Source organism: Eubacterium coprostanoligenes (assembly GCF_900167205.1).
Classification (GTDB): Bacteria; Bacillota; Clostridia; order Oscillospirales; family Acutalibacteraceae; genus Eubacterium_R; species Eubacterium_R coprostanoligenes.
Genome location: NZ_FUWW01000008.1, coordinates 1 through 57,671 on the forward strand (window position 1 = coordinate 1; position 57,671 = coordinate 57,671).

Consider the following 57,671-nt stretch of genomic DNA (forward strand, 5'->3'; position numbering starts at 1 on the left):
TACCAAACAGCGTAACAAGTATAGGTAATAATGCATTTTATAGTTGCGACAGTTTAACAAGCATAACAATACCAAACAGTGTAACAAGTATAGGTCCTTATGCATTTTGTGCTTGCGACAGTTTAACAAGTATAACTGTTGATGGTAATAATCAAAACTATTCTTCACAAGACGGAGTATTATTCAATAAGGATAAAACTGTTTTGATACAATATCCAACAGGTAATACAATAACATCATATACAATACCAAACAGTGTAACAAGTATAGGTAGTCATGCATTTGAAGATTGTGACAGTTTAACAAGCGTAACAATAGGAAACAGTGTAACAAGTATAGGTGATTATGCATTTAGATTTTGCAGCATTTTAACAAGCGTAACAATAGGAGACAGTGTAACAAGTATAGGTGATTCTGCATTTCGGTATTGCGACAGTTTAACAAGCATAACAATACCAAACAGTGTAATAAGTATAGGTGAATATGCATTTTGGAATTGTGACAGTTTAACAAAAATAGATGTTGATGATAGTAATCAAAACTATTCTTCACAAGACGGAGTATTATTCAATAACGATAAAACTGTTTTGATACAATATCCAGAAGGAAACACAAGAACATCATATACAATACCAAACAGTGTAATAAGTATAGGTGATTGGGCATTTGCTGGTTGCAACAGTTTAACAAACATAACAATATCAAACAGTGTAACAAGTATAGGTTATGATGCATTTGGTTGGTGCAGTAGTTTAACAAGCGTAACAATAGGAAACAGCGTAACAAGCATAGGGACAGAGGCATTTTTAGATTGCAACAGTTTAACAAGCATAACAATACCAAATAGTGTAACAAGTATAGGTTGTGCTGCATTTGGGGGTTACAACAGTTTAAGTGATGTATATTATTCAGGTAGTGCTAATGAATGGAATAATATTTCTATTGCAGATGGTAACTATGATTTACTTAATGCAACTATACATTATAATTCAACCGGTCCGGAAAATCCCGGCGGATCAACCGGTGGTGGCGGTTCGACCGGTGGCGGTGGATCTATCGGCGGTGGCGGTGGAGGAGGATTCGTTCCTGCTCCTACACCGGAGGAGCCTACAACACAACCGAGTACAAAGCCGACTGTTCCTACTACTACCACTACCACTGTAAAGAAGCCATCAACTGTTAAGGTTGAAAAGGTTACAAAGGGAACAAAATCGTTTAAGGTAACCTGGAAAAAGAAGACGGGTGTATCGGGCTATCAGGTGCAATATGCAACCGATAAAAAATTCAAGAAGAATAAGAAAACCGTAACCATAGCAAAGAAAAATGCTACAAGCAAAACCATTAAGAAATTAAAGTCAAATAAAACATACTATGTTCGTGTCAGAACATACAATATTGTCAACGGTAAAAAAGTGTATTCTTCTTGGTCAAAGGTTAAAGCGGTTAAAACAAAATAATTCAATGTTTAATGCCCCTCTCGCACGAGAGGGGCATTGTTATATGTTTATATGAATATATTGAATTAGTAAAAAAATAGCATATTTTTTAAATAATTTATGAACCCTATTGACATTTTTGAAAAAGTTGCTAAAATATATATTAGCACTCGGAGATAAAGAGTGCTAACACATAAATGATAAATTTTTAATGAGGTGATATATTATGACTATTAAGCCACTTGCAGACAGAGTTCTGCTCAAACAAGTAAAGCCTGAGGAAACAACTGCATCAGGTCTTATTCTTGCTGCTTCTGCACAGGAGAAGCCGGAGATTAGTGAGGTTGTTGCGGTTGGTCCGGGCACAGAAAAAAATCCTATGACCGTTAAAGTCGGTGATAAGGTTATTATCAGCAAGTATTCAGGCACTCAAGTTAAGGTTGACGGTGAGGAATACACCATCACAGAGGTTAAAGAAGTACTTGCAGTAGTTGAGTAATATAAGGAGGAATTTAACTATGGCAAAAGATATAATTTATGGCGAAGAAGCCCGCAAGGCTCTTCAGGCAGGTATTGATAAGCTTGCAAACACAGTAAAGATTACACTTGGCCCAAAGGGCAGAAATGTAGTTCTTGATAAAAAATACGGTTCACCGCTCATCACAAATGACGGTGTAACAATCGCAAAGGAAATCGAGCTTGAAAATCCTTTTGAAAATATGGGTGCACAGCTCGTAAAGGAAGTTTCATCAAAGACAAATGATGATGCAGGTGACGGCACAACAACAGCAACACTTCTTGCACAGGCTCTTGTCAGAGAGGGTATGAAGAATGTTGCCGCAGGTGCAAACCCAATGACTGTTAAAAACGGTATTAAGGGTGCTGTTGACGCAGTTGTTGATTCTGTAAAGGCTCAAAGCCGTGCAGTAAAGGACAATGCCGACATCGCAAGAGTTGCAACTGTTTCAGCTGCCGATGAATATGTAGGCTCTCTTATCGCAGAGGCTATGGAAAAGGTAACTGCCGACGGCGTTATCACAATTGAGGAGTCAAAAACAGCAGAAACAACTTGTGAAGTTGTAGACGGTATGCAGTTTGACCGTGGTTACATTTCACCTTATATGGTAACAGATACCGATAAGATGGAAGCTGTAATTGATGATGCAATGCTCCTCATTACAGACAAAAAGATTTCAACAGTTCAGGATATTCTTCCTCTTCTTGAGAGTGTTCTCAAGGCTGGCAAGAAACTTGTTATCATTGCAGAGGATGTTGAGGGCGAGGCTCTTCAAACAATTCTTCTCAACAAGCTCCGTGGCACATTCACTTGCGTATGCGTAAAAGCTCCGGGCTTTGGTGACAGAAGAAAGGATATGCTTCAGGATATCGCAATCCTTACAGGCGGTCAGGTAATCACTTCCGACCTCGGTCTTGAACTTAAGGATACAACAATGGCTATGCTTGGTCAGGCTCGTCAAGTTAAGGTTACAAAGGAAAATACAATTATAGTTGACGGTGCAGGCAACAGCGAAGACATCAAGGCAAGAACTTCTCAAATCAAAACAGCTATTGAAAATTCAACTTCTGATTTTGACAGAGAAAAACTTCAGGAAAGACTTGCAAAGATGGCAGGCGGTGTAGCAGTCATCAAGGTTGGTGCAGCTACCGAAACAGAAATGAAAGAAAAGAAGCTCCGTATCGAGGACGCTCTTGCAGCCACAAAGGCAGCCGTTGAAGAGGGCATTGTACCGGGCGGCGGTGTTGCTCTTATCAATGCTATTCCTGCCGCACAGGCACTTCTTGACACAGATGATGCAGACTACAAGACAGGTGTAAATATCGTTCTCAAGGCTCTTGAAGAACCTGTTCGTCAAATCGCCGCAAACGCAGGCGAGGAAGGTTCTGTAATCGTTGATAAGATTAAGAACAGCCCTGCCGGCACAGGTTGCAACTTTGCAACAGGCGAATATGTTGATATGATTGAAAACGGTATCGTTGACCCTGCAAAGGTAACTCGTTCCGCACTTCAAAATGCCGCTTCTGTTGCAGCAATGGTTCTCACAACCGAATCACTTGTAACAGACATCAAAGACCCACAGGCAGATGCAGCACAGGCAGCAGCTATGGCAGCAGCATCACAGGGCGGTATGTATTAATCCGTTTTTTCAGATTTATTCCAATATATTTCAAAAACTCTCTTGGGTTCGCCCAAGGGAGTTTTTTTGTTGACGAATTGTTAAAATAATGGTATAGTTAAAATGTTAAAATCAATTATGGTGGTACATTGCTATGAATATGAAACTTGACAGAAACTGGACAACCGATAATAACGGTGCACCTCTCAATGATGCAGAGGTACAGAGATATATTTCAGTTGTTCCGACTCCAAGCCAACAAAGACTTCAGGACAAGCCGTTTTATGCGTTTTTCCACTTTGGTATGAACACTGCAAACGACAGAGAATGGGGTTGCGGAAGCGAGGTTGTTTCTGATTTCGATATTACAAAAATCAAGCCGGAACAGTGGGTAAAAACCGTTAAAGCGGCAGGTATGACAGGTGTCATCCTCACTTGTAAGCACCACGATGGTTTCTGCCTTTGGAATACAGGCACAACAGATTTCAATGTTATGAACAGCCCTATGGGCAAGGATATTGTAAAGGCTGTGTCGGATGAATGTCACAAGCAGGGTATTGAATTCGGTGTTTATCTCTCTCCGTGGGATATGCACGAGCCAACTTACGGAACAGAGCAGTATAATGATTATTTCATTCGTCAGCTTACAGAACTTTGTGGTAACTATGGCGAACTTTTTGAGGTTTGGTTTGACGGTGCAAAGGGAGCAAATGCAAAGGCGTTTACATATGATTGGCAGAGATATTACAAACTCATTCGCACAATGCAACCAAATGCAAATATTGCAATCTGCGGTGAGGATATTCGTTGGGTAGGCAACGAGGCAGGCAAGGCAAGAAAGAATGAGTATTCTGTTGTTCCTGCTTCTCTCAAGCATTGCGAGGCTATCGAAAAGAACAGCCAAAACGCTGAAGGCGATGCCGCAAGACTTCAAAAGGTAGACACTATGGATGAGGATTTAGGCTCAAGAAATATCCTCAAGAATAACGCAAACCTCTCTTGGTATCCTGCCGAGGTTGATGTTTCAATCCGTAAAGGTTGGTTCTATCACAAAAAAGATGACAGAACCGTAAAGAGTGCAAGACGACTTTTCAAGATTTATCTCACATCTGTCGGCAACAACTGCACACTTCTCCTCAATATTCCGCCAACCGATAAGGGCGTAATTTGTGCAAAGGATGTTCGCAACCTTAAAGCTCTTGGCAAAAAAATCAATGACATCACTGCTTATCCCGTTTTGGAGCAGAATATCGGTGAACTCAAAGCGGATCAAGGTTATCTTGAATTCAATTTTGATTCTGAAAAGAAACTTAAGTATTTTGTTATCAGCGAAGATTTGGCTTATTCACAGAGAATTGAGAAGTTTGACCTTTATATCAAAAAACCAAACGGAAGCTACAAGCGTGCTTATCAGGGCACAATCGTTGGCGCAAAGAAGATTGTCAAACTCAACAAAAAGGCAACCGGCGCTGTCCTTGTTATTCGTCAAAGTCGTTCAACTCCTCATATCAAGTCAGTCGGTTTCTACGAATAAAATTCAATATTTTCTATGTCGCTCCTCTTGCTGTTTCGGCAAGGGGAGTTCGTTTATTCTTTAAAAATTTAAATATACTTTAAGTTTGTATTTTGTCGTTGAATTCCAAAACTTTTTAACAATATTGCACTAAATTTAGATATAAAATATTCATATTGTATAAATTTTTTTCTTTTTAATTAATTTTCTTGTATTTAATCACAAGATGTGTTATCATATTGGCAGTATTTGTAAAGGAGTAATTTTTATGGCTGAAAAAACAAAGCAGTCCAGCAAAGTAAAGACCTTGATTGATCAAGTGAAGTACTACTGGAAAAAGCCTGCAAAGGGCAGATATATGTCCTTTAAGGAAATTGCCTCATACGCTTTTGGCGGTATAGGCGCATACTTAATCGTTTGTATGAGCTACCCTTGTATCTTGGGTGCAACAAACGTATTCTTGTCCGGTACAATCGGTATCGGTCTTACAGATATGTACATCATGTACGTTATCGCAATTTTATCAGGTATTCCGCTTACGGGTCTTCGTGCCAATATTGTAGATAATACCCGTAACAAAGCAGGTAAATATCGACCGTATCTTTTAAGAATGGGTATCCCTTGTGCAATCATCTTTGTTGCAATGGTTTGGTTCCCATACGATAAACTTCACCTCATTGTCGGTGACGGTCAAATGTTTGGCAAGAGCAGTGAATATATCGCAAAGTGTGCGGTTATTCTTGCATTTAACATTGCACTTCAATTTTTCTACAACTTCTTCTATGATGCTTATGAAAACCTTATTCACGTACTTTCTCCAAACTCACAGGAGCGTGCCGATGTAGCATCAATTAAGAGTGTAATTTATTCGTTCGGTCCAACCGTATATAACCTTATCATTCCTCTTATTGCAGCAATGCTTAAGACAAACCAAACAGATATTAAGGTTTACAGAATTGCTTTCCCTGTTATCGGTGTTATCGGTATTCTCCTTGTATTTGTTGTTTACGCAAACACACAGGAAAAGATTATTCAGGCTAAAACTCACGTTATTCAGATTAAATTTACAGATGCACTTCGTGAGGTTGCAAAGAATAAGTATTTCTGGATTATTTCGCTTGCTACATGGATCGGCTTCCTTGAAACAGCGTATTCCAACATCCTTTATTGGCTCTGTAACTACGGTGGTGCCTGCTCGCAGGGTACATATGCAATCATAACCACCGTCTACGGCAACGCCTCCCTTTGGGGTATGCTCCTTGCTCCGCTTTGTATCAGAAAATGGGGTAAGAAAAAGGTTCAGATTGTTACAAATCTTTTCAACATTATTTTCATTCTTTGTATGTATCCGTTCTTCCACAGTTCTGCCGGTCCGGACGGTAACATTCAAAACTATGTAATTTGGGCAGTTCTTGCATGCCTTTACCTCAACGGTATTGTCGGTGCGTTTGCTCATATTCTTAACCCATCAATTCAAGCCGATATTCGTGACTATCAGCAGTACAAGACAGGTGAGCGTATTGACGGTATGTTCGCAGCCGTTGCCGCTATCGGCAGTGTTATCACTCTTATTACTGCCGGTGTTCTTCCTGCACTTCAGGAAAAATACGGTATGACTGCTGCTATGGCTCAAAAGGTAACAAGTGATGCATCTCTTATGTCAAGAGTTCTTCCGGGTACACAACAGCCAATCAGCCAAATGCTTTCAGATCAGCTTGCAAACGGTCAAAACAACTTTATCAACCCTTCATCAGCACTTTATAATGTAGACGGTATCTTGTTGCCACTTCTTCGTGTTTTGGTTCTTATCGCTGCTCTCGGTGCTACACTTAATGTTATTCCGTTCTTCTTCTACGATTTAACAGAAAAGAAGCAAAAGTCATATGTTCGCGTTCTTAAGGTTCGTGCCGTATTCGAGGACTATGGCAACAACGCTATGAAGGATAAGGACATTGTTGAAATGATTGACCTTGTCAACAATGCCAAGGAAATGGCAGTTGCAACACCAAAGGTTGTTGATAAGTCATCATATAAAGGCATATCCGACAAGGCAGAGCGTAAAGCAGCTAAAAAAGCATACAGAGAAGCTCTTCAATATAACGAAGAAATCGAAGTTTCAAAGTTCGTTGTAGATGAGCTCAACAAGTTTAATTCAGAACTTGGTAAGCATAAGCTTGAAGCATACAACAAGATTTTCGAAGCAGGTCTTGAGGGTATCAAAAATACTTCTCTTGAAGAAGCAAAGTCAAATCTTGCACAGGCAAAGGCTATGCCAAAGAACACCGAAGAAGAAAAGGAAATCAGAAAGTTCTATGTTGAGCTTGCAAAGAGCCAAATTTCTGCTGTTAAGGCTTATAACAAGTACTTTGGTTCTGTTAACGAATTCAAGGAACTCGGCTTTGAAACTATTGAACAGTATTTCAATAAAGAAGACGAGCTTGATGAAAAGATTGCAGAACTTGCCAAACTCAGCCATATTGCAAAGAAAGATAAGGATTCCTCTGAAGTTAAGAGACTTAAGGCTGAAATTAATAAACTTTCTGAAGAACGCAAGGAAGTTCGTAAACTTTCAAAGGCAGAAATGGATAAGCATGCACAGTTCAATCGTGCTGCAAAGCCATATGTTGATGCAAAGAAACTCTTGGCTCAACAAGAAAACTTCTCACACTTCGATGAAATTGCCGCACAGTATGAAACTGCAAAGGCAAATGTAGCACTCGCTGAAAAACAAGAGGCTGAAGAAGAAGCAAAGCGTCTCGCTGAAGAGAAGGAAGAGCTTGAACGCCGTAAGGCTGAAAAAGCTGCTAAAAAGGCTTCAAAGAAATAATAAAAATTTCATTAATTACAACGAAAGAGGTAGACCTGTCTACCTCTTTTGTTGTATAATAAAGCCGATAAAAACCTTTTTTGTGGGTCGAATCGTATAAATGCAATGTGTTTGCAGTAGGAGGACAATTATGGACATCAATCAAAAATATAATTTGTGGCTGACATTTGATGATGAAACCAAAAAAGAACTTGAATCTGTCACCGATAAAAAGGAAATTGAGGATAGATTTTATAAGGATTTGGAATTTGGCACGGGCGGACTTCGTGGCATTATGGGCGCAGGAACAAACCGTATGAATTCGTACACCGTAGGCAAGGCTTCTCTCGGCTTTGCAAAGTATCTCAAAGATAAGTACGACGGCGAAATCAGCGTTGTAATTGCATGTGATTCTCGCCTTAATTCTCGTGCGTTTGAGTGGGATAGTGCAAGGGTTTTCGCATCCCAGGGCATAAAGGTATATGCTTATACTCAAATCGTGCCTGTTCCTATGCTTTCTTTTGCAACAAGGTATTTGCATTGCAACGCAGGTGTTATGATTACCGCTTCCCACAATCCAAAGGAATATAACGGATATAAGGCTTATGACAATACCGGTTGTCAACTTTGCACCAATGATGCAAAAGAAGTGCTCTCATATATCAATGCTATTGACGATTATTCATCCGTTTATAATGATGTAAAAACTGTTGACGAATATATTTCCGATGGTATGATTGTCGGCATTTATGACGAACTTTTTGACGAATTTATCAAGGCTGTAAAAACACAGTCGCTTTATAATGAACACAGCGAGTTGAAGATTGTGTACACTCCGCTTCACGGCACGGGAAATGTTCCTGTTCGCAAAGTTCTTGAGGACAAAATCGTTTATGTTGTCAAGGAACAGGAAGAACCTAACGGCAATTTCCCAACGGTTGTTTCTCCAAATCCCGAGGACAGAAAAGCTCTCACTTTAGGCATTGAACTTGCTAAAGAGAAAGATGCCGATATAGTTCTCGGCACAGATCCGGATTGTGACAGAGTAGGCGTTGCCGTAAAGCATAACGGCGAGTATGTTCTTTTGACAGGCAACCAAACAGGAGCACTTCTTGTTAACTTTGTGTTGACTATAAAAAAAGATAGCCTCAATTCAAAATCAACCCTCGTAAAAACTATTGTAACCTCCGAACTTGGTGCAAATATCGGCAGAAGTTTCGGCTTGCAGGTCGAGGAAACTCTCACAGGTTTCAAGTATATTGGCGACAAAATTAATAAGTTTGAGACATCGGGTGAGCGAGAATTTGTTATCGGCTACGAGGAATCGTACGGATATTTGGTCGGCACTCACGCAAGAGATAAGGACGGCGTTGTGTCATCAATGCTTGTTTGCGAAATGGCTGCTTGGTACAAAAATCAAGGCAAAACCCTTGTAGACGGACTTAATGAGATTTACGATAAATACGGCTATTATCTCGATTTCCTCGATAGTTTTGTCTTAAAGGGCAAAGATGGTGCCGAAAAAATTCAAAACCTTATGGTCGAATTCAGAAATATAGGCAATGAACTTTTGCCTGATATTAAGGAAATTGTTGATTTCAAGGACGGTATCCGTGATTTGCCAAAGGAAAATGTTCTCAAGTATATTTTTAATGTCGGCTCGTGGATGGCAGTTCGCCCAAGCGGTACAGAGCCAAAAATCAAGGTCTACTATTCAATCGTTGACCCCGATAAGAGCAAAGCAAAGGCTCGCCTTGAAGAAATAAGACAAACAATTTCATCAATTATAAATGCGTAGAGGTAATTATGGATAGAGTACAGAAATATATAGAAAATGTCCTTCAACCTAAAATTCAGGGTGACGGCGGTTGGATAGAATTCGATTCGCTAAACGGTGATGAATTGACAGTTGTCTTTCGTGGCGAATGTTCAAAGTGCCTCATCCTTGACAGATGCATTGCTTGGATAAAAGACGAAATAAAAAGAGATTGCAAGAAAAATGTGAACATCACGGCAATAAGAAAAAAGCCGTATTTTCAGGATGTTTAAGGAGGGTGAACTATGGCACATATAAAGGTTGTCAGACGCTCTATGCGTCCTGAAGAATGGACAGATTTACGCTTCGGTTGGCTCAAAAGACATATTTATTCCTCAAAGTGGGAAATAACTAATTTGATGATTAAGGATGCCCGTCAGGTGTCCGAAATGGAGTTTGAATATTACAGCGATGATTACAGACCGCTCCAAAAAGGTGATATGTATTTTACCCCTGACGGCACGGCGTTTATCAAGGCTGATGTTGACATTCCAAAAGAACTTCAAGGCAAAGAATTGTGGTTTTCTCTGAAAACTGCTGCCGAAATTTGCGTCAAGGTCAACGGCAAATATGTTGGCGGTGTTGACCCAAACAGAGAGAGAATGCTCCTTTCTCCTTATGTTGACGATACAAAAACGCTTCATTTTGATATGATGGGCTATAACCGTTCAAAGCCGGATGATGAACGAAATCCTGAAAGTCTTTCTGTTCGTGGTTGCCGTCAAATCTTTGAGGGCGCATATATTTGCACGGTTAATCACGAGGTGCAGGATTTGGTGTGGGATTTTGAACTCCTGCTTGATATTGCAAAATCCGATTTATTCAACGAGGATTACCGTGATTTTCTTAATCGTGAACTTAACAACGCAATGAACTTCATTGATTTTGACAGCGATGAGCTTACAGGAGTTGCGGAAGCTAAGAAATATATAGACGAGGTTATCTATGCAAATGACACATATAAGGGCACGGGTGATGTCGCACTTATTGCACATTCTCACCTTGATATTGCGTATTATTGGCGCAGAATTCACGCTGTTCAAAAGAATTTGCGTACTGTGCTTATTCAGCTTCGCCTTATGGATAAGTATCCTGATTTCAAGTACACTCACACTCAACCATATGTGTACGAAACCTTGGAAAAGCATTATCCCGATGTGTTTAAGGAGCTTCAGCAAAAGGTTAAAAACGGTCAGTTTGAGCCTGTCGGCGCAATGTATGTTGAGCCTGATTGCAATATTCCGTGTGCCGAAAGTCTTATTCGTCAGTGCCTTTACGGTCAAAAAACATATAAGCGTATGTTCGGCAAGTATGTCAATAATGCTTGGTTGCCCGATGTGTTTGGCAACAGTTGGATTATGCCGCAAATCCTCAAAAAAAGCGGTGTTGATTATTTTGTTTCAAACAAAATGTCAACTTGGAATGATACAAACCGTTTTCCGCACAATAATTTCATTTGGAAGGGAATTGACGGAAGCAGTGTTTATGCTTGTGTTCCGCCTACTCATTTCATCACTTGGAATGCTCCGTCTCAAATTCAGGAGAATTGGGAAGCATATATAGACAAAGACCAAGGCGGTCAAACTATGAATATGTTTGGCTATGGTGACGGCGGTTCGGGCTGTACAGAGGAAATGATTGAACTTATGCACCGTTTTGATAAATTGTCCGTTATGCCAAAATGTGAGCATATGGGCGGTGCAGAATTCCTTGAAAAGAACCTTAAAGATAACAAAAATCTTGAGGTTTGGGACGGCGAACTGTACCTTGAAATGCACCGTGGCACATTCACCACAAAAAGTAATTTGAAGCAGAAAAACAGACAGCTTGAATTCAAATTCAGAACTGCCGAGATGCTTTCTGTTTTGCGTGGGGATGATAATCGTGACACCCTCACCGCCTTGTATAAAAAATTTCTCGTAAATCAGTTCCACGACATTCTCCCGGGCTCTCATATTCACCCTGTTTATGAGGATGCAATGGCTGATTATGCCGAAATTGAAACTGCACTTGATGAAATCATCGGCACAGGCTCAAAGTATTTCAACACCCTCAATTTTGAGAGAAATGCACTTGCTTTTGTGCCAAATAAAACCGGCTCTGCAACCCGTCACGGAGCAAAGGGAAATTGGCTTGTTCCGTCAATTCCTGCACTTTCGTCAAAGACTTTGCGTGCCACAAAGTACAACAATGATTGGTTTACTTATAAAAACGGCACAATTACTACACCGTTTTACACCGCAAGCCTCAATTCTGACGGTTCGTTCTCATCGCTTTTTGACAATGAACTTTGCAGAGAGTGGACAGACGGCGACTTCAACAAGTTGAAGATTTATACCGACAATCCGGGCAACTATGACGCTTGGGATATTCTCCCTAACTATAAGGACAAGCAGATTGAAATTGAGGTCACAGAGCCTCTTGCAATCACCGAGCAGGACGGCGAGTGCGTAACTTTCAAAACTGTTTTGTCAACAGAAAAATCTTCGTGGACAATGCTTGTCCGCTTTTTCCGTCAAAGCAGGGGAATAGAGGTTGAAAATCAGGTTTCGTGGAACGAAAAGCACAGACTTGCAAAGGTTGAATTCGCTTCAAATATCCTCACTCGAAAAGCTCTTTGCGACACTTCAGCAGGCTTTATCGAACGAGAAACAAACAAAAACACCACTTGGCAGCAGGCGAGATTTGAGGTTTGCCACCATAAGTGGTGCGATATGTCGGAAACAGGCGGAGGTATTTCTCTCATAAATGAGGGCAAGTACGGTGTCGGATTTGATGAAAACAAAATGAGTCTTTCTCTTCTTCGTGCAACAATCCGCCCTGATGTCACTTCCGATATGGGCAATCACGATTTTTGCTATATGATTATGCCACATAGCGGTGACGCTGTTTCTGCCGATATAAACAAAATTGCACTTCAATATAATGCACCGCTTGTAAAGGCTGATGTTGAGTGGTCGCTTTCGACATTTGAACCGCTTTATCTTCAGGCAGTTAAGAAGGCGGAGGACAGCGAAATGACAGTTGTCAGATTGTCCGAGCAAAACGGCTCAAGAGGCGAAATTAAACTCGACAGAACCGTTAAGTTCCTCAATATGCTTGAAGAAGAAATCGGCGAAACCGATACAATCCGGTATTCACCGTTTGAAATTATAACATTGGGAGTTTGATTATGCCGACTTCGTTAATTGTGGGCATTGTTGTTGCCGTGATTATTGTTCTCGGAGTTGTAGTATTTCCGATTGTCAATAAGCACCAACTTAAAAATATGCCTTATGACCAGCAGATCAGAATAATTATGAAAAGCGCCAATAAACTGCACTATTTTAAAAATATTTCTGACGGCACAAAAGGTACGCTGATTTATGTAAAAAATAAGCGCAAAATCCTTGCGTATCCGTGGATGCTTATAGACGGCAAAATGCTTTGCACAAAGGCAAATCCGTTTGATAAATGGGATTATCCCGAGGAGCAACCGCCTTTTACCGATGAAGAAGTGCAAATAGCACTCCGAGAACTTGAAAAATACAATAAGCACTCCGCAGTAAAACTATATTTACAGGAAATAAAATGATATGAATTTGCCAAATGATGCAAAAATGCTAATATCTCTGTTTGAGCATAACGGTCACTCTGCCTACGCTGTGGGCGGTTGTGTCCGTGATGCTCTTATGGGCGTTGTCGAAAAAGATATTGACATAACCACATCTGCCACTCCTGAGCAGACGGAGCAGATTTTGGCAAACAACGGCATAAAGTTTATAGAAACAGGCATAAAGCATGGCACGGTTACGGCACTTGTCAATCATATTCCGTATGAGATAACCACATTTCGTACCGAGGGCAAGTATGCCGATAACCGCCATCCCGACAGCGTTGATTTTGTAACGGATGTAAGGCTTGACCTTGCACGCCGTGACTTCACTATGAACGCAATTGCGTATAACGACACGGTCGGTTTTGTTGATTGCTTCGGCGGTGTCGATGATATAAAAAACAAGATTATTCGTGCCGTGGGTGACTCGGATAAAAGGTTTGAAGAAGATGCACTTCGCATTATGCGTTGTATTCGCTTTGCTTCTGTTCTCGGTTTTGATATTGAAGAAAACACTTCAAGAGCCGTACACGACAATAAAGAACTGTTGAAAAATATTGCTGTTGAACGAATTTATGTTGAACTTATCAAACTTCTTATGGGTAAAAATTGTGAGCGGGTTTTGCTTGAGTATAAGGATGTAATCGGCGTGATTATTCCCGAACTTGTGCCGACTTTTTATTGCCGACAGGTCAGCAAATGGCATATTTATGATGTTTACACTCATATTGCAAAATCCGTTGCAGTTGCACCGAATAAGGACTATATTCGCCTTGCACTTCTTTTTCACGACATTGCAAAGCCGCAAACCAAAACAACGGACGAAAACGGCAACGACCATTTCAAATTCCACGGCTTTGAGGGTGAAAAAATAACCGCAATTGTTCTCAAAAGGTTAAAGGTCAGCAACGATGTTTTCAACAAGGTCACTATGCTTGTAAAATATCACGATGACCACATCACAACCAAACATAAGAATATCAAAAAATGGCTTCGTGTTTTCGGTGAGGATATGATTTTTGATTATATTGATTTGAAAATTGCCGACCTTTCAACGCACAATCTAACCTATGCACAGGAGGAAATTGACACCCTTTACAAAATCAGAGAGATTACCGCACAGGTTATTGCATCGGGTGAGCCGTATAGGGTGAGCGACCTTGCAATTACGGGCAAAGATTTGATTGCACTCGGCTACCAAGGTCACGAAATCGCAGAAGAACTTGACGCTCTTGTCAAAATCGTTTCGGGCGACCCAAATTGCAATACAAAAGAAAAACTCATTCATCAGGCTGTTTCGGATATAAAAAACAATGCTTGATGTCCATAGGCGAACACAGTTCGCCCCTACGCACAAACACAAAGAAAAACTCTACGATACCGAAATATCGTAGAGTCATTTTTATTTTGTATAGAACAATGTTTCTCTCGGTGCTCGTGAAAATCTGTACACCGAATACTCAATTCCGAGTGCCAAATAAATGCACAGTGAACTTGAACCGCCTGCCGAGAACAACGGAAGCGTGATACCGATACACGGCAAAAGCGACAGCTCCATGCCGACATTAACGAGTATCTGTGCAAACAGCATAACCGCAATGCCTCCACACATCAAATATCCAACATTATCTCTTGCGTTCATTGCGATTTTGATAACTCTCAAAACAAGGAAAAACAAAATCAGCAGGGCAGCCATTGTGCCGACAAATCCAAATTCTTCACCTGCAACGGTAAGCACCATATCACTTTCGTTAACGGGAACCGCACCGCTCTGCGTCATATTTCCGTGCAAAAAGCCTTGCCCGAAAAGTCCGCCCGAACCCATTGCGATTTTGCCGTTCGTTTGCTGATACATAGCGTCTGCGTATTGTTCAGGGTAGAACAAAGCAACAATTCTCTGCCTTTGAATACCGTCAATTATGCCTGCTTTCCAAGCAACTGCAAATCCAACGAATATTGCACAAAAGCCTGCAATGAAGTAGCCGATGTTAACTCTTGATAAGAACAGCATACCGATGAACATAATGAGGAAAATAAGTGCCGAGCCTGCGTCACCCGTAAGCAGTACAAGACCTACAGGGATTGCACCGTGGATAACAAGCGGAATAATCGTTTTCAGCTTGTTGATTTTATCTCTGACCAAATCAAGATGGTAGGAAAACGAAATGATGAATCCTACTTTTAATAATTCTGATGGTTGGAAATAAAAAACTTTGAGGTCAATCCAACATTTTGAATCGGGTCGTGATTCGGGTGCAACACCAAAGAAGAATGTAAATATCATCAACCCGACACAACCGGCGGCGATAATCGGCCATAGCTTTGAAATAACATCATAGTCGATGTTTGAAACTGCAATAGAAATAACAAAGCCGATTATAATCGAAACAAGCATTGACCTGACATCACTTGATATAACTCTTCCGCCTGAAAGTGAAGAATACGATGCACTGTACACAAGCATAAGTCCGTAGATTGATGCCGAAAGTGCCGTGAGCATTGTAACAAAGTCCGTGCCTTTAATCAGTGTCCATATTGAGTTTTTTCGTTTTAGTATGTTTGAATCAACTGCCAGGGTTGCCATCGCACTCCTCCTTTTGCAGTAATATATTTATTATATTATGTATTCTCCTATTTTTCAATATAAATAATAAATTTTTATGTTGGAATGTTTTGCAATATGTGTTATAATATATTTCACTAATAAATATGGAGAGAAAATCTATGCTCACAGATATTGAAATTGCTCAAAACGCAAAAATGAAGGATATTAACAAAATTGCCGCTTCTCTCGGCATTTCGTCTGATGAAATAGACCCTTACGGTCACTATAAAGCAAAAATATCCGATTCTGTTATGGAACGATTAAAAGATAAAAAGGACGGCAAGCTCATTCTTGTAACCGCTGTAAACCCGACACCGGCTGGTGAGGGCAAAACAACGGTTTCTATCGGTCTCGGTGAAGCTATGAGCCAAATCGGCAAAAAAGCGATTATTGCACTTCGTGAGCCGTCACTCGGTCCTGTCTTTGGCATTAAAGGCGGTGCAGCAGGCGGCGGATATTCACAGGTTGTGCCTATGGAGGACATAAATCTTCACTTCACAGGCGATATGCACGCAATCACATCGGCAAATAATTTGATGTGTGCAATGCTCGACAATTCCATTCAGCAGGGCAATGAACTCAATATTGACCCAAGAAGAATTCAGGTTAAGCGTTGCCTTGATATGAACGACCGTGCGCTTCGCAACATCATCAATTCCCTTGGCGGAAAACTCAACGGTATCCCTCGTGAGGACCATTTTTGTATCACCGTTGCAAGCGAGGTTATGGCAATTCTTTGCCTTGCCTCCGATTTGTTTGATTTAAGGGAAAGACTCGGCAATATTCTTGTTGCTTACACATTTGACGGTCAGCCTGTTTATTGCAAGGACATCAAGGCAAACGGTGCGATGACCGTTCTTCTCAAGGAAGCTATTAAACCGAACCTTGTGCAAACTCTTGAAAATACTCCGGCAATTATGCACGGCGGTCCTTTTGCAAATATTGCACACGGCTGTAACTCTGTTCGTGCAACAAAGACCGCACTTAAACTTGCGGATTACACAATTACCGAAGCGGGCTTCGGTTCTGATCTCGGTGCTGAAAAGTTTATGGATATTAAGTGCCGTTTCGCCGGTTTAGCTCCGTCTTGCGTTGTTTTGGTTTCAACCGTTCGTTCAATGAAATATAACGGTGGCGTTGCAAAGGAAGACCTCAAGGAAGAAAATCTCGAAGCACTCAAAAAGGGTAGCGTAAATCTCGGTGCTCATATTGATAATCTTAAAAAATTCGGCGTTCCCGTTGTTGTTGCAATCAATCATTTCTATGCCGATACCCAAGCAGAAATTGATTATATCGAGCAGTATTGCAAGGAAAAAGGCGCTGATTTTGCAGTAACCAAATGTTTTGCCGAGGGTGGCAAGGGCGGAACCCAACTTGCTCAAAAGGTTGTTGATGCTTGCGAAAAGGAAAATAATTTCCACTGCCTTTATGACCTTGATATGCCTGTTTATGAAAAAATCGAAACTATCGCAAAAGAAATCTACGGTGCAGACGGCGTTGATTTCACCAAAGAAGCAAGAAATGCTATTGACGGATTTATAAAATTGGGTGCCGATAAAATGCCTGTATGTATGGCAAAAACACAGTACAGTTTATCGGATAATCCAAAACTTCTCGGTAAGCCGGAAAACTTCAGAATTACTGTTTCTTCGGCTTCTCTTTCAAACGGCGCAGGATTCATTGTTTGTCAAACAGGCTCAATTATGACTATGCCGGGACTTTCAAAATCTCCTGCCGCATACAGAATTGATATTGACGAAAACGGCAATACGGTGGGTCTTTTCTGATGAAAGAAGTTATTACTTACAGCTATGAAGAAACGCTTGCTATGGCGAGCGATTATGCCAAAACTTTGCCAAAGGGCAGTGTAATTGGCTTTGTCGGCGGACTCGGTATGGGCAAAACAGCTTTTACAACCGGCTTTGTAAAAGGACTTGGCATCAATGCCGATGTGTCCTCTCCGACTTTTGCCATATGTAATGATTATATCGGCGAAAAAGCAAGGGTTTATCATTTTGATATGTACAGGGTTGAAAGCTGGGACGACCTTTATTCCACAGGTTTTTTCGATTATCTCGAAACAGATGCCTACATTCTTGCCGAATGGAGCGAAAATGTTTTCGGTGCTCTGCCCGATGACGCCGTTATTATTGAAATAGAAAAAATTTATGAAAATACTCGCAAGTTTATTTTCAAATCAAAATCAGATTATATCGAGGATTGATATGCTTTTATCAATGGATTCAAGTGCCGTCACAGCTTCTGTTGCTTTGACTGACGGCGATGAAATTATAAAAAGTGAATTTGTAAATTCGGGACTTACTCATAGCGAAACATTGCTTCCTATGATTACAAGAGTTATGGACGGTCACAAATACAGCGAACTTGACGGAATTGCAATCACAGCAGGTCCGGGTTCTTTCACAGGTGTTCGTATCGGCGTTGCAACGGTTAAAGGACTTGCATTTAATGATGACATCCCTTGTTTCTCCGTTTCAACATTGGAGGCAATAGCGTATAATTTTGTTGACAAAAACGCTGTTGTTTGTGCTGTTATGGACGCAAGAAGGATGCAGTTCTATAATGCTTTGTTCAGAGTTCAAAACGGTAAGGTTGAGCGTCTTTGCGATGATAGGGCAATTTCTATCGAAGATTTACGAAATGAGCTTAAACAGTACGACAAGGTTGTTATTGCCGGTGACGGTGCAAAACTCTGTTTTCATAATATCGAACTTGAAAATTGCACTCTTGCTGATGATGACCGAATTTATCAAAATGCCGTAGGCGTTGCCAAGGCGGCACAAAATAAAAATGCAATCTCTCCCAAGGCACTTATGCCTGTTTATTTAAGACAGAGCCAAGCCGAAAGAGAATTGAAATTAAAATTAAAAAGATAAGGAGAATAATTATGACAATAGTTTTAGGTTCGGACCACGCAGGATTTCCGCTTAAAGAGGCTGTTCGTGCTCATTTTGAAGAAAAGGGGATTGACTATATCGATGTAGGTTGTTATTCTCCAGAAAGATTTGATTATGCCGTTTCGGCTCAAATCGCTTGCGATAAGGTGTCTGCGGGTGAAGCCGATATGGCAATTCTTTGTTGTGGTACAGGTGTTGGTATTTCTATGGCTGCCAATAAGGTAAAGGGTATCAGAGCTTGCTGTTGCAGCGATTATTTCAGTGCAAAGTATACCCGACTTCACAACGATGCAAACTGCCTTTGCATGGGTGCTCGTGTTATCGGTGAGGGCACAGCAATTGAACTTGTTGATGTATTTATCAATACAAAATTTGAGGGCGGCAGACATCAAACAAGAATTGACCAAATTATGGCCATCGAAAACGGTGAAAAATTATATTAATCTAAACCTTTTAAGGCTCCTCTTGTTGCAAGGGGAGCCGTTGTTATTTATCAACCATTAATTATAAAAATAAACCCTGTAGATTTTACTCTACAGGGTTGTTTGTTTAGTTTATGACCATCTCATAGCCTTGATACTAAAACCTAATTTGTTATCAAGTTTGTTCTTCTGAACAACTGCAACAACCTTTGTTTTGCCTCCGCCTGAAACGGAACCGGTAACCTTGTAATAGTTGTTGTTATTCTTTTGAGCATATTCCTCAACCTTGTCAATAGTAACTGTTTGCACAGTGCTTTCGGCATTTGGAATTGTAAAAGTATCGTTGTCTGCGTTGTATTTAATCTCTTTAGTTGAACCGCAATTGTTTTTGAAGTTAACTACAGTTTGACCAAAGAATTTGAAAAGTCCGAGAACAATAGTTCCCGATGCGTATGTTTTTGTGTTGAGTTCCTCTCGTTGTGCCATCCAAACAGCAGCGTGTCTTGCTACATCAATCGGAACGCCGTCAGAATTTTCGTAGTTTGAATTGCAAAGATTTGGAACGCTGAGCATTGATTCAACCACTTCTTTTTCGGAATTGTTAAATTCAGCAGGCTTTGTTTTGTCATCGATTTTTGGTACAATATCCTCATCTGCCGGAACAGTTGTAACCTCACTTGTCGGCTCATTTGATTGGTTTGGTGGAGTTGCTGTAGTCGTAGTTGTTGGTTTTGCTGTGACCGGCTTTTTGTTTTTGTCAGTAACAACTTCGCCGTTATCATCGACCTTAACAGTGATTTTGTTGCCTTTTTTGTCGGTTGTTTCCTTGTACATAACTTGAGTTGTAACAGCGTTTCCGTTCTTGTCTGTAACCGTTTCGCCTTTTTCGTCAGTCACTTCTTCGTCAACAATATCATATGTATCTTCGTTGCCGATAAGTCCGTCAATTGTTGTTGATGTGCTGTCTTCCTTTTTTCCGTTTTTGGAGCAACCTATCATTGCCACGGATACAGCTATTGCGGTTGCAAGAACCACAGCTATTGCTTTTCTCATATAAACACCTCTTGTTTGTTCATTAACTAAATTATAATGATTTTTTTATCTTTTGTAAATACCCCTAATATAATTAAAAGTAAATATTTATAATTTAGTAATAATGTTTACGAATAATTCACAACTCGATGGTTTTATTTGTTATAATATGTATCAGACATCATAAAGAGGTGATTGTTTGAAAAATTCAAAGATTATAGCCTATTCCGGCGTGGCAACTGCTTTGTCGGTGGTTATGCTGTTTTTAGGTTCTCTTATCTGGGTACTTGCCTATACAATGCCGCTTATCGCAAGTCTTATTATGATTATTCTTTTAGACTCAATATCACAAAAAAGTGCAATTCTTACTTTCGTTTCAACATCTGTTATATCATTCATATTGCTCAGTGACAAGGAATGCTTGCTCCTATATGTGCTGTTTTTTGGCTATTATCCACTAATAAGAGATAAAATCAATGATATAAAGCCCAAATTTTTGTCTGTATTACTAAAATATTTAACTTTCAACGCATCAATGATACTAACTCAAATTTTGTGTGTTTATGTGTTTGGAATACCGTTTGATGATATGCTTGGCAAGTGGGGAATTGTTATATTTATTATTTGCTTAAACCTTGTCTTTGCCGTGTATGATAAGCTGTATGACCTGCTTCTGAAACTATACAGAATAAAACTCAAGAAAAAAGTCGAAAAATATATAAAATAATTAAATTATAATATTGAATTATATTTTCCGTTTTTGTATAATAATTATATCTTGAATTTTGGAGATATATTTTCATGGATTATAGGCTTGACGGTACTGAATCTTTGGGTATAGAATTTGGCTCAACCAGAATCAAAGCGGTGCTTATTGATAAGGATTTTAACCCTATTGCTTCAGGCTCATATACTTGGGAAAATAAATTTGAAAACGGCATTTGGACTTATGCTATGGATGAGGTTTGGCAAGGGCTTCAAGCTGCTTATAAAAACCTCAATGCTGATTGTGGAAATAAGTTTGGAGCAAAAATAACAAAACTTGCTTCTCTCGGCTTTTCCGCAATGATGCACGGGTATCTTCCGCTTGACAAAGACGGCAATCAGCTTTGCGAATTCAGAACTTGGCGCAATACCATTACGGGTGAATCTGCCAAGGCTCTTACCGAACTTTTTGGCTTTAATATTCCGCAAAGATGGAGCGTTGCCCATCTCTATCAAGCTATACTCAATGGAGAAAAGCACACAAAGGATATTGATTTTCTCACAACTCTTGCAGGATATGTCCACTATAAACTGTCGGGTCAAAAGGTTGTCGGTGTCGGCGAAGCATCAGGTATGTTCCCAATAGACAGCACCGTCAATGATTATAATTCCGAAATGGCAGAAAAATTCAATGCATTGCCTAAAGTTAAGGAACTTGGTATTGATATTGTTCAGATTTTGCCAAAAGTTCTTGTGGCAGGTGAAAATGCAGGCGTTCTTACCAAAGAGGGCGCAAGGCTTATTGACCCGTCAGGAAATCTTGAACACGGAGTTCCTATGGCACCTCCCGAGGGTGATGCCGGAACAGGTATGACCGCCACCAATTCAATAGCCGTAAAAACAGGTAATGTCAGTGCTGGCACTTCAATTTTTTCAATGGTTGTTCTTGAAAATCAGCTTTCAAAGGTGTATGAAGAAATTGATATGGTAACTACTCCTGTCGGCAAGCCGGTCGCAATGGTACACTGCAACAACTGTTGCACGGATCTTGATTATTGGGTAAATGTTTTCGGGCAGTTTGCTTCGGCAATCGGAGCGCAGATGTCAAAACCGGAGCTTTATGACGCTTTGTATGAATCTGCACTTTACGGCGAGCCTAACGCAGGCGGTCTTGTTAATATAAATTATTTTTCGGGCGAACCTGTTTCTCATACAGATGACGGCAGACCGCTTTTTGTAAGAACACAAAATGCTAATTTTAATCTTGCAAATTTTATGCGTTCTCAAATTTATTCAACAATGGCAACTCTTAAAATCGGTATGGAAATTCTTGAAAAAGAAAATGTCACTATCGATTGCCTTATGGGGCACGGCGGACTTTTCAAAACTCCGCTTGTCGGTCAAAAATTAATGGCAGGTGCGATGAATTGCCCTGTTGCTGTTATGAAAACAGCAGGTGAGGGCGGAGCCTGGGGTATGGCTGTGCTTGCAAAATATGTTGTTGACGGTGACGAACCGCTTGACGAATATCTCAATAATAAGGTGTTCGCAAACAGTGAATGCAAAACTGTTGCACCCGATGAAAATGATGTAAACGGATTTAATGAATATATGAAATTGTATAAGTCGGCACTTAAAGCAGAGGTTGTCGCTTACGAAAATATTTAAGGAGAATTACAATGGCATTTAAAGATTATGAATTTTGGTTTGTAGTAGGCACACAATTCCTTTACGGCGAAGATATTTTTGAAACTATTAATTCTCACGCAACAGAAATGGCGGACGAATGGAGCAAAAAACTCCCTTGTAAGGTTGTTGCGAAGCCTTGCGTAAAAACTTCAAAAGAAATTTTGTATATTATGCAAGATGCAAACAACGATGAGCACTGCGCAGGTGTTATCACATGGATGCACACCTTTTCACCGTCTAAAATGTGGATTGCGGGATTTAACGCTCTTAAAAAGCCGTTTCTTCATGTAAATACTCAATATAACCGTGACATTCCGTGGCAGGATATTGATATGGATTTTATGAATCTCAATCAGTCTGCACACGGCGACAGAGAACACGGCTACATCACCGCTCGTATGAGATTGAAGCAAAAGGCGGTTGCAGGCTATTGGAAGGATGAAACCGTTCAGGACAAAATCGGCACTTGGATGAGAGCCGCAGTCGGCGCTATGGAAAGCCGTAAACTTCGTGTTCTCCGTATTTCCGACAATATGCGTAATGTAGCAGTAACCGACGGTGACAAGATTGAAGCACAGATTAAACTCGGTTGGCAGGTTGACCACTACGGTGTGGGCGATATTATTAAACTCGTCAATGCTGTTACCGACGATGAAATCGACGCTCAAATGGCAGAATATGAAAAGAATTATATTATGGATACCGATAATCTCGATGCCGTAAGGTATCAGGCAAGGGAAGAAGTTGCAATCAAAAAGTTCCTTGAAAAAGAGGGATTCGGTGCATTCCATACAAACTTTGAGGATTTGCAGGAACTTCGTCAGCTTCCGGGTCTTGCCGCACAGGATTTGATGCGTCAGGGCTACGGCTTCGGCGCCGAGGGCGACTGGAAAGTTGCCGCTATGACCCGTGTTATGAAACTTATGGCAGAGGGTATGCATGGCGGTACAGCCTTTATGGAAGATTATACATATCATTTTGAACCGGGCAACGAAATGCTCCTTGGTTCACATATGCTTGAAGTTTGCCCAACTATTGCATCTGAAAAAGCAAAAATTCAGGTTCACCCTCTTGGAATAGGAGATAGAGAAGACCCTGCTCGTTTGGTATTTAAGGCTCAAACAGGCAATGCAATCGTTGTCACTCTTGTTGATATGGGCGACAGACTTCGTATGATTGTCAATGATGTTGAATGTAAGGAACAGGTAAATGATATGCCAAAACTTCCTGTTGCAGGAGTTTTGTGGAAGCCGCTTCCTTGCCTTCAAACTTCGGCAGAAGCATGGATGTATGCCGGCGGTGCACATCACAGCGTTCTTTCGTATTCACTTAATGCCGAGCACATGCGTGATTTTGCTGAAATTATGGGTATTGAGTTTATCCATATCAATAAGAATACAGAGATTAATGAATTCAGAAAAGAATTGTTTTATAACGATGTTGCATACAAACTCGGTATGTAAGGAGCAAAAATGTTAGAAGCGTTAAAAAAAGAAGTATTTGAACAAAATTTAAAACTTGTTGAGTACGGCTTGGTTGTACTTACTTGGGGCAATGTTTCGGCTATTGACCGAGAAAGCGGACTTTTTGTAATAAAGCCATCGGGTGTGCCATATAGTGAAATGACTGCTGAAGATATGGTGGTTATGGATTTGGACGGTAACAAGGTTGAGGGCAAACTTAATCCTTCATCCGATACACCGACCCATATGGAATTATACAGGAATTTCAAAGATATAGGCGGAGTGGTTCACACTCATTCGTCTTGGGCTTGTGCTTGGGCACAGGCAGGAAGGGATGTTCCGGCTTACGGTACAACTCATGCTGATTTTTCCAACGGCGCCGTTCCTTGCACAAGAGGACTAACCAAAGAAGAAGTTGAGTCGGCATATGAACTCAACACCGGCAGAGTTATAGTGGAAGAATTTGCCAAAAGAGGTATTTCGCCAAAGGCGTGTCCGGCAGTTCTTATCCACCGTCACGGTCCTTTCACTTGGGGCGAAAATGCCCAAAAGGCTGTTGAAAACGCATTAATATTAGAAGAGGTTTGTAATATGGCATACAGAACCGAATCCGTTGCAGCATTAAGTACAGATTCAAATATCGGAATAGAAGATTATCTTCTTGAAAAGCATTATAATCGTAAACACGGCAAAAATGCATATTATGGTCAGAAATTATAGGAGGAACATATTAATGAAAAAAACAAACAAATTTTTTGCGCTCTTTCTTTCTCTCATTTTGCTTATTGGTACAGTTATGCCTGTGTATGCATTTGATGAAGAAAAGATTGATTTGCAAAATGCAGTAATTTCTTTTGAAAACAATATTACTGAATACGAGGCAACAGGCGAAGCTATCAAACCGGCTTACAATGTTATGGTTGGTGATATTTTGCTCACCAAAGATGTTGATTACACAGAAAAGTTTGAAAACAATATTCAGCCGGGCACAGCTTCACTCACAATTACTGCCACCGACACTTCCGTTTACTATAAAGGTTCAAAAACGGTTCAGTTTACTATCGTTCAAAGTGATTTAGATGACGATGATGACGAAATTGTAACACCAAAGCCTGTTTCGCCACCAAAAGCTGTCAAACTTCTTGCAACCTATGGCAAAAAGAATAAAAGTCAGCTTGTTGTAAAATGGAAAACTGTTTCTTGTGATGCGTATCAAATTATGTATTCAAAGGATGCTTCGTTCAAGAAAGGTGTAAAGTATGTAACTGTTAAGGGTAAAAATACATCTTCAAAGACCGTAAAGGTTAAGAATAATAATAAAAAATATTTTGTTAGAGTAAGAGCAATAAGATATAATACAAACAAAAAGCCTGTATATGGTGTATGGTCAAATAAACTCAATAGCTCTTTCACAAAGACTTATGCCAAGTATTCATCTCATTATGTAAATAACAGAGACAGAACAACAAATTTGAGAATTGCATCAAAGGCTATTGACGGCACAGTTCTCGCACCCGGCGAAACTTTTTCGTTCAACGAAACAGTAGGAAAGAGAACTTCTCAAAAAGGCTACAAAAAAGCCCATGTTTTCAACGGACCGAATTCTACATCAATGGGCATCGGCGGTGGCGTTTGCCAGGTTGCATCAACTATTTTCAACACAGTTTTATTTTCAAATCTCAAAATAGTTGAAAGACATCAACATTCACAAAGAGTTTCTTATGTTCCGCTTGGCAGAGATGCGGCTATTTATTGGCCAAGTCAGGATTTACAGTTTAAGAACGATACAAATTATCCTATAAAAATTAAGATGGTTGTTAAGGACGGCGTTATTTCTTGCACATTCCTCACATGCCAAAATGTAAAACCTAAAAAGGTTAAGGTTACTGTCAGCAGAAGCGGCAAGAACTTCACTATGAAGCGTTACGCAGGCGGTAAATGTAATTACACAACAAGATCTTATTATTAATAATGTCCAAAAAACGACACCCATCATTGCCTTTTGGTGGGTGTTGTGTTATTCTATATTAAAGGAGTGATTAGATGATTACATATATTTTGCTCGGTATTTGCATAGTCCTTTTGATTGCAGTTATTGCAATTCTGTTGACACAGGGCAAAAAGGACGATTCGGCAAAAATAGAGGAACTTCAGCGTCAACTTTTGGACGCAGTTAATAAGAACAATAATTCTGCAAGAATAGAGGAGCTTTCCCGTCAAATGAATGACCTTGTTAATAAGAATTACGAACAGCAGGTCAAGGTTATTGAGGCTCTTAATAATAACTATAACAATCAAACAAAACTCATTCAGAGTTCAATTGCCTCAATGCAGGAGAGCAACGAAAAGAAACTGGAACAAATGCGTGCTACTGTTGACGAAAAACTCACTTCAACACTTAATAAGCGTATTGATTCTTCGTTTGAACAGGTTTCAAAGCAACTTACTTCTGTTTATAAGTCGCTCGGCGAAATGAAAGATTTGTCTGTCGGCGTAAGCGGACTTAACCGTATTCTCACCAATGTCAAAACCCGTGGCACTTGGGCAGAACTTCAACTTGGCAATATTCTTGAGCAGATTATCCCGAATATGTACGAAACTAATGTAAGAACAAATCCAAAATACAACGGTCAGGTAGAATTCGCCGTTAAAATTCCGAATGCCGAGAATGATGAGGTTTGCTGGCTTCCTATCGACTCAAAGTTCCCGATGGAGGATTATATCCGTTTAAGCGAATCAGCCGAAATGGGCGATGTGGAAGCTGTGGAGCGTGCTCAAAAGGCTCTTGAAGCAAGAGTTAGGGATGAAGCAAAGGCAATTAAAAATTATATCAGCGAGCCACAGACAACTCCGTTTGCAATTATGTATCTTGCAACAGAAGGTCTTTATGCCGAAATAATGAACAGCAAAACCGGACTTCCCGAAAAACTTCAAAATATGGGCATTTTGGTTGCAGGTCCAAGCACTATCACCGCACTTCTTAATTCGCTTTCACTTGGCTTTAGTTCAATTGCAATCAATAAGCGTGCAAATGAGGTTTGGAAAGTTCTTGGCAATGCCAAAAAGCAGTATGATATGTTTGGAACTCTCCTTGAAAAAGCAAAGAAAAAGATTGATGAAGCCGGCAGAACTATTGAAGATGCAAATCATAGAAATGACATTATTCAAAAGAATTTGAAATCTGTCAATACTCTTGATACAGACCCTACGGATATTGAGCTTCTTGATTAATGGAGTGTGAGCATTATGCAACAATTCACAAAAAAGGAAATAAAGCTATCAACCCTTCGTTTGCTTCAATCAAAACCTCTTGATAATATAAAAGTTAAGGATATAATTGACGATATCGGTATCAGTCGCAACACTTTTTATTATCATTATCATGATATTTATGATGTTCTCAAGGATATTTTTGATGAAACTATGCTTGAAATAACAAAGAACAGTGATGAAAATTTTGATTGGGAAGCGGTGTTCAAAAAGATGTCTGAAAATGCTCTTGCCAAAAAGAGTATTATCACAAATATCTTTAAATCAAAGTATTCCGATAATATAAAAAGTTATATTGCAAATTCGGTAGGGGACACCATATGCAGCAAAATCAAGGCAAAATATGATGCTGAGGGCAAAAAAATAGACGATTATGATTTAAAAATTATGTCAACTTTCTATAAACATGCTTTGACAGGCACATTTTTCGAGTGGGTACATAACGGTATGAGAGTTCCTCCAAAGGAATTTTTTGAAAAATTGTCAAATGTCACCCGCAAAGTTTAGTTGGTTTAATAAATTTCAGTATTACAAAAATAGGAAAGTGCACAAATATTGTGTACTTTTCTTTTTTTGACAGTTTTATTTCATCCCAAAAGGTGATTTAATATAGACAAGGAGTTAAGCCTAACATTCGGTCAGTTCTTAAAAGTTAGGATTCAAGCATCTTATAAGTTCTCTTTTCATGTTTCTCCAAAAGTTTGTTTTTCTCAATTTGAATTGACCGTTGTCCGGTACGGAATGTTGCTATAACGCTCCGTGCCGGAATATATTTTAGGATGGTGATTTTATGAAGTATCTACAAAACATCAAAATTGCGTATATGACCGCTTGCGTTATATTTATGCTTATAGGAATTATGCTGATGGGCTTCCCGGAATTCTCTATGGTCGCAGTTTGCTATTTGATTGGAATAATGTTTATCATCCTTGGTGTAATCAAAATTATGGCATATTTCTCGCAAGAAAAGTATAACATTGCTTTTCAATTTGACCTTGCACTTGGCATATTGTCCGTGATTGTCGGTATCTGCACGGTCATCCACCACAATTGGATAATCAGCATCCTGCCGATAATTATCGGAATAATGATTATTGCCGATAGCTTGTTTACTCTTCAAGCATCAATAGATGCAAAACGATTTGGACTTCCTCGTTGGTATTTTCTGCTTTTGTTCTCCGCAGTGTCTGTTGTGCTCGGTCTTGTCTTGGTGTTCAAGTCATTTAAGAGTGCTGTTGTAATAACTATTCTTTATGGTTTGGGTTGTTTCTTTATCGGTTTTGAAAAGCTTGTTTCAATCATTTACACAACTCAAAAAATAAAAAAATATGCACCGCATAACGATATAATAGAAGATGATTACACGCTTCACGATAAAAACGAATAAAAGTAAAAGGAGCGTTTGAAAAAACGCTCCTTAATTTGTTTGTGTTTGTGTAATTAGTGCTTAATGTCGTCCCACTTAACGCCATCAATCTGGAACAAATCGTCAAACTTGTAAACATTTGTTTCTTCCTTGGTGTGGTTAGGATACCAAACTTGTGCGAAGAATGGGTTTGTTCTTGCGATGTTGTCGTAATCCCACTGCTTTTGAGGGATGTAGCACTCTGGGCACCAGTGACCGCCGAGGAGAATAAGAGCAGGTGATGCTTCAAATTCTGCACCGCAGTAACCGCATTTCCACTTGAGTTTTGTTGCCATATCGCCCTTTGTCATTGTTTCGCTGAGGCACTCACCGCCACGGAATTTAGCAGCTTGCTTCATATCTTCAATGTCAAGTTCTGATTCAGGCTTTGTTTCATCATAACCGTGGTCAAGTTTGAATTCATCTGCATCAGATGTCTTCTTTGCAAACTTTTTGATTTCAAAATCTTCCCACTTTGCAGGAATCTTTGCCCAATCCTCATATGTACCGTAGTATGCTGAAAGTCTTTCAGGATTTCTTGTAGCAACCCAGTCAAGAGTACCGAAGTCTTTTGTAGAAGCAATCTTCTTCATGAATGGCTTTGCACAAGCTGCAACGAGATTCTTTGGAAGATATCTTGGTATTTTGAAGTAGAATTCAACCTGATCTGCGAGTCTGTTGAAGTAATCCTTAACAGGGAGGTTCTCTCTGAAGTGGAGGAATTCCTCGAGCTTGTCGCCGTCTGCATAGAATTGACCGTGGAAGTTCTTTGTGATGAACCAGTTAGGGTCAAAGAGCTTTTCAGGGCCTGCAAGACCAAGTGTGCCAAGGAGAAGGCACTCAAATTCATAGTTAGAAATTCTGTACTGCTCACCTGAACCGATGTTGAAGAAGTGGTTCCAGAAGTCAGCACCGAGTGTGCCTTTTTCGTCTTCAAGTACAAGGTTGCACATAAGTCTGCCTGAGTCCTCAACAGTACACCATTCAAGAACGCCGTTGATTGGTACATGGAACATAATTGGGTCCATATTCTTAAGAATGTTTGGATAGAGAATACCGCTCTGACGCATAACAACCCAATTCTTAATACCGCTTTCTACGAATGTGCGCTCTGCAACAGTCTTTGAAATAGCATAGTGGTCATAGATAGAAATTTTGATAGGGTCACCACATCTGCCCCAGTGGATAGGATAGTTTCTGTCGCCTGTTTCAGCAACAGTACCGATGTAGCATACTTTAATATCATCAGCGTTCGGTTGAGCCAAAACAGCCTTGCAGATATTCTGTGCAGCACCGATGTTTGTCTTTTGTGTTCTGTATGGCTTCCAGTCAGCTGTTGGAGATACCATACCACCAATATGAAGAACATAGTCAGAACCTGTTACACCCTCAAGGATTGAGTCGTAATCGCCCAAGTCACCCCATACAACCTGAACATTTGGCTTTGCCATAATACCCTTTAATTTTTCTTCGTTCTTTGGGCTCTTTCTTGCAAGCATCTTAATGTTGATTTCATTTGGATGCTTAATCATTTCCTGAACTGCAGCCCAACCCATATTACCGGTACCGCCGGTAAGGAATACGGTTTTCTTTGCCATTATTTTTCCTCCTTAAACAGCAAATTGTACTTATTAACAATAAGCATAAATGTTAACAATATAATTATAAACTATTTCTAAACAAATTACAATATAAATTAACAAATATTTCAATAAAAATTTTGTTGACACGGCATATTTTTTGTAGTATCATAAATGTAATATAGCAAAAAGGAATAGAGATTATCAAGAGTGGTTGAGGGACTGGCCCTGCGACACCACAGCAACCTGCGTTTGTAAGGTGCTAATACCTGCGGTAAGATAATACCGAATGATGAATTATCAGCATACGGTCACCGCTGTATGCTTTTTATTTTACTTTTTGCAAGAATAAACGCTGTATTTTATAGAAATGAGGTAATATACTATGTCACGCTTTTTATTTACAAGCGAATCGGTTACAGAAGGACATCCTGACAAAATCTGTGACCAAATTTCAGACGCAATTCTTGACGCTATGATCGAGCAAGACCCACAATCTCGTGTTGCTTGCGAAACAACCTGCACAACAGGTCAGGTTCATGTTATGGGCGAAATCACAACAAAAGCCAATGTTGACATCAACGCTATTGTTCGCAAAACTGTTTGCGAAATCGGATATGATGACAGTGCAAAGGGATTTGACGGCAACACTTGTGCTGTAATCACTTCTCTTGACAAGCAGTCACCTGACATCGCTATGGGTGTTGATAAGTCATTCGAACTTAAGAACAACGAAGAAGATGAGGACAACCTCAACGGTGCCGGCGACCAGGGTATGATGTTTGGTTATGCTTGCAACGAAACCAAGGAACTTATGCCAATGCCTATTTCTCTTGCTCACAAGCTTGCTCTCAAACTCACGGAGGTAAGAAAAAACGGCACATTGCCTTATCTCCGTGCAGACGGCAAAACACAGGTTACTGTTGAATATGTAGACAACAAGCCTGTCCGTGTTACAACAATCGTTGTTTCATCACAGCACAGCGCTGATGTTTCTCTTGAACAACTCCGTGAAGATATTATCGAAAATGTAATCAAAACAACTGTTCCTGCCGAATTTATGGATGAGGATACTGTATTTTATGTAAACCCAACAGGCAGATTTGTTATCGGCGGTCCTATGGGTGACTCAGGTCTTACAGGCAGAAAGATTATTGTTGATACATACGGTGGATACGCTCGTCACGGTGGTGGTGCTTTCTCCGGTAAAGACCCAACAAAGGTTGACCGTTCAGCTGCTTATGCTTCAAGATGGGTAGCAAAGAATATTGTTGCAGCAGGTCTTGCAGACAAGTGTGAGGTTGAACTTGCGTATGCAATCGGTGTTGCAAAGCCTGTATCAGTAATGGTTGACACATTCGGCACAGGTAAGAAGTCTGATGACGAAATCAGCGAAATTGTTAATAAGGTTTTCGACCTTCGTCCGTCTGCAATCATAAAGAACCTTGATTTGAGAAGACCGATTTACAAGGCAGTTGCCGCTTACGGTCATATGGGCAGAGAAGACCTCAATGTTCCTTGGGAGCAAACAAATAAGGTTGATGAAATCAAAAAGTATATGTAATTTATACATTATAATAATAGTAAAACGGCTTGAATTTTTTCAAGCCGTTTTTTGTGTGTTGAAAAAGAATTTTCAAGCCGTCTTCTTTTACCATTTTTTAATTGTGTTCTTTGATTTAACAAGTTTTTTTATGCTCTTTGTGAGTTGCAAAGCCTTGTCTTTGCCTTTTTTACAATAGATTTTGTTGCCTTTGATTTTAACTTTGTTGAACTTTGCTTTTGACTTTAAGTTCCACATTTTAAGTCCGGCTGTGTTGCCGTAAATTTTGTTGTTGGTGATTGTTGCATTTGCTTTTGATGCGTTGCCACCTTTTGGCACACTGTCAAGTCCCACATACATTGCAACAGAACGATAGTCCTTGAATTTTCCTGTGGTTTTGATTGTGCACTTGTTGACATTCAAACCGAGTACATCATACATATTGAGTGCTTCGTTTGTTGATGTGATTGTGCAACCTTGAATCTTAATGTTCTTGAAAAATGTGTTGCCGACTCTGTTTGTGCCGATACCTCTTGCAAATTTGATTTTGCAGTTTGAAATCGTGATGTTTTCGCAAGCCGTGTCATCCCACGGAGCACCTGACGGAGAATTGCTCTGCTGATATGTGTTGTCAATTTGGATAGCTTCATTTGAACCTTCACCTACATATCTGCTTCCGCTCATAGCCATATTGCAGTTTTCAATTCTTGCGTTTTTAACTCCTGCAAATTCAATGAAATGTCCGTTGTAGTTGTTCTTGAATGAGCAGTTTTTGATGGTGATATTTTGAGCGTGCATAAATAAAAATGACGAGTAGCCAACATAAAATCCGTTGTCTTTCAGGGTCTTTTCTGTGTTAGGCTCTGCTGTGCCAACCCAAGTACCGCCGTTGATTACAACATTTTTGAGTGAGCCGTATCCGCCCGAACCTTTTCCGTATGAGCTGTTCATATGAAATCCGTTGATGAGCAAGCCTTTGCCATCTGTTTTTTGATTGAATACAGCACCGTTGGCATTGAATGTTGTGTTGTCAAAAATCGGCAGGGAATTAGTCAGCGTGTATTCGCCGGGCGCAAAGTTAACAACAAGTTTGTTGCACATACTGTCTTTTAGGACTCTGCGGATTGAAAGGGTGTCGTCCTCTTCACCGTTCGGTGAAATGTTAACAACCCTTGTTCCGTCATCGCTGACAGTGTCAGAATCAATTTGTGCGGCAAACACAGTTGATGTGCCGAATACAAAAATGCAAAATAGGCAAGCGGTGATTAAAATTGAATATACTTTTTTCATTGTATTCTCTCCTTTATATACATATATAAATATTTTAACATTTATATATAGTTTTGTCTATTAGCAAAACAAATAAAAAAGCACTTGAGATTTTTACTTTCAAGTGCTTTGAATATTTAGTTATTATAATTTGTTGTCTTTTTCAACAGCCTTGTCAACGGCTTTGTGAATTGCGGAGTTGAATCCGCTTTCCTGCAAGGAGGTGACAGCTTCAATAGTTGTACCACCCGGAGAGCATACTTTGTCAATCAAATCATATGGATGTTCATCGCTTTCAAGAATCATTTTTGCACTGCCAAGAACAGCCTGTGCAGAAATTTTCAATGCAACATCCTTTTTCATTCCGTTTTTCACACCTGCTCTTGCAAGTTCGTCAATGAACATATATGCAAGTGCCGGGGTGCAACCGCCGAGAACTCCGAAAAGAGGGAAGTAGTTTTCATCCAAATAAATAATTTCGCCTACTGCCGAAAAGATTTTTTCTGTTAATTTTTTGTCATCATCGGTTGCTTTGTCATTTGCTGTGTATGCACAAATAGCCTCCGCAACTTTTGCGTTGATGTTTGGCATAACTCGGATAATTCTATTGTCGTGAGTAAGCTGTGAAGCAATGAATTCGGTGCTTTTGCCCGCAGCAATAGAAATAAGCAAAGTGTCTTTTTCGTTAAGTGCACTATCTATTTTGTTGAGCACTGATGCAAGAATATTTGGCTTAACTGCCAAAATAACCGTGTCGCTGTTTTTAACGATTTCGGTTTCGCTGTCAAAAACATTGACATTGTATTTTGATTTCATTGCCTGTGTTGCAGGTGCGTAAATGTCAAAAATATTTACTTCTTCTGCTTTTACAGCTTTGCTGTCAATAATTCCGCAGATAATGGCACTTGCCATATTTCCGCATCCGATAAATCCGATAGACATAGCTTTTACTTCTTTCCTTTTATTAGACGATATTTCTCCCTCGTTGCTTCTCCGCCTCTGATGTGTCGTTGAGATTTGTTGCTTTGCAAAACCTCGTTCACTTTTCCGGCAAGCAGGGGAGCAATTTCGCCCAGCCGTTTTGTAACATCTATATGTACCGTGCTTTTGCTGATACCAAAAACTTTTGCCGTTTGCCTGACAGTTGTTTTGTTTTCAACTATGTATTCGCCCAGCTCAATACATCTTGATTCTACATTTTTGGTCATATCAATTACTCCTTCTAAGTAAAAGATATGACCGTTTTTTAGTTTATATTACTTTGTGTTTGTTCTTCTGATGATTAGTTTTTGTCAGAATTTTCTTCCTGTGCGGATTCAACAATCGAACCGAGCAAATCGGTCAATGACTTTGTTTCGATTCTGTCAACTCTGCCGTATTCTGTTGTTTGATTGTTTTCAGAAAGCATACCGTTTTCTTGCTCAACAGTCATAGTGAGAGAATTCTTGTCAACAGAGATTTTGTAAACAACGGTGCTGTTGCTTGATGGGTTAGAAAGCGTAAGTTCGTCACCCTTAACAGTGTAATCACCTTTGAATGAAAATGTGCTGAAATAGCTTTCGTAAGTGCCGTCATCAAAAAATTCATATGCAGAACTTCTTGATTGATTTTGCCACTTGCCGATAATCAATTGAGAATTGTTTGATGTAAATGCTGAAGAAACCATTTGAACAGGATTGATTCTTTCAACAGCACAGTAAATTGCAGATGGAATTAATGTCATAGCAAAAATGCTGAAAATAATAACGAATATAACTCTGCCTGCACCGCTTTTTTTCTTTGTAGCCATAATTATTTGAGTCCTTTTTTCTTAAGTAATGAGTCGATTTTGTTTGAGTTGTCAAGAAGAGAAGATACAGACAAATCGTGGTTGATTGTGTCAAGGAAGTATGCAAGATACTTTGAAAGTTCAACACTTTCGTACCAATTTCTTGAAAGAAGTTCCGGTGATTGATAAACACCGTTGGTTGTGAATACTTTTTCAAAAATGCCTTCTTCGTGTGCCTTGTCAAAAATTTCAAGACCGTTGCAGAAAAGACCAAAAGCTGTGCAAACGAAAATTCTCTTTGCTTTAAGCTCCTTGAGCTTCTTTGCAACTTCAAGCATGCTTTCACCTGAAGAAATCATATCGTCAACAATGATGATGTCCTTGCCCTCAACGCTGTCACCAAGATATTGATGCGCAACGATTGGGTTTCTGCCGTTTACAACCCTTGTGTAATCTCTTCTTTTGTAGAACATACCAAGGTTAACACCAAGCTGTGTTGCAAAGTAAATACATCTGTGCATTGCACCTTCATCAGGGGAGATGATCATAAGATGATCAGGGTTAACCGATAAATCGTCAACATTGTTTACAATTGCTTTAATCATTTGATATGTAGGCATAACATTTTCAAATGACTTGTGAGGAATTGAGTTTTGAACTCTTTGGTCGTGTGCATCAAATGTGATGATGTTTTCAACGCCCAACGCTGTAAGCTCCTGCAAAGCCATTGCGCAGTCAAGTGATTCACGAGATGAACGCTTGTGCTGTCTGCCCTCATAGAGCATAGGCATAATAACATTGATTCTTTTTGCTTTACTTGATGCTGCAGAGATAACTCTCTTCAAGTCTGAAAAGTGGTCGTCCGGTGATTTTGGAACATCCATTCCGTACATATTGTATGTAACGCTGTAATTGAAGCAGTCTACAATGATGTAAAGGTCGTAGCCTCTGATTGAGTCGTTGATAACTGCTTTGCCCTCACCTGAACCGAATCTTGCAATAGATGTGTCGATAAGGTATGAGTCCCTCTGATAGCCGTAAAAGGCGATGTTTTCCTTGTGTGCGGCAGCCTGCTCGGCTCTCCATTTTACAAGGTAATTATCAATCTTTTGTGCGAGTCCTTCCGTACCCGGCAAAGCGATAATTCCCAATGGACCGTAAGGGATTGTTTGTACTTCTTCTGCTGTGATTCTTGGCATTTTAAAAATACTCCTCTCAATTTATGCTTACATTTTACAACATATTACACAAAAAATAAATACTTAAATAATATTTTTAATATAAATATTTATTTATGGGTATAATGAATTTTTATATATAATTAACAAAACTGTTGAATTATAGCAATTCCTGTGCCTTTTTTGTTCGCTTTATTCGTTTTAGTAATTCGTAGCCGAACACACCAACCCATGCACAAGCGGATATTGGCAATCCATAGGTTAATCCTTTTGGAGAATAAACCAATTTGATTGTGTGCTTGCCTTGCTTAATTGCTGCCGAAAGTTGGCTGTCGCCGATTTCAAATGTTTTTACTTTGTGACCGTCAATATAGATTTTCCAACCCTCGTCATATGGAATTGAGGTATACAAGAAACCGTCATATCCGGCATTTATTGTGCCTTCGAGCTTTGTATCGCTGTGCTTTTCAATATTCATTTTTCCGAGTGAAAGCATTTCGTATGCCGAGTTGAGAACGGTATCGTCGATGTTATAAGCGTAGATATAGAACGATGCGCCCGATGATGAAATGCCGTTAAGGTCAATCACTGCTTTTATCTCATCGCCCGCCTTGTGATAACCAAGGTCAAGAATGTATGGCTCTGCAATGCTTTGGAATGTTGTGTTTGTGCTGTTGTTCCAATAGTAATTTATGTTTTCGATTTCGCTTGACGAAACATAAATATATACATTGCCGTCTTTGACGGATTTAAACAAAACACTCACGCTTCCGCCTGTGTTTTCTTCAATCTCATCAATGAAATATGCACCGTTTTGAGTGACTTCTTCGCAGTTTGCATTGTAGCTTTCCGTGCCAATGTATTCGACCGGTACAAACAAATTGCTCACTCCTGTTGCTTTGTCAATCAAGTCTTCCTGAACTTCAAAAGGATTGCCTTCGGTGTTGTCCCAATTTTCGATTGATTTTGATGCCAAAAATGCAATTGGCAGATTGTATTTGTTTTCATAAACAGGAGTTTTAGCTCCGTCTTTTGTTGTATAAATCTTTTTGTAATAAGTATCCGATAAATCAAGACTGCTTGACTCTTTGATCAAATACTTTATGTTGTACATCATATTGTACACAGGAGTTTGGGTGTTGTAGGTGTATGAGTTTATTCTGTTGCCAAACATACCGAGGTTGTATTGCGTTTGACTGTAGCTTTCATATGCCATAGATGAAAATGCAGACATTCCGTTGTAGTTGTAAAGACACGGGTCCATTCTTGTGTTGAGATAGGTCAACTCTGTTCTGTAAAAGCCCTTGTCTTTTTCTTTCAGATAATTCACAGCGTTTGCCATTGTGTCCATTTTTTCAACATACGGAGTTTGATCTTGTGTAAACAAATATGATTTGCTGTCGCCGACAATAACCTCACAAAATGCCATACACAAAACGGTAATGCCGATAACGAATTTTGAAAAGTTTCCTTTTTTTATCACGAGCAAAACAAGTGTCCAAACAATTATGAATGCAAGCGAAACATAAATTGTGTAGTTGCTTATTTTGTTTGTCGGATATTTTTGGAAATAAAGAACAAGGAAAATGAATGCTATGCCGGTTATCATAACATCTTTGTATGCTATTCCTTTGAAATTCATTAAGCATCTGAATGACATAACAAGCAGAATGAACACATAAAGGAATGAATATCTAAACGGCAAATCATTAGGCACATGGAATGCGTGCCAAATGAAATCAAGTGCGTTGCAATTGAAACTTACAATAAAGAACAAAAGCAAAAATACATAAGAAGCCTTTTCCTTAAGCCCGATTTTTTTGTTGATTAGATATAACGGTAGCAATATTGCCGGCAATATTCCGCAGTAAATGTTCGGCAAAACATCGTCACCCGAAGAACGAATTGTTGTTTCAAGTCCTGCAAGGTGAGATGAAAGCATATCAATCAAATTGAAGTTCTGCTCAACCGTTGACGGAAAACTGTCTGAAGTTGCAGAACAGGATTGTAAAATAAAATAAACAGGAACGAGGAAGCATGCACAAAGCATACCGACAAACAAGGAACTAAAGCCGAATTTAACAACGCTCATTACAAATTTGTTGTTGAAAAACTCCTTGAGAGGCTTTTGCTTTTCGCTGTAAATATTGATTTTTGCAGAAAAGTCCTTGTGTGCAATGAAATAAACAAAGAAATATAAAACAGAAAAAATACAGGTCATATATCCGATGTAATATGAACTGAACAAAAGAACCGATAACGACAAAATGTATCGTTTGCACTTGCCGTTGTTGATGATGTCCTCAATTCCGAGAGCGACAAGCGGCAACCAAATCATACCGTCAACCCACATAATGTTCCAGTAATATGCAAGAAAATATCCCGAGAAAGCATAGAACACGCCAAAAGCAGCGGAAACATATGAATGTGCGTCAAAACTTTTTTTAAGGAAATATGCAAATGTTCCTGCGGATGCAACACCTTTGGCAATAACCAAAAATGTGATTGCATAGCCGATTTGGTCTCTGTCAAATAAGAAAATCAAAAATGAAAACGGACTTGAAAGATAGTTGAAATAATTGCCCAAAAAGCTCGAACCACCGCCCGATTCCCAAGAGTATAGAAAACTCTTGAAATCGGTGATTCTGTCATATAACTCAACAAAAAGAGGTCCGTATTGATGGTAGAGGTCCATTCTTAAAACAGTTGTGTCGCCAAAAGGGAACATCTTGAATATCATAAAAACAAAGAGTATTCCGATAGTCGCAAGACACATTGACAACAGCACAAATCTGTTTTCAAAAAATGAACGATACAGTTTTGTGTTGCCGTTTCTCTCTGCTTTTTCGATGTTGTCAAATACAATCAACCTGTCAAAATAAAGGTTGAACACAAATATAAGAATAGCGGAAAAAATATACACCAACATTGCACTCATATTGAGCATATCGTTCAGCGTGAAATCAAGTATCTTGAAAAAGCCAAAGTCAACAACGCATCTGAACAAATAGGTCAACGCCTGTTTCAACGGTTTTGAATTTATGCTTTTTGCAAATACAAACTTTTTTTCGCAAAAAAATAAACCAAGCATAACTGCAACAAAGGATACCGACATCGCAATTCCTGCCGATAAACCAAAGCCTTTTAGCATCTGCTTAATTATCAAAAATACGACCAACCCGATTGAATACACAAGACTGTATGCGACCGTTTGTGCGTTGAATACTTTATTTGTTTTAATTATATTTCCTGATTTGGTAATGTCCATATAGCACCTAAATTAAAATTTTTCTTTATTTTAACATATTATATGTCTTGCTTCAATCCATTTTTATATTTTTTACTTCTTTGTAATATTTTTTTCAGTCCGTTCATAAATTTTTATGGGTGATAGCTTGAAAGTTTTTGACTATGTAAAAAAATATTTGCCCCTTGATGTTGTTAAAACGCTTGATAATCTGAATTCATCTCAACAGCAGGGGATAACCGAAATTCGAATTCGTCGCAATATGCCCGTAACCTTTGTGATTGATAATCGAATAAAATTTGCGGACAGGTTTTGCCAAACATTGGCAGTGCTTCCGAAAGAACCTTTGATAATATCATCGCAGGAATTTGACGATATGTTCAATCGTCTGTGTTCGTTTTCTGTTTACGGCAATATGACGAATTTGAAAAATGGATATATAACTCTCGAAAACGGCTCTCGTGTCGGTGTCTGTTCAACTGCTATATATGAGGATGACAACTTGGTGTCGGTCAAAGATGTCACTTCGGTCAATATTCGCATACCTCGTCAGGCAGTGGGTTGCAGTCGTGATATAATTGCCAAAACCTTTGCAAACGGAGTGTGTAGTGTGATTGTTGCAGGCAAGCCGTCAAGCGGAAAAACAACGCTTCTGCGTGATATGGCAAGACAAATCTCAAATGGCATAAACGGTACATATAAAAAAGTTGTTGTGATTGATGAACGCAACGAACTCGCAGGCAAGGTTGGTGACGAATTCACGCTTGATGTCGGAATGAACACCGATGTGATAACCGGCTTTGACAAACCAAAGGCAATAGAAAATGCAATCCGAACAATGTCGCCACAGGTTATTGTTTGTGACGAAATCTCCGCACCGAGGGAGCTTGACAGTATTCGATTTGGTTTTGCTTGCGGTGTAAATTATTTGCTTTCTGTTCACATTGGCAAACAGCAGGATTTGTATACCAAGCCGATTGTTCGCCTTATGCTTTCAATGGGCGAGTTTGAAAAATTGATTTTGCTTGACGAGGACTATTCGGCAAAAATTCTTGATGCACGGGAGATATTAAATGAAATTCATAGGCGTAGTAATAATAGTTGCGTCATCATTGATGATGGGAATATATATGAGTAATTCGATTAAAAAGAAGATTAATTTATGCCGTGCGTTGATTGATACCGCAAATTATATCTTGCCCGAAATAAAGCTAAAACAAACCCCACCGTGCGAAATTCTTGCAAGTGAACGGCTGAAATCGCTTGACTTTGTGGGACAAGATATGCTTCTTGCCGAGCAAAAAGCAAAAACTCCGCTCAATGATGAGGAAAACGAGGCAATAGGACACTTCTTTTATTCGCTCGGCAAGTTCGATGTTCAAAATCAAATCAAACAAATTGAATTTTTTAAGGAATATATGTCATCGGCTGTGCGTAAATATGAAGTGGAGTATAAGTCAAAATCAAAAATTTATGTCAGCATCGGATTTTCGTTTGGCACGGTAATAGCGTTGGTATTGATTTAGAGGTGTAACATTATGGAAGTGAATTTTATTTTTAAAATAGCGGCAATCGGAATAATCGTTGCCGTGCTGAATACCTTGCTTGTTCGCTCGGGGCGTGATGACCAGGCAATGCTTACAACTCTTGCAGGCGTAATTGTTGTGCTTATGATGCTCATTCCGCAGATTAAAGAACTGTTTTCAACAGTCAAATCTTTGTTTAATTTGTAGCTATGGCAAAAGTTATAGGAATTTCGTTTTGCGTGCTGATGTGTAGCTTGATAGTAAAGGAGCACAACAGAAGTTTTGCACTTATATTGTCGGTTGCAGGCGGTGTTCTTTCGTTTCTTGCAATATCGGACAAGGTGTCCGAATTGTATTCTGCCTTGATTCAACTTTCTGACACTGTGCCTTCGGGAGTTGCTTATGTCAGGCTTATGCTGAAAGCACTTTTTATAGTAATCATAACGCAGTTTACTGTGGATATTTGCAGGGATAACGGCGAAAACGCACTTGCTTCTCTTACGGAAATATCGGCAAAAGTGCTCGTGCTTTCTCTTGTTATGCCTTTGATAGAAACGGTGATTTCAATGGTGGTAGGACTTGTCAAATGAAAAAGACGATATTATTTTTGTGTGCTTTGCTTTTCTTTCTGTCTTTTTCGGAAACGGCATATTCAGAAGATTTCAGCAGAGAAAAATATGATAAAACCCTTGAAAGTTATGATTTGTCATCATTCGAAAAGCAACTTGATGATGATACTCAAAAAATGCTTGAGGAACTCGGCTTGCTTGATTTTTCGTATGACAGTATAACAAAACTTTCGCTTAATGATATAGTGGAATTAATCAAATCTTTGTTGTCAAAAAAAGCGGAATTGCCGATTAAATCGAGTGTAACCGTGCTTGTGTTTATTCTGCTTTCCGCATTGCTTCAAAGCCTGAAAAATGATTCGGACAACTCGTTGAATACGATTTATTCAACAGCAACGGCAATTTTCATTTCAACGGTTATCCTTGTAAAACTCACAACAACGGTTTCAATGGCGTCAATGGCAATATCGGTTGCGTCTGATTTTGTGTATGCGTTCATTCCGGTATTTTGCAGTATTGTTGTCGCTTCCGGTGGTATCACAACAGGGTTTTCAACAAACACAACGCTTCTTGTTTTGTCGCAGGCATTGTCTTTTATTTCGTCAAATGTGTTTATGCCGATTGTCAATTGCTACCTTGCTTTGGGTGTAACCTCGTCACTTCGATATGAACTTAATTTGGATAAATTGTTGACATCACTCAAAAGAATTATAACAACTTGTATATCTTTTTTATCAGGTGTGTTTGTGTCAATATTGTCGGTGAAAACGGCTGTGGCAGGCAGAGCCGATATGCTCGGACTCCGTTCAGTTCGCTTTGCAATAAATTCTGTTGTGCCCGTTATCGGTTCGTCAATCAGTGAGGGTTTGCTTTCGATTCAAGCCTATTCGTCACTTATAAAAAGCAGCGTCGGTGTGGTCGGTGTGATTGCGGTTGCACTTGTGTTTTTGCCGTCAATAGTTGAGGTGGTATTGTGGCGAATTTCACTGACGGTATGTGCAATTGTATCCGATGTTTTCGGCGATAAATCGGTATCTGCGGTGCTCAATGCTTTTTTGAACACCCTGCTTTTGATGAATGTAATTCTGATTTTGTCAATGGTCACAACGGTTATATCATTTGGAATTTTGATAGCGGCAGGCGGAAGATAATGGACTTTTTTAAGCAGTGGACAATCTTTGTGTGTATGACGGTTTTGATGTGTGTTGTGTTTTCGTTTTTGACGCCAAAAGGGAGTATGGGACGGTTTTATAAAATGATAATTTCGCTTTTCATTTTTCTGTCTTTTCTGTATCCTTTTTCACAGTCGAAAATTAATTTTGACCTCCCTGAAATCGAAACGGCAAATACATATAGTATAAACGATGAAATGATAGAAAGCCAAATTAAAACTTGCCTTACAGAAAATAGTATCATAGGTGCAAATGTCAATTGCCGTTCAAGAATAAATTCGGATAACGAAATTGTTGTTGAAAAAGTAGTTGTTTCCGTGAGTGATGATTACGACACAGCAACGGTTCAAAAATTGATTTTTGAAAATTTGTCAATCAATGCGGAGGTGGTGCACATTGGACAGTAAAATCAAATCATATGTTGAAAAATTCAAGCAATCAAAGCATAAAGAGCGACTGCTGATTGTTGCTTGCATATTCGGTGTTGTGCTCATTCTTTTGTCCGAAATCAAACTGCCTGCCACCGCTTCAAAAAAATCTGCCCAAACCGATTATCAGCAGTACATTTCAACATTGGAGGACAAAACAGAAAGCATAATTTCATCAATTGACGGTGTCGGCAAATGCAAGGTGATGATTACTTTGCAGGAAACCGACGAAAATTTTTATGCTCAAAATTTGGATGAAAACAAAAACAGCGGTTATATTTCAAAAAAGAGCGAATATGTATTGTATGAGGATAACAACAACGATTCTCCCGTGCTGATTAAGCAATCGTTTCCAAAGGTTATGGGTGTTGCGGTTGTTTGTCAGGGTGGCAACAATGCCAATGTAAAGGAAAAAATTATTTCTGCCGTGTCGTCTCTTTTTGGCATATCAACGGCAAAAATCAGCGTATCAAAACTTAACAGGTGATTATATGAAAAATAAAAACGAACAAATCAACCCGATCGATGAGCAAATCAAATCAGATGAGGAACAATTTGCAGAATTCGAAAATGAGTTTGATTCGGAAATTGTTGACGAAAAGCCTATTGAACTCGTCAATCCCGATGATAAAAAAGACCGTAAAAAGCGTAAAAAATACATATCAACCGTTGCTGCTTTTGTGCTGATTTTGGGTATCGGTGTTGTCGGCAATTGGTATTATCAAAACACGGATGTCGGTTCAACTATCCGGCCTCTTATTGACTCGGCAACAGAAAAAACTCTCGGCAAGGCAGAGCTTGTTGATGCAACAACAACCGATGTCAAAGAAAGCGACACTTATTTTACAAAGGCTCGTATGGAGCGTAATTCTGCCCGTGATACCGCTCTTGAAAAACTCCAAGCAATTGTTTCAAACACCTCCGAAACCGAAGGTGCCCGAACAGTTGCGGCGGAGAATATCACAAGAATATCAAACTTCATCACTATTGAAAATAAGATAGAAACCCTTGTGTGTGCAAAGGGTATTGATAATTGCATTGCCGTTGTCAAAGATGACGGCACGGGAGTTGATGTCGTGGTTGATTGCAAAACGCTCGACGATACCACGATTATGCAAATCAAAGACATTGCAATGTCACAGCTTAAGTGCGGTTTTGAAGATGTATCTATAATTCAATCTAATAATAATTAAATCAGACTGTCGATAAAGCTTCTGAAACACGCCAAATACATTTAACCGACTTGCCTCCACTTGAAGCAAGGGGAGGTGGCAACACGAAGTGTTGACGGTGGGGTTTTAAAAATGCTGTAAGTATCGAACTTACAGCATTTTTGGCGTTTTTCGTTTTTTGCTCAGTCGAGGTATTTGTATACATCTTCCTTCGCAAGAAAACGAAATTCAGAAACTTTCTCAACAGCCTACAGCGTGTCGAAAATACTTTTTCGACACGCCGAAATATATCTTGTATAATTATTTCTTTTGTGTTATAATATAAACACCAAAGGAGTTATGTATATGGAAATTACAAGTTCAAACGAAAAGGGCAACCTTATCATCAATGAAGAAGCAATTTCATCAATCGCAATCAATGCCGCAAAGGATGTTGACGGCGTGAGTTCTTTTTCAAGCAAGCCGATGGATGTTGTCGGCACAATCAAAAAAGGTAGCCTCAAGGTTATGAGTCCCGTACGAATCACACAGGATGGCGAGGATATGGATATCAGCATCTATATCAACCTACTTCCAAATAAAAAAATCAAAACTGTGTCAGAAAATGTACAGCACAATGTACACGAGGCAATTCTCAATATGACCGGCAAGGAAGTTTCCAAGGTCAATGTTATTATTGCCGGTATTGATTTTCCGGAGAACGGCGACTCCAATGCACCTTTAACAAGTGAAAACTGATTAAACTGCCGGCTCAATACTGTTGTTATATGAGTCGGCTTTTTTATAGGAGAATATATGAACAGGACAGAACAAAGGGAACAGGCTTTTTGCCTTGTGTTCCAAAATCTATTTAACAACGAAGAAACCCTTGCTATTTATGAGGAAAATGTTGCCAAGGTCGGCAAATATGCAAAGGAACTTTTTGAGGGAGTAGATTCCAAAATCAAGGAGTTGGATGAGGTTATCAACACCTATTCAAAGGGCTGGAAAACAAACAGACTTCCAAAAGTCAATCTTGCTATTCTTCGCCTTGCAATTTACGAAATCAAATATGTTGATGATGTTCCTGCAAGCGTTGCAATCAACGAGGCAGTTGAGCTTGCAAAGAAGTATTCAGGCGAGGGTGACTATTCATTTATCAACGGTATTCTCGGTTCTGTTGCCAAGGGAGTAGAGTAATGTATATCGGCTTTGACACAAGCAATTATACAACTTCAATTGCAACCTATGACGGCAAGATTATTCGTCAGGCAAAGCAGGTGCTCACCGTTAAGCGGGGTGAACGGGGACTTCGTCAAAGTGATGCGGTTTTTCAGCACACGGTCAATATGCCGAGGCTCTGCAAAGAATTAGAATTTGATGTGCCAAAGGCTGTCGGTGTCAGCACCCGTCCACGAAATGTTGACGGTAGCTATATGCCGTGTTTTTTGGTTGGCGAAAATGTTGCAACTGTGCTTTCAAGTGTGAATAATGTGCCTATGTACAAAACTTCACATCAGGTTGGGCACATTCTTGCGGCTCTCTATTCGGCTGATATGCTTGAACTGATTAACCAAAGGTTCATTGCGTTTCATTTGAGCGGAGGCACTACCGAGGCTCTCATTGTTGAACCCGATGATGAAGAAATAATCAAAGCAACCGTTGTTGCTCAAAGCACGGACTTAAAAGCAGGACAGGCTGTTGACAGAACAGGTGTGATGCTTGGTATGACTTTTCCGTGTGGCAAAGAGCTTGACGCTCTTTCGAAAAAAAGTGACAAAAATTATAAGATTAAACCAACTATGCTTGACGGCGATTGTTCGTTGAGCGGTGTTGAAAATAAAGCAAGAAATATGATTGATAAAGGCGAATTGGCAGAAGATGTTGCCAAGTTTGTGCTTACTTACATTGCCGAAACAGTGTCGTCAATGCTTGGCGGTGTTGTCGACAAATACGGTGATTTGCCTGTTGTTTTTTCGGGCGGTGTTGCATCAAATTCCTTGCTTCGCAAAATAATCAACGAAAGATATAATGCGTATTTTGCCGAAAGCGAATTTTCTCTCGACAATGCGGCAGGCACGGCAATTTATGCTTATTTGAAAGATAACAGATAATGACTACACTTACAGTTTCACAAATTAATAGATATATCAAGTCATTGTTTGACGAAATTCCGCCTATTCAAAACATTTATGTAATGGGCGAAATTTCCAATTTTAAGCATTATCGTCAAAGCGGACATATGTATTTTACGCTGAAAGATAGCTCCTCTCAACTTAAATGTGTTATGTTTGCAACCGATAATTATAAATTGAAATTTGTTCCGAAAGACGGTATGAATGTTGTTTGCTTCGGTCAAATCGGAGTGTACGAGCGTGACGGTGTTTATCAGCTTTATGTTCGTGACATTCAACCAAAAGGCGCAGGAGATTTGGCTGTTGCGTTTGAACAGCTTAAGGCAAAACTTGCACAAAAAGGCTATTTTGACGAAGATATAAAAAAGCCTATTCCCGAATATCCCGAAAAAATCGGTGTTGCCACTTCAAATATGGGCGCTGCTGTTGAGGATATAAAAAATGTCCTCTCTCGCCGTTATCCGCTGTGTGAGATAATTATTGTTCCAACCGTTGTTCAGGGCGATTTGGCATCAAAGGATATTGCATCGTCAATTCGATTTTTGGATAATCTCGGCGTGGACACAATCATAGTCGGCAGGGGCGGCGGCTCAATCGAAGATTTGTGGGCGTTCAATACCGAGGAAGTAGCCGATGCGGTATATAATTGCAAAACTCCGATTATTTCGGCTGTCGGTCATGAAACGGATTTTACAATCTGCGATTTTGTTGCGGATTTGCGAGCACCTACTCCGAGTGCAGCGGCAGAACTTGCCGTGCCGGATATAAACAACGAATTTGTCAATCTTCAAGGACTTGAAATCTTGCTTGAAAGAAATATTGAAAGTATTGTTCAGGGCGAGGAAGCAAGACTTGATTATATTATGAAAAAATCTCCGCTTGCCGACATTGACAAGTTGTTTGATTTTCATTCTTCAATCATAGAAAATTATCAAAAGACTATCGGTCTTTATTTTGAAAATATTTTAAAGAGTAAGGCATACGATTTGCAGAAAAATTCCGCTATGCTTGATGCTCTCAGTCCTCTTGCCGTCATCGGCAGAGGGTACACAATTACAGAAAAGCAAGGTGCTGTGCTGACTGATGCAAAAAATGTCAATGTCGGCGACAGCATTGTAACAAAGCTAAAGAACGGAACATTGGTTTCCACAATAACAGAGGTTAACGCTGATGGCAACTAAAAAAGAAATGACATACGAACAGGCAATTTCCCGACTTGAAGAAATTGTTTCTATACTTGAAAAAAACGAGGTTTCTCTTGATGAGGCTTTGGAACTTTTTGAGGAGGGCACAAGGCTCACTTCATTTTGTGCCGACAAACTCAAAAATGCAAAGGCAAAAATCACAGAGATAAATAAGGAGTAAATGATGTTTACAGTTGATTTAAAAAACCAACTTGAGCAGTACAGCAAAGAGGTTTCGGAACATTTGGTGGAATTTTTACCAAAGGCAAATGACGGTCAGGCTCAAGTTGTAAAAGCTATGAGATATTCTTTGCTCAACGGTGGCAAAAGATTAAGACCTGTTTTTGTTCTTGAATTTTGCAGGATGTGTGGCGGAGATGTCCAAAAAGCAATGGCGTATGCTTGCGCTATTGAATATATACACACATATTCTCTCATTCACGATGATTTGCCATGTATGGATGATGACGATATGAGAAGAGGCAATCCGTCTTGCCATAAAATGTATGGCGAGGCTACTGCGCTTTTGGCTGGTGACGCACTTCTCACACACGCATTCGAGATTTGTGCGGGCGCAGATTTTGATGACACAAAAAATGCAACTGCTGTCAGCCTTTTGGCGCAGAATGCAGGTGTCGGCGGTATGATCGGCGGTCAGGTTATCGACTTGAAATATGAGGCTTGTGACCCTAATATTTCGGAAATTTTGACTGTTCATAAACTGAAAACAGGCGCTCTCATTTCTGCGGCTTGTTTGCTTGGTTGCATTGCAGCAGGCGCAGATGAAGAAAAGATTGCACTTGCTTCAAAATATGCTTATCTCATCGGCACAGCTTTTCAAATCAAGGATGATTTGCTTGATATTTACGGAGATGAACAAAAACTCGGCAAGCATATAGGCTCTGATGCTGAAAACGACAAAACAACTTATGTTACTCTTGTCGGAGCAGAAAAAGCACAAAAGGATGTTGAAACTCTCACAGCGTCGGCGGTCGAGATTTTGCAGAATTTTGATAATAACGAATTTATGGTGGCACTTTCAAATTATCTCACCACCAGAGAAAATTGAGCACTTCGCTCATAGAAAAGAGTTGAGCTTATGTCGTATCTTGAGAATGTAAATTCTCCAAAGGATATAAAAAAACTTAATATAGACGAGCTTGACGCATTGTGTGATGAAATCAGAGAATTGATGATAGATACCGTGTCAAAAAACGGAGGTCACCTTGCTTCCAATTTGGGTGCTGTTGAATTGACCGTTGCAATGCACAAGGTCTTTAATTCACCAAGCGACCAATTCGTTTTTGATGTCGGTCATCAGTGCTATACTCACAAAATTCTTACGGGCAGAAAGGACAGCTTTTCCACCTTGCGCACAGAGGGCGGAATCAGTGGTTTTACCCGTCCTTGCGAAAGTAATCACGATATTTTTTCATCAGGACATTCGTCAACTTCAATTTCAGCCGCTATCGGTCTTGCAAAGGCAAAGACTCTCAACGGCGACAAAGGCAAGGTTATTGCCGTTATCGGTGACGGTGCGCTGACAGGCGGACTTGCTTATGAGGCACTCAATAATGCCGGCAATGAGCATAATAATCTCATTGTAATATTAAATGATAATAATATGTCTATAAGTGACAATGTCGGCTCTATGGCAAAGAATTTGAACCATATCCGCATTTCTCCAAAATATTTTACTTTTAAGTCAAAAATTCAGCATGCACTTTCCCGAGTGCCGAAAATCGGTGCACAGGTTCAAAGATTTATTACCATAACTAATACAAAAATCAGAAAAAGACTTTATCATTCAACAGTTTTCGAGGATTTAGGATTTAGGTATTACGGTCCTATTGACGGTCACGATTTGGAAAGTCTTATTGATGTTTTGACAGTTGCAAAAGCACATAATAACAGCGTGCTTGTTCATGTTAACACCTTAAAAGGCAAAGGCTATGAGTTTGCCGAAAAGAATCCGTCAAAGTTTCATGGAATAGGCAAATTTGATATTGAAACGGGCGAGCCTCTTTCGTCAGGCGAAAATTATTCATCGGTTTTCGGCGATTATCTTTGCGAACTTGCAAAAAAAGATAAGAGAATTTGTGCTATAACCGCTGCTATGAGTACCGGTACGGGACTTGTTGATTTTTCGTATAAGTATCCCGAAAGATTTTTTGATGTCGGTATAGCGGAGGAACACGCCGTGACCTTTTCTTCAGGTCTTGCAAAGAATGGTATGATTCCGTTTTTTGCCGTCTATTCAACCTTCCTTCAAAGGTCGTATGACCAACTTGTGCACGATGTTGCAATGCAGGACTTAAAGGTTATTTTCGGCATTGACCGTGCAGGTTTTGTCGGTGAGGACGGCGAAAGCCATCAAGGCGTTTTTGACACAGCTTATCTTATGAGCGTGCCTAATCTTTCGGTGTTTGCTCCGTCATCATTTGATGAACTTCGTGAAATGATGTATCAAGCCGCTTACAGAGAAAATCATGCTGTCGCAATTCGTTATCCGAGAGGCGGTCAAGGCAAAATTATTGACGGCTATAAATACGAGCGTGCGGATTTTGACACTTTCGGCGATACCAATGCAGAAAAATGTATTGTCGGCTTCGGCAGAGAATTTTTGAATGTCTATGACGCACTCGGCGAGCTTGACAATACATTTGCAATAAAACTTAACAGAATTAAACCTATCAATCCGAATGTGCTTGACCTTTTGAAGAATGTCAAAACCGTCTATTTCTTTGAAGAAGGTATAAAGTCAGGCGGTGTAGGTGAGTGCTTCGGCTCAATGCTTGCAGAAAGTGATGTAACGGCAAAATTCCGCCACATCTGTATTGAGGATGAATTCATCAAGCAGGCAAGCGTTGACAGTCAACTAAAAAAATACAGACTCGACAAGGAGTCAATAATTGATATAGTAAATCAGGATTAATTATGCAAAAAAAAACAAGACTTGATGTTGCCGTATTTGAGCAGGGCTATGCTCCGAGCAGGGAAAAAGCAAAGGCTATAATTATGGCAGGAATAGTATATGTAAACAATCAAAAGGTGGACAAGGCAGGTTTTGAACTCAAAGAGGGCGATGTTCTTGAAGTTCGAGGCAAAACACTTCAGTATGTGTCACGAGGCGGTTTAAAACTCGAAAAGGCTATGCAGGAATTCCCTATAACTCTTGAGGGCAAGATTTGTATGGATGTCGGTGCTTCAACGGGCGGTTTTACCGATTGTATGCTCCAAAACGGTGCAGTAAAGGTGTATTCCGTTGATGTCGGCTACGGTCAGCTTGCGTGGAAACTTCGCACAGATGAACGAGTTGTCAACCTTGAACGAACAAATTTCAGATATGCAACCCGTGAACAAATCCCTGATGAAGTTGATTTTGCATCGGTTGATGTGTCGTTTATCTCTCTCAAACATATTTTGCCAAACTTGAACACACTTCTTGCAGCGGACGGACAAGCAGTTTGTCTTATTAAACCGCAGTTTGAGGCAGGCAAGGAAAAAGTCGGCAAAAAGGGTGTAGTCAGAGATTTGAATGTTCATCTTGAGGTTGTAGAAAATGTAATCAAACTTGCTCTCGAAAACGGCTTTAGCGTTATGGGACTTCAGTTCTCTCCAATCAAAGGTCCGGAGGGCAATATTGAATATTTGATTTATCTCAACAAGTCGCAAGAACCTGTTGTTTCGGATGATGTGAATGCAAAAGAACTTGTAAATATGTCACACACAGAGCTTGATAAGTAGGTGAGAAAATGAAAATTGCCATTTTTCCTAATATATATAATAAGGATGTTGCCAAACTGACCGACCAAATTGTTGCTGTCCTTTTTCAACTCGGCATTCAAGTTGAGATTGCAAAATGCAACAAGGATATTGAGGACATTTCAAAGCCTCTTTTTGCCAATCAGGAAGAACTTATCAAAAGAAATGATATTATGATTGCTGTCGGCGGTGACGGCACAACCCTTAATATTGCCAAATCATCTGCTTTGTTCGACAAGCTAACTCTTGGCATAAACGCAGGCAGACTTGGTTTTATGAGCGGACTTGAAAGGGATGAACTTGCTCTTTTGAAATGCCTTTCAACCGCTGATTACGAGGTTGAAGAGCGTATGATGATACGGGCAGTAGTCACCGATAAAAACGGTGTGCAAAGCGAATATCAGTGTCTTAATGATGCTGTTATTTCAAGAGGCGACCTTGCAAGGCTGATTGATATTTCCGTTACGTGCGGTGGCAGACTTGTGTCGGATAACAGAGCAGACGGAATGATTTTTTCAACTCCGACAGGCTCAACCGCATATTCAATGGCAGCAGGCGGACCTGTTGTCAGCCCGGATAATTCGTGCGTTGTGGCAACTCCGATTTGTCCGCATTCATTAATCAATCGAAGTATTGTTTTTTCACCTGATAAAACACTTGAAATTTCTGTGGTTAACGATAGGAACAACAATGCTTATCTCTCAATAGACGGCAAGGAGTCCATTCCTATTGATGAGGAAACAAAAATTACTATTTCAAAATCGTCTTATACAGCCAAGCTGATTAAGATTAAACCCGATAATTTTTATGAAATTCTCAATAAAAAATTGCTCGAAAGGAGAATTTTACCTTGAAAAAAAGAAGACAGGCAAAAATTATAGAGCTTATTACACAAAATGAGATTGAAACACAAGAGGAACTTCAGGATATGCTCAACAGCTTCGGTTTTGAAGTAACTCAAGCAACCATTTCCCGTGATATAAAGGAACTCCGACTTGTCAAGGAATTGTCATCAAAGGGCAGATATATCTATTCAACAGGCAAAAAAAATGCCGATAATATTGCCCATAGAGTTGGCGGAATTTTTAACGAAACAATTATCAGCATTGATTTTGCAATGAATATTATTGTAATCAAATGCTTTGCAGGTATGGCAAATGCTGCCTGTGCCGCAATTGATTCAATGAATCACGGAGAAATTCTCGGCACCATTGCAGGTGACGATACTATTTTCATCCTTTGCAGAAGCGAGGAAATTGCTTCACAGTTTACAGACAAATTGAGGACTATGTTAAATGCTTAAAACTTTGAGTATCGAAAATATTGCTGTTATCGAAAAGGCAGAAATAGAGTTTTCAAACGGCTTCAATGTCCTGACCGGTGAAACCGGTGCGGGTAAATCCATTGTTGTCGATTCTATCAATGCCATTTTGGGCGAGCGAACATCAAAAGAACTTGTCCGTGCGGGCAGTGAAAATGCTCTTGTTACAGCGTATTTTGAAGATATAAGCAAAGAAGTTGAACAAAAACTTAATGAATTTGACTTGCCTTGTGATGATGACGGTGCTCTTGTCCTTTCAAGAAAAATCTCTGCACAGGGCAAATCAACTTGTAGAATTAACGGCAGTGTTTGCACTGTTTCAATGCTCAAGGAGGTTGGCAATCTTCTTGTCAATATCCACGGTCAGCACGACAGTCAAACCTTGCTTAATGCCGATTATCACTACAAATTTGTTGATATGTATGGCTCTCTTGACGGCGTTCTTGATGAATATAAGCAGTCGTTCAAACAGCTTTTGTCAGTCAGAAAGCAGTTGAAGGCTCTCACTATGGACGCAGACGAACGAGACAGACAGATTGAACTTTTGGATTATCAAATCAAGGAACTTTCCGATGCCGAAATCAAGGTTGGCGAATGGGACGAACTCAAAAAACGCAAGAATATTATTTTGAATTCGCAAACCCTTTTGCAGTCGCTCAATTCTGCATTGTCGGCTTTTAACGGCAGTGACGAGTATTCCGGTATTTCAACTTTGCTTTCAACAGCGGTTAAGGAAATCGGCTCTGTTTCGGATGTTGACAGCGAAATAAAGTCTGTTTATGACAAGGCAGAAGCACTCAACGACAGCGTAGAGGTTGTAAAAGATGCCCTGCTTGATAAGATTAACAGCATTGAATTCGAACCCGAAGAACTTAACAGAATAGAAGAACGGCTTGATTTGTACTATACTTTTTCAAATAAGTATGGCGAAACCGAACAAGATATGCTATACTATCTTGATGAAGCTGTAAAAAAACGAACAGCGTTTGAAAACTCCGAGGAGGAGCTTGAAAAATTCAATGTGCAGTATGACGAGATTTTTAATAAAACCGTTGCACTTGCACAAAAACTTACCGACTTGAGAAAATCGACAGCTGAAAAACTCGGAAACGAAATTTGCAAACAACTTGAATTTTTGGATATGCCTAAAATCAAGTTTACAACTTCGTTCGAAAAGGGCAATTTGTCGGCCAACGGCTGGGATAAGATTGAGTTCCTTATTGCAACCAATGTCGGCGAAACGGCAAAGCCCCTTGCAAAAATCGCTTCGGGCGGTGAGCTATCAAGAATTATGCTTGCCATCAAGAGTATTATTGCTCAAAAAGACAGCATCGACACTCTGATTTTTGACGAGATTGATACGGGCGTTAGCGGTAAGGCGAGCAGAAAAATCGGCTTAAAACTGAAAGAACTCGGTGCATTCACACAGGTTATCTGCGTCACTCATTCCGCACAGATTGCTTCTGTTGCCGACAGTCATTTTCTTATTGAAAAGAATGTTGAAAACGATAGGACATATACCAATGTCACCGCTCTTGATTATGACGGCAGAAAGAATGAACTTGCAAGAATTATGGGCGGTATCAATGCTACCGAATCATTGCTGAAATCAGCGGAGGAATTACTTAATAATTATGGGAATTAATGTGGAGCAAAAGGTAAAAAACGGCACATGTGTTGTTTTGCCGGCTTGATTTATAATAGATAATATTTATTTTTTGGAGGATATATAAATGGGAGTTTATGAAGAACTCGTTGAGCGTGGACTTATCGCTCAGGTGACAGATGAAGAACATATCAGAGAACTTGTAAATAACGGTAAGGCAGTATTCTATATCGGCTTTGACCCAACTGCCGATTCACTTCATGTCGGTCACTTTATGGCACTTACACTTATGAAGCGACTTCAACAAGCAGGCAACAAGCCTATCGCTCTTATCGGTGGCGGTACTGCAATGATCGGTGACCCATCAGGCAGAACCGATATGCGTCAAATGATGACAAAAGAAACTATTAATCACAACTGCGAATGTTTCAAAAAGCAGATGTCAAGATTTATCGACTTCGGTGAGGGCAAGGCTATAATGGTTAACAATGCCGATTGGCTTCTTGACCTTAATTATATTGAGGTACTTCGTGAGGTTGGCGCTTGCTTCAGCGTAAACAGAATGTTGAACGCAGAGTGCTATAAGCAAAGAATGGAAAAGGGACTTTCATTCCTTGAATTCAACTATATGATTATGCAGTCATATGACTTCTATGCTTTGTATCAAAAGTACGGTTGTAATCTCCAATTCGGCGGTGACGACCAGTGGAGCAATATGATTGGCGGTATGGAACTTATCCGCAGAAAACTTGGCAAAGAAGCAAATGCCATGACTATCACACTTCTCACCAACTCCGAGGGTAAGAAGATGGGCAAAACTCAAAAGGGCGCTGTTTGGCTTGATGCAGAAAAAACAACTCCTTATGAGTTCTATCAGTATTGGAGAAATGTTGATGACGGCGATGTTATCAAGTGTATGAAACTTCTCACATTCATCCCTATGAGCGAGATTAACGAGTATGCAAAACTCGAGGGAGCAGAGCTTAACAAGGCAAAAGAGGTTCTTGCTTATTCTCTTACAGAACTTGTTCACGGCAAGGAAGAGGCAGACAAGGCCCAAACAGCGGCAAAGGCTCTTTTTGCAGGCGGTTCAGATGACAGCAATATGCCGACAACAACTGTTGAAGATGCAGATTTCGAGGATGACAAAGTAACTGTTCTTTCTCTTATGATTAAGGCAGGTATGATTAAGTCAAACGGCGAGGGCAGACGCCTCATTCAGCAGGGCGGTATCAGCGTAAATGATGAAAAAATCACCGATGTTTTCACTGCTGTATCAAAGGACGACCTCGCAAACGGTATCGTTGTTAAGAAAGGCAAAAAAGTATTCCACAAGTTCACACTTGCATAAATTAATATTTTTTAAATACCATTTCATAAATGAAGTGGTATTTTTTTATGCCGTGTAGGTTGATAAAATGTCCTTATAATGTTATAATAATTATAATTATTGCTTAAAGGTGATTGTATGGAAAATATCAAGCAAAAAATTGATGAATTAAGAAAAACTCTTCGCTATCATTCCGACCGTTATTATAACGATGACGCACCTGAAATTGAGGACTATGAGTACGATATGATGATGCGTGAACTTAAGGAATTAGAAGAAAAATATCCGCAGTATGACGCTGTTGATTCTCCGACAAAAAGAGTCGGAGGCAAGGCGGATAATTCCTTTGAAAGCGTTGAACATACTGTCAGAATGGAAAGTTTGCAGGACGCTTTTTCTAAAGAGGAAATCTTTGATTTTGACCGTAGAGTAAAAGAAAGTGTTTCGGATGTTCACTATGTTGTTGAACCGAAAATTGACGGTCTTTCCGTAAGCCTTGAATATGTCAACGGCGAGTTTGTAAGAGGTTCAACCCGTGGTGACGGAAATGTCGGCGAGGATGTTTCGGGCAATTTGCGTGTAATCCATAACATTCCGCTCAAACTCAATGTCGCCGTTCCTTTTATTGAGGTCAGAGGCGAGGTCTATATGCCTAAAAAGAGTTTTGAACGAGTTGTTGACCGCCAGCTTATCAATGACGAAAAGCCGTTCAAAAATCCTCGAAACGCTGCCGCAGGCTCTCTCCGTCAAAAGGACAGCAGGGTTGCCGCCGAGCGTGGACTTGATATTTTCGTTTTCAACATTCAGCAAATTGAGGGTGCAACTCTTAATTCTCATAAGGAAAGCCTTGATTATCTCAAAAAACTCGGCTTCAACACAATTCCTTATTATGAAAGAGTTGACGATATTCAAACTGCATTTTCAAAGGTTGAGGAAATCGGCGAAAGACGAGGAAGCCTTGAATTTGACATTGACGGTGCGGTAATCAAGGTTGATGATTTTGCTCAAAGAGAAATTTTGGGTTCAACCGCAAAGTTCCCAAAATGGGCGGTTGCTTTCAAATATCCGCCCGAGGAGAAACAGACAAAAATTATTGATATAGAAATTACTGTCGGCAGAACAGGCAAACTCACTCCGACAGCAGTTCTTGAGCCTGTTCACCTTGCAGGAACAACAGTTTCGAGGGCAACGCTCCATAATCAGGATTTCATCAACGAAAAGGGCGTTAATATCGGCGATGTTGTTACCGTCAGAAAAGCAGGCGACATCATTCCGGAAGTCCTTTGCGTGAATGAAAAGCACAGCGACGGCAGTTTTGTTTATCCCGATATTTGCCCGTCTTGCCACGAAAAGGTTATCAGAGAAAACGGCGAGGTTGATATCAGATGTATCAATCCCGAATGTCCGGCACAGCTTCTTCGCAATTTGATTCACTTCTGTTCCCGTGATGCAATGGATATAGAGGGGCTCGGTCCGAGCATTATTGAAACCTTTGTAAATGAGGGTATGATAAACAAGGTGACCGATATTTATCATCTTGACAAAGACAAAATTGCTTCGTTGGACGGATTTAAGGAAACAAGCGCAAATAACATCATTGCTTCTGTTGAAAACAGTAAGAACAATGATTTGGGCAAACTGATTTTCGCTTTTGGTATTCGCCATATCGGTGCAAAAGCAGGAAAATTGTTGGCGGATGAATTTAAAAATATCGACAATATCATCAACGCTTCAAAAGAAGCAATCCTTGATATAGACGGATACGGCGATATTATGGCTGATGCCGTGTATGACTTTTTCCACACAGAAAATGCGATTGAACTTGTTAATGAGCTAAAGGCAGTCGGTGTGAATATGCAGAGCAAAACCGTTGTTGTTGACAAGAGATTTGACGGTATGACCTTTGTTTTGACAGGCACATTGCCAACCTATAAACGCTCGGAAGCTTCAAAGATTATTGAATCCTTTGGCGGCAAAACCTCATCATCTGTCAGTAAAAAAACAACCTATGTTCTTGCAGGTGAGGCAGGAGGCTCAAAACTTGATAAAGCTGCGGCTCTCGGCGTGCCTGTGATTGACGAAGATGAAT

At 39.8% G+C, this 57,671-nt stretch carries 53 protein-coding genes and 1 riboswitch (1 of these 54 running past the window's edge); of the genes, 44 read left to right on the forward strand and 9 right to left on the reverse strand.

The annotated features are described in order from the left end of the window. The 10 genes from B5D29_RS08690 to B5D29_RS04365 all read left to right on the forward strand — a co-directional run. On the forward strand, nt 1–1,457 hold a 1,457-nt coding region (locus B5D29_RS08690; RefSeq protein WP_159443396.1), incomplete at its 5' end, for a leucine-rich repeat protein. Between the two features lie 205 nt (nt 1,458–1,662). Next, nucleotides 1,663–1,935, forward strand: a complete 273-nt coding sequence (locus B5D29_RS04325; RefSeq protein WP_078768360.1) for a co-chaperone GroES — start codon at nt 1,663–1,665, stop codon at nt 1,933–1,935. A 19-nt stretch (nt 1,936–1,954) separates the two neighbouring features. Continuing rightward, a complete protein-coding gene (gene groL / locus B5D29_RS04330) occupies nt 1,955–3,592 on the forward strand; it encodes a chaperonin GroEL (protein ID WP_078768361.1) in 1,638 nt (545 codons plus the stop codon). A gap of 133 nt (nt 3,593–3,725) precedes the next feature. Continuing rightward, nucleotides 3,726–5,105 (forward strand): alpha-L-fucosidase, encoded by a 1,380-nt coding sequence (locus B5D29_RS04335; RefSeq protein ID WP_078768362.1) that lies wholly within the window; start codon nt 3,726–3,728, stop codon nt 5,103–5,105. Between the two features lie 247 nt (nt 5,106–5,352). Next, on the forward strand, nt 5,353–7,911 hold the full coding sequence (locus B5D29_RS04340) for an MFS transporter (protein ID WP_159443397.1): 2,559 nt from the start codon (nt 5,353–5,355) through the stop codon (nt 7,909–7,911). A 130-nt stretch (nt 7,912–8,041) separates the two neighbouring features. Beyond that, nucleotides 8,042–9,688 (forward strand): phospho-sugar mutase, encoded by a 1,647-nt coding sequence (locus tag B5D29_RS04345; protein ID WP_078768364.1) that lies wholly within the window; start codon nt 8,042–8,044, stop codon nt 9,686–9,688. 8 nt (nt 9,689–9,696) lie between these two features. After that, on the forward strand, nt 9,697–9,939 hold the full coding sequence (locus B5D29_RS04350; RefSeq protein WP_242941741.1) for a NifU family protein: 243 nt from the start codon (nt 9,697–9,699) through the stop codon (nt 9,937–9,939). Nucleotides 9,940–9,951: 12 nt separating this feature from the next. After that, the gene (locus B5D29_RS04355) at nt 9,952–12,876 is read left to right on the forward strand and encodes an alpha-mannosidase (RefSeq protein WP_078768366.1); all 2,925 of its coding nucleotides are present in this window, start codon (nt 9,952–9,954) and stop codon (nt 12,874–12,876) included. A 2-nt stretch (nt 12,877–12,878) separates the two neighbouring features. Continuing rightward, complete coding sequence (locus tag B5D29_RS04360; protein WP_078768367.1) at nt 12,879–13,280, forward strand: hypothetical protein; 402 nt, start codon at nt 12,879–12,881, stop codon at nt 13,278–13,280. A gap of 1 nt (nt 13,281) precedes the next feature. Beyond that, complete coding sequence (locus B5D29_RS04365; protein WP_078768368.1) at nt 13,282–14,622, forward strand: CCA tRNA nucleotidyltransferase; 1,341 nt, start codon at nt 13,282–13,284, stop codon at nt 14,620–14,622. A gap of 81 nt (nt 14,623–14,703) precedes the next feature. On the opposite strand, the gene B5D29_RS04370 is transcribed toward B5D29_RS04365, so the two are convergent. Then, nucleotides 14,704–15,885 carry an FtsW/RodA/SpoVE family cell cycle protein gene (locus B5D29_RS04370; RefSeq protein ID WP_078768369.1) on the reverse strand — a complete coding sequence of 394 codons (1,182 nt, stop codon included), beginning with the start codon at nt 15,883–15,885 and terminating at the stop codon, nt 14,704–14,706. Nucleotides 15,886–16,025: 140 nt separating this feature from the next. Here B5D29_RS04370 and B5D29_RS04375 point away from each other — a divergent pair, with 140 nt between their 5' ends. From B5D29_RS04375 to rpiB, 4 genes are read left to right on the forward strand one after another with little or no spacing between them, the layout of a single operon-like run. Next, nucleotides 16,026–17,693 carry a formate--tetrahydrofolate ligase gene (locus B5D29_RS04375; RefSeq protein WP_078768370.1) on the forward strand — a complete coding sequence of 556 codons (1,668 nt, stop codon included), beginning with the start codon at nt 16,026–16,028 and terminating at the stop codon, nt 17,691–17,693. Next, nucleotides 17,693–18,130, forward strand: a complete 438-nt coding sequence (gene tsaE, locus B5D29_RS04380) for a tRNA (adenosine(37)-N6)-threonylcarbamoyltransferase complex ATPase subunit type 1 TsaE (RefSeq protein WP_078768371.1) — start codon at nt 17,693–17,695, stop codon at nt 18,128–18,130. Before B5D29_RS04375 ends, tsaE begins: the two co-directional genes overlap by 1 nt. A 1-nt stretch (nt 18,131) precedes the next feature. Continuing rightward, nucleotides 18,132–18,803: a tRNA (adenosine(37)-N6)-threonylcarbamoyltransferase complex dimerization subunit type 1 TsaB gene (gene tsaB / locus B5D29_RS04385; protein WP_078768372.1), complete on the forward strand. Its 672-nt coding sequence runs from the start codon at nt 18,132–18,134 to the stop codon at nt 18,801–18,803. An 11-nt stretch (nt 18,804–18,814) separates the two neighbouring features. Further along, nucleotides 18,815–19,267 (forward strand): ribose 5-phosphate isomerase B, encoded by a 453-nt coding sequence (rpiB, locus tag B5D29_RS04390; RefSeq protein WP_078768373.1) that lies wholly within the window; start codon nt 18,815–18,817, stop codon nt 19,265–19,267. A 111-nt stretch (nt 19,268–19,378) separates the two neighbouring features. Here rpiB and B5D29_RS04395 read toward each other — a convergent pair whose 3' ends face one another. Continuing rightward, nucleotides 19,379–20,299, reverse strand: a complete 921-nt coding sequence (locus tag B5D29_RS04395; protein ID WP_078768374.1) for a hypothetical protein — start codon at nt 20,297–20,299, stop codon at nt 19,379–19,381. Nucleotides 20,300–20,477: 178 nt separating this feature from the next. Between B5D29_RS04395 and B5D29_RS04400 the strand changes: the two genes are divergently transcribed. The 8 genes from B5D29_RS04400 (at nt 20,478) to B5D29_RS04435 (ending at nt 28,792) form a co-directional block, all read left to right on the forward strand. Continuing rightward, nucleotides 20,478–21,005 carry a hypothetical protein gene (locus B5D29_RS04400; RefSeq protein ID WP_078768375.1) on the forward strand — a complete coding sequence of 176 codons (528 nt, stop codon included), beginning with the start codon at nt 20,478–20,480 and terminating at the stop codon, nt 21,003–21,005. A gap of 74 nt (nt 21,006–21,079) precedes the next feature. Continuing rightward, nucleotides 21,080–22,651, forward strand: coding sequence for a xylulokinase (locus tag B5D29_RS04405; RefSeq protein WP_078768376.1), 1,572 nt, complete (start codon nt 21,080–21,082; stop codon nt 22,649–22,651). An 11-nt stretch (nt 22,652–22,662) separates the two neighbouring features. Then, nucleotides 22,663–24,135, forward strand: a complete 1,473-nt coding sequence (gene araA, locus B5D29_RS04410; RefSeq protein WP_078768377.1) for an L-arabinose isomerase — start codon at nt 22,663–22,665, stop codon at nt 24,133–24,135. A gap of 9 nt (nt 24,136–24,144) precedes the next feature. Further along, nucleotides 24,145–24,855, forward strand: coding sequence for an L-ribulose-5-phosphate 4-epimerase (locus B5D29_RS04415; RefSeq protein WP_078768378.1), 711 nt, complete (start codon nt 24,145–24,147; stop codon nt 24,853–24,855). Nucleotides 24,856–24,868: 13 nt separating this feature from the next. Next, entirely contained in the window at nt 24,869–26,104 is a 1,236-nt protein-coding gene (locus tag B5D29_RS04420) for a VanW family protein (protein ID WP_159443398.1), read from the forward strand. Nucleotides 26,105–26,178: 74 nt separating this feature from the next. Next, entirely contained in the window at nt 26,179–27,366 is a 1,188-nt protein-coding gene (locus B5D29_RS04425) for a DNA recombination protein RmuC (protein ID WP_078768380.1), read from the forward strand. A gap of 15 nt (nt 27,367–27,381) precedes the next feature. Further along, complete coding sequence (locus tag B5D29_RS04430; RefSeq protein ID WP_078768381.1) at nt 27,382–27,912, forward strand: TetR/AcrR family transcriptional regulator; 531 nt, start codon at nt 27,382–27,384, stop codon at nt 27,910–27,912. A 283-nt stretch (nt 27,913–28,195) separates the two neighbouring features. Further along, the gene (locus tag B5D29_RS04435) at nt 28,196–28,792 is read left to right on the forward strand and encodes an HdeD family acid-resistance protein (RefSeq protein ID WP_078768382.1); all 597 of its coding nucleotides are present in this window, start codon (nt 28,196–28,198) and stop codon (nt 28,790–28,792) included. Between the two features lie 53 nt (nt 28,793–28,845). Here the strand turns inward: B5D29_RS04435 and B5D29_RS04440 are convergent, their stop codons facing one another. After that, nucleotides 28,846–30,408 carry an NAD-dependent epimerase/dehydratase family protein gene (locus B5D29_RS04440; protein WP_242941742.1) on the reverse strand — a complete coding sequence of 521 codons (1,563 nt, stop codon included), beginning with the start codon at nt 30,406–30,408 and terminating at the stop codon, nt 28,846–28,848. A gap of 180 nt (nt 30,409–30,588) precedes the next feature. Further along, nucleotides 30,589–30,689, forward strand: a riboswitch (SAM riboswitch). A gap of 86 nt (nt 30,690–30,775) precedes the next feature. Here B5D29_RS04440 and metK point away from each other — a divergent pair. Next, nucleotides 30,776–31,954: a methionine adenosyltransferase gene (metK, locus tag B5D29_RS04445; protein WP_078768384.1), complete on the forward strand. Its 1,179-nt coding sequence runs from the start codon at nt 30,776–30,778 to the stop codon at nt 31,952–31,954. Between the two features lie 87 nt (nt 31,955–32,041). Here metK and B5D29_RS04450 read toward each other — a convergent pair whose 3' ends face one another. The 6 genes from B5D29_RS04450 to B5D29_RS04475 all read right to left on the reverse strand — a co-directional run bounded on the left by B5D29_RS04450 (nt 32,042) and on the right by B5D29_RS04475 (nt 39,416). Beyond that, nucleotides 32,042–33,223 (reverse strand): glycoside hydrolase family protein, encoded by a 1,182-nt coding sequence (locus B5D29_RS04450; RefSeq protein ID WP_078768385.1) that lies wholly within the window; start codon nt 33,221–33,223, stop codon nt 32,042–32,044. 123 nt (nt 33,224–33,346) lie between these two features. Beyond that, nucleotides 33,347–34,144: a pyrroline-5-carboxylate reductase gene (gene proC / locus B5D29_RS04455; protein WP_078768386.1), complete on the reverse strand. Its 798-nt coding sequence runs from the start codon at nt 34,142–34,144 to the stop codon at nt 33,347–33,349. Between the two features lie 5 nt (nt 34,145–34,149). Beyond that, nucleotides 34,150–34,410, reverse strand: coding sequence for a sporulation transcriptional regulator SpoIIID (gene spoIIID / locus B5D29_RS04460; protein WP_078768387.1), 261 nt, complete (start codon nt 34,408–34,410; stop codon nt 34,150–34,152). Nucleotides 34,411–34,484: 74 nt separating this feature from the next. Next, entirely contained in the window at nt 34,485–34,991 is a 507-nt protein-coding gene (locus tag B5D29_RS04465) for a DUF5640 domain-containing protein (protein ID WP_078768388.1), read from the reverse strand. 2 nt (nt 34,992–34,993) lie between these two features. Further along, nucleotides 34,994–36,169, reverse strand: a complete 1,176-nt coding sequence (locus tag B5D29_RS04470; RefSeq protein ID WP_078768389.1) for a ribose-phosphate pyrophosphokinase — start codon at nt 36,167–36,169, stop codon at nt 34,994–34,996. A 139-nt stretch (nt 36,170–36,308) separates the two neighbouring features. Then, nucleotides 36,309–39,416 carry a YfhO family protein gene (locus B5D29_RS04475; RefSeq protein ID WP_078768390.1) on the reverse strand — a complete coding sequence of 1,036 codons (3,108 nt, stop codon included), beginning with the start codon at nt 39,414–39,416 and terminating at the stop codon, nt 36,309–36,311. 127 nt (nt 39,417–39,543) lie between these two features. Here B5D29_RS04475 and B5D29_RS04480 point away from each other — a divergent pair, with 127 nt between their 5' ends. From B5D29_RS04480 to ligA, 21 genes are all read left to right on the forward strand, one after another. Beyond that, the gene (locus B5D29_RS04480; RefSeq protein WP_078768391.1) at nt 39,544–40,533 is read left to right on the forward strand and encodes a hypothetical protein; all 990 of its coding nucleotides are present in this window, start codon (nt 39,544–39,546) and stop codon (nt 40,531–40,533) included. After that, on the forward strand, nt 40,526–40,921 hold the full coding sequence (locus B5D29_RS04485; RefSeq protein ID WP_242941743.1) for a stage III sporulation protein AB: 396 nt from the start codon (nt 40,526–40,528) through the stop codon (nt 40,919–40,921). Before B5D29_RS04480 ends, B5D29_RS04485 begins: the two co-directional genes overlap by 8 nt. Nucleotides 40,922–40,933: 12 nt before the next feature. Beyond that, on the forward strand, nt 40,934–41,128 hold the full coding sequence (spoIIIAC, locus tag B5D29_RS04490; RefSeq protein WP_078768393.1) for a stage III sporulation protein AC: 195 nt from the start codon (nt 40,934–40,936) through the stop codon (nt 41,126–41,128). A gap of 2 nt (nt 41,129–41,130) precedes the next feature. After that, nucleotides 41,131–41,511, forward strand: coding sequence for a stage III sporulation AC/AD family protein (locus tag B5D29_RS04495; RefSeq protein WP_078768394.1), 381 nt, complete (start codon nt 41,131–41,133; stop codon nt 41,509–41,511). Further along, complete coding sequence (locus B5D29_RS04500; protein WP_078768395.1) at nt 41,508–42,641, forward strand: stage III sporulation protein AE; 1,134 nt, start codon at nt 41,508–41,510, stop codon at nt 42,639–42,641. Before B5D29_RS04495 ends, B5D29_RS04500 begins: the two co-directional genes overlap by 4 nt. Beyond that, nucleotides 42,641–43,069, forward strand: a complete 429-nt coding sequence (locus B5D29_RS04505; RefSeq protein WP_078768396.1) for a hypothetical protein — start codon at nt 42,641–42,643, stop codon at nt 43,067–43,069. The genes B5D29_RS04500 and B5D29_RS04505 overlap by 1 nt, the downstream gene beginning before the upstream one ends. After that, a complete protein-coding gene (locus B5D29_RS04510) occupies nt 43,059–43,577 on the forward strand; it encodes a hypothetical protein (RefSeq protein WP_078768397.1) in 519 nt (172 codons plus the stop codon). Before B5D29_RS04505 ends, B5D29_RS04510 begins: the two co-directional genes overlap by 11 nt. Before the next feature lie 4 nt (nt 43,578–43,581). Next, nucleotides 43,582–44,283 carry a SpoIIIAH-like family protein gene (locus tag B5D29_RS04515; RefSeq protein ID WP_078768398.1) on the forward strand — a complete coding sequence of 234 codons (702 nt, stop codon included), beginning with the start codon at nt 43,582–43,584 and terminating at the stop codon, nt 44,281–44,283. Between the two features lie 324 nt (nt 44,284–44,607). Further along, on the forward strand, nt 44,608–45,000 hold the full coding sequence (locus B5D29_RS04520) for an Asp23/Gls24 family envelope stress response protein (RefSeq protein ID WP_159443399.1): 393 nt from the start codon (nt 44,608–44,610) through the stop codon (nt 44,998–45,000). 57 nt (nt 45,001–45,057) lie between these two features. Next, entirely contained in the window at nt 45,058–45,441 is a 384-nt protein-coding gene (gene nusB / locus B5D29_RS04525) for a transcription antitermination factor NusB (RefSeq protein WP_078768400.1), read from the forward strand. Continuing rightward, nucleotides 45,441–46,355: a tRNA (adenosine(37)-N6)-threonylcarbamoyltransferase complex transferase subunit TsaD gene (locus B5D29_RS04530; protein WP_078768401.1), complete on the forward strand. Its 915-nt coding sequence runs from the start codon at nt 45,441–45,443 to the stop codon at nt 46,353–46,355. The genes nusB and B5D29_RS04530 overlap by 1 nt, the downstream gene beginning before the upstream one ends. Next, nucleotides 46,355–47,557, forward strand: coding sequence for an exodeoxyribonuclease VII large subunit (gene xseA, locus B5D29_RS04535; protein WP_078768402.1), 1,203 nt, complete (start codon nt 46,355–46,357; stop codon nt 47,555–47,557). The genes B5D29_RS04530 and xseA overlap by 1 nt, the downstream gene beginning before the upstream one ends. Continuing rightward, the gene (gene xseB, locus B5D29_RS04540) at nt 47,547–47,741 is read left to right on the forward strand and encodes an exodeoxyribonuclease VII small subunit (protein WP_078768403.1); all 195 of its coding nucleotides are present in this window, start codon (nt 47,547–47,549) and stop codon (nt 47,739–47,741) included. Before xseA ends, xseB begins: the two co-directional genes overlap by 11 nt. Then, nucleotides 47,742–48,629, forward strand: coding sequence for a polyprenyl synthetase family protein (locus B5D29_RS04545; protein WP_242941744.1), 888 nt, complete (start codon nt 47,742–47,744; stop codon nt 48,627–48,629). A 30-nt stretch (nt 48,630–48,659) separates the two neighbouring features. Further along, nucleotides 48,660–50,495, forward strand: a complete 1,836-nt coding sequence (gene dxs, locus B5D29_RS04550; RefSeq protein ID WP_078768405.1) for a 1-deoxy-D-xylulose-5-phosphate synthase — start codon at nt 48,660–48,662, stop codon at nt 50,493–50,495. A 2-nt stretch (nt 50,496–50,497) separates the two neighbouring features. Then, entirely contained in the window at nt 50,498–51,307 is an 810-nt protein-coding gene (locus B5D29_RS04555; protein ID WP_078768406.1) for a TlyA family RNA methyltransferase, read from the forward strand. 8 nt (nt 51,308–51,315) lie between these two features. Next, nucleotides 51,316–52,179, forward strand: coding sequence for an NAD(+)/NADH kinase (locus B5D29_RS04560; protein ID WP_078768407.1), 864 nt, complete (start codon nt 51,316–51,318; stop codon nt 52,177–52,179). Beyond that, the gene (locus B5D29_RS04565) at nt 52,176–52,628 is read left to right on the forward strand and encodes an arginine repressor (RefSeq protein WP_078768408.1); all 453 of its coding nucleotides are present in this window, start codon (nt 52,176–52,178) and stop codon (nt 52,626–52,628) included. The genes B5D29_RS04560 and B5D29_RS04565 overlap by 4 nt, the downstream gene beginning before the upstream one ends. Continuing rightward, nucleotides 52,621–54,291, forward strand: a complete 1,671-nt coding sequence (gene recN / locus B5D29_RS04570) for a DNA repair protein RecN (protein ID WP_078768409.1) — start codon at nt 52,621–52,623, stop codon at nt 54,289–54,291. The genes B5D29_RS04565 and recN overlap by 8 nt, the downstream gene beginning before the upstream one ends. Before the next feature lie 88 nt (nt 54,292–54,379). Further along, a complete protein-coding gene (gene tyrS / locus B5D29_RS04575; RefSeq protein ID WP_078768410.1) occupies nt 54,380–55,603 on the forward strand; it encodes a tyrosine--tRNA ligase in 1,224 nt (407 codons plus the stop codon). A 117-nt stretch (nt 55,604–55,720) separates the two neighbouring features. Further along, nucleotides 55,721–57,671, forward strand: the 5' portion of a protein-coding gene (gene ligA / locus B5D29_RS04580) for an NAD-dependent DNA ligase LigA (RefSeq protein WP_078768411.1). Its footprint extends 20 nt past the window's final position; the window shows 1,951 of its 1,971 coding nt (coding positions 1–1,951); it begins with the start codon at nt 55,721–55,723; its stop codon lies off the right edge, out of view.

Coding starts and splice junctions, on each gene's coding strand:
- B5D29_RS04325 (WP_078768360.1), top strand. CDS start 1,663: ATGACTATTAAGCCACTTGCAGACAGAGTTCTGCTCAAACAAGTAAAG.
- groL (WP_078768361.1), top strand. CDS start 1,955: ATGGCAAAAGATATAATTTATGGCGAAGAAGCCCGCAAGGCTCTTCAG.
- B5D29_RS04335 (WP_078768362.1), top strand. CDS start 3,726: ATGAATATGAAACTTGACAGAAACTGGACAACCGATAATAACGGTGCA.
- B5D29_RS04340 (WP_159443397.1), top strand. CDS start 5,353: ATGGCTGAAAAAACAAAGCAGTCCAGCAAAGTAAAGACCTTGATTGAT.
- B5D29_RS04345 (WP_078768364.1), top strand. CDS start 8,042: ATGGACATCAATCAAAAATATAATTTGTGGCTGACATTTGATGATGAA.
- B5D29_RS04350 (WP_242941741.1), top strand. CDS start 9,697: ATGGATAGAGTACAGAAATATATAGAAAATGTCCTTCAACCTAAAATT.
- B5D29_RS04355 (WP_078768366.1), top strand. CDS start 9,952: ATGGCACATATAAAGGTTGTCAGACGCTCTATGCGTCCTGAAGAATGG.
- B5D29_RS04360 (WP_078768367.1), top strand. CDS start 12,879: ATGCCGACTTCGTTAATTGTGGGCATTGTTGTTGCCGTGATTATTGTT.
- B5D29_RS04365 (WP_078768368.1), top strand. CDS start 13,282: ATGAATTTGCCAAATGATGCAAAAATGCTAATATCTCTGTTTGAGCAT.
- B5D29_RS04370 (WP_078768369.1), bottom strand. CDS start 15,885: ATGGCAACCCTGGCAGTTGATTCAAACATACTAAAACGAAAAAACTCA.
- B5D29_RS04375 (WP_078768370.1), top strand. CDS start 16,026: ATGCTCACAGATATTGAAATTGCTCAAAACGCAAAAATGAAGGATATT.
- tsaE (WP_078768371.1), top strand. CDS start 17,693: ATGAAAGAAGTTATTACTTACAGCTATGAAGAAACGCTTGCTATGGCG.
- tsaB (WP_078768372.1), top strand. CDS start 18,132: ATGCTTTTATCAATGGATTCAAGTGCCGTCACAGCTTCTGTTGCTTTG.
- rpiB (WP_078768373.1), top strand. CDS start 18,815: ATGACAATAGTTTTAGGTTCGGACCACGCAGGATTTCCGCTTAAAGAG.
- B5D29_RS04395 (WP_078768374.1), bottom strand. CDS start 20,299: ATGAGAAAAGCAATAGCTGTGGTTCTTGCAACCGCAATAGCTGTATCC.
- B5D29_RS04405 (WP_078768376.1), top strand. CDS start 21,080: ATGGATTATAGGCTTGACGGTACTGAATCTTTGGGTATAGAATTTGGC.
- araA (WP_078768377.1), top strand. CDS start 22,663: ATGGCATTTAAAGATTATGAATTTTGGTTTGTAGTAGGCACACAATTC.
- B5D29_RS04415 (WP_078768378.1), top strand. CDS start 24,145: ATGTTAGAAGCGTTAAAAAAAGAAGTATTTGAACAAAATTTAAAACTT.
- B5D29_RS04420 (WP_159443398.1), top strand. CDS start 24,869: ATGAAAAAAACAAACAAATTTTTTGCGCTCTTTCTTTCTCTCATTTTG.
- B5D29_RS04425 (WP_078768380.1), top strand. CDS start 26,179: ATGATTACATATATTTTGCTCGGTATTTGCATAGTCCTTTTGATTGCA.
- B5D29_RS04430 (WP_078768381.1), top strand. CDS start 27,382: ATGCAACAATTCACAAAAAAGGAAATAAAGCTATCAACCCTTCGTTTG.
- B5D29_RS04435 (WP_078768382.1), top strand. CDS start 28,196: ATGAAGTATCTACAAAACATCAAAATTGCGTATATGACCGCTTGCGTT.
- B5D29_RS04440 (WP_242941742.1), bottom strand. CDS start 30,408: ATGGCAAAGAAAACCGTATTCCTTACCGGCGGTACCGGTAATATGGGT.
- metK (WP_078768384.1), top strand. CDS start 30,776: ATGTCACGCTTTTTATTTACAAGCGAATCGGTTACAGAAGGACATCCT.
- B5D29_RS04450 (WP_078768385.1), bottom strand. CDS start 33,223: ATGAAAAAAGTATATTCAATTTTAATCACCGCTTGCCTATTTTGCATT.
- proC (WP_078768386.1), bottom strand. CDS start 34,144: ATGTCTATCGGATTTATCGGATGCGGAAATATGGCAAGTGCCATTATC.
- spoIIID (WP_078768387.1), bottom strand. CDS start 34,410: ATGACCAAAAATGTAGAATCAAGATGTATTGAGCTGGGCGAATACATA.
- B5D29_RS04465 (WP_078768388.1), bottom strand. CDS start 34,991: ATGGCTACAAAGAAAAAAAGCGGTGCAGGCAGAGTTATATTCGTTATT.
- B5D29_RS04470 (WP_078768389.1), bottom strand. CDS start 36,169: ATGCCAAGAATCACAGCAGAAGAAGTACAAACAATCCCTTACGGTCCA.
- B5D29_RS04475 (WP_078768390.1), bottom strand. CDS start 39,416: ATGGACATTACCAAATCAGGAAATATAATTAAAACAAATAAAGTATTC.
- B5D29_RS04485 (WP_242941743.1), top strand. CDS start 40,526: ATGAGTAATTCGATTAAAAAGAAGATTAATTTATGCCGTGCGTTGATT.
- spoIIIAC (WP_078768393.1), top strand. CDS start 40,934: ATGGAAGTGAATTTTATTTTTAAAATAGCGGCAATCGGAATAATCGTT.
- B5D29_RS04495 (WP_078768394.1), top strand. CDS start 41,131: ATGGCAAAAGTTATAGGAATTTCGTTTTGCGTGCTGATGTGTAGCTTG.
- B5D29_RS04500 (WP_078768395.1), top strand. CDS start 41,508: ATGAAAAAGACGATATTATTTTTGTGTGCTTTGCTTTTCTTTCTGTCT.
- B5D29_RS04505 (WP_078768396.1), top strand. CDS start 42,641: ATGGACTTTTTTAAGCAGTGGACAATCTTTGTGTGTATGACGGTTTTG.
- B5D29_RS04515 (WP_078768398.1), top strand. CDS start 43,582: ATGAAAAATAAAAACGAACAAATCAACCCGATCGATGAGCAAATCAAA.
- B5D29_RS04520 (WP_159443399.1), top strand. CDS start 44,608: ATGGAAATTACAAGTTCAAACGAAAAGGGCAACCTTATCATCAATGAA.
- nusB (WP_078768400.1), top strand. CDS start 45,058: ATGAACAGGACAGAACAAAGGGAACAGGCTTTTTGCCTTGTGTTCCAA.
- B5D29_RS04530 (WP_078768401.1), top strand. CDS start 45,441: ATGTATATCGGCTTTGACACAAGCAATTATACAACTTCAATTGCAACC.
- xseA (WP_078768402.1), top strand. CDS start 46,355: ATGACTACACTTACAGTTTCACAAATTAATAGATATATCAAGTCATTG.
- xseB (WP_078768403.1), top strand. CDS start 47,547: ATGGCAACTAAAAAAGAAATGACATACGAACAGGCAATTTCCCGACTT.
- B5D29_RS04545 (WP_242941744.1), top strand. CDS start 47,742: ATGATGTTTACAGTTGATTTAAAAAACCAACTTGAGCAGTACAGCAAA.
- dxs (WP_078768405.1), top strand. CDS start 48,660: ATGTCGTATCTTGAGAATGTAAATTCTCCAAAGGATATAAAAAAACTT.
- B5D29_RS04555 (WP_078768406.1), top strand. CDS start 50,498: ATGCAAAAAAAAACAAGACTTGATGTTGCCGTATTTGAGCAGGGCTAT.
- B5D29_RS04560 (WP_078768407.1), top strand. CDS start 51,316: ATGAAAATTGCCATTTTTCCTAATATATATAATAAGGATGTTGCCAAA.
- recN (WP_078768409.1), top strand. CDS start 52,621: ATGCTTAAAACTTTGAGTATCGAAAATATTGCTGTTATCGAAAAGGCA.
- tyrS (WP_078768410.1), top strand. CDS start 54,380: ATGGGAGTTTATGAAGAACTCGTTGAGCGTGGACTTATCGCTCAGGTG.